The following is a 57,671-nucleotide window of genomic DNA, read 5'->3' as shown; positions in this document are numbered from 1 at the left end:
ACGTATCTCAAGCTGTCTCCAAATACATGATAAAAAGATCAGAAGGGGTCATTGTGACCGTCAGCTCTAACGCAGGTGCCATTCCTAGAATGAATATGGCTGCCTATGCCGCTTCAAAAGCAGCAGCTACTTCATTTACAAAAACGCTTGGACTAGAACTGGCTGCCTATGGAATCAGGTGCAACGTCGTCTCCCCTGGCTCTACCGCAACACCTATGCAATGGGCTTTATGGCCTGATGAACAAGGAGAAAATCAGGTGATTAAAGGTTCATTAGAGACGTATAAAACCGGTATTCCTTTACAAAAAATCGCTGATCCTCAAAACATCGCTGATGCAGTAATCTTCTTTGCATCTGAGCAATCAAGTCATATTACGATGCAGAATCTCACGATTGATGGCGGCGCAACACTCGGAATCTAGCATTTCATTCAAAAGGAGGCCTTTTCATGAAACATTCATTATTGTCGTCAAAAGAAAAAGTACAGTTGCTTCAAGACTATCAGCCAGGCGCTTTTTTCCTTGCTTCCCCTAAACGCACAATACTTGCCGAAGGGATATTCAAGCATATTGAAACCAATCAACTAAATGAACTATCCACAAAGGTAGCCCATGTTTTTGAGACTGCCAAACAAGCTGGTATTCAAGCACCGATTGTTGCTGGTGCTGTTCCGTTTGATCCGGCGCAACCCGTTCGTTTAAATGTGCCAGTCCATGTACAGTTTAGTGATCCACTCGAATTTCATCAAGGTGATGAGGAATCAGAAGTGACATCACCATCCTATGAGGTGACACCTGTCCCTTCTCCTGAAGTCTACATGAATGGTGTGAACGAAGGGTTAGCTAAAATTGAAAAAGGAGAGCTTAGCAAAATCGTCATTTCTCGATCTCTGCATCTCAAATCAAATCAAGACATTCTTACGAAAACAATACTCGAACGACTGGCTCGACATAATACAAATGGCTATACATTTGCTGCAAATGTAGCTGATCCGAAGTCTTCCCAAAAGCGCACACTTCTTGGGGCAAGCCCTGAGCTGCTCCTTTCTAAAACCGGTTCATCTGTAATTTCCAATCCACTCGCTGGTTCCCGGCCGCGCAGTTCGGATCCAGTAGAGGACAAGCGTCGCCACGATGAACTCCTTACTTCAGCGAAGGATTTACACGAGCATGCAGTGGTTGTTGAAGCTGTCACTAAAGCGCTTTCTCCTTACTGTCATACACTAGATGTGCCTGCATCACCATCCGTCATACAAACTGAAACGATGTGGCATTTATCGACTGTCGTAAAAGGAGAATTAGCAGATGACAGTGTGTCCTCAATAGATTTGGCGCTTAGCCTTCATCCAACACCCGCAGTATGCGGAACTCCTACAGCAGATGCACGTGAAGCCATTCAAGCGATTGAACCCTTTGATCGAGGATTTTTCACAGGAATGGTCGGTTGGGCAGATGCAAATGGTGATGGTGATTGGATTGTCACCATTCGTTGTGCAGAAGCTGAGGGTCAATCCCTCCGCCTCTTTGCTGGTGCAGGAGTGGTCAAAGGATCTAAGGCAGAAGAAGAGCTAGCCGAAACATCTGCAAAATTTAACACGATGCTTCGTGCGATGGGCATCCATCAGCTATAAAAATACATAGGAGATGACAAAAACATGTTTGTTCAACCACCTACATGGCCAGAAGAATTTGCAAAACGCTACCGTGAAAACGGCTGTTGGCGTGGGGAAACCTTTGGCGGTATGCTTCGTGAACGCGCCGCATCGTTAGGAAATAAAACAGCGATTACATACGCTGATACGCATATGAGCTACCAAGAACTTGATAAGCGTGTCAGCAGTCTTGCCGCCGGTTTTCATCAGCTTGGAATTCAAAAGGGAAGTCGAGTAGTCGTACAGCTTCCTAACATTCCTGCTTTTTTTGAAGTCATTTTCGCTTTATTTCGAATCGGTGCTTTACCCGTTTTCTCGCTGCCATCTCATAGAAGCAGTGAAATCACTTATTTTATTGAGTTTGCCGAAGCAGACGCATATGTCATACCAGATATCGATGGCGGCTTTGATTATCGATCACTCGCACGTCAAGTGAAAGAAAAGCTTCCCTCATTACCTCATGTCATTGTTGCAGGGGAAGCTGAGGAGTTCCTTGACTTGGATGATCTGCGCAAGGACCCAGCACTTGATCCTCAAATTCATGTAGAGGCAAGCGATATTGCGTTTCTTCAGTTATCTGGAGGCAGCACAGGCCTTTCAAAGCTTATTCCTCGTACACATGATGACTATATTTATAGTCTTTGGAAAAGCAATGAGGTGTGCGAGCTCACACAAGATAGTGTGTACCTAGCTACACTTCCGGTTGCGCACAACTATCCATTAAGCTCGCCTGGCGTCCTTGGGACGTTATACGCAGGCGGAAGAGTCGTTCTTGCACCTGGATCAAGCCCTGATGTCGTCTTTCCACTCATTGAAAAAGAACGGGCGACCATTACCGCTGTCGTTCCACCAATTGCATTGATTTGGCTAGAGGCCGCTCCTCATCGATCAGATGACTTGTCGAGTCTTGAAGTCTTACAAGTCGGTGGTGCTAAATTCAGTGCTGAAGCAGCAAAACGAGTGACGCCTACACTTGGATGTAAGTTACAGCAAGTTTTTGGCATGGCAGAAGGTCTGGTCAACTATACCAGATTAGATGATCCTGAACACGTGATTATTCATACACAAGGACGCCCGATGTCTGAATATGATGAGGTACTAGTGGTTGATGATGAGGACAAGCCCGTCCCGCATGAAGTGGCGGGGCACCTTTTAACAAGAGGACCTTATACGATTCGCGGCTACTATAAAGCCGATGAACAAAACAAAAAAGCATTTACACCTGATGGCTTTTACAGAACAGGTGACATCGTGCGATTAACCAAAGAAGGAAATGTTGTTGTAGAAGGCAGAGACAAGGATCAAATCAATCGTGGCGGCGAAAAGGTTGCCGCTGAAGAAGTTGAGAACCATTTACTTGCCCATCCTGACATTCATGATGCCGCCATGGTGTCTATGCCAGATCCATTTCTTGGCGAACGCTCATGTGCCTTTGTCATTGCGAAAGGAAACAACAAACCAGCACCGCACGTCTTAAAATCATTTCTAAGAGAACGCGGGCTCGCAGCCTATAAAATTCCTGACCGCATTGAATGGATCGATGCGTTCCCACAAACAGGTGTAGGCAAAGTCAGTAAAAAAGCATTAAGAGAATTAGCTGCAATCCATACTGCCAACGTATAAAAAAGAGGAGTGAAAACCATGGCAATCCCTACTATTCCTGCATATCCAATGCCAAGCACACAAGATTTACCCGAAAATAAAGTGAACTGGATACCAGATCCGAAACGTGCTGTTCTGCTGATACATGACATGCAGCAATATTTTTTAAATGCATTTCAACAAGATACATCACCGATCACAGAGTTAGTGCAGCATATTCAACAATTACGTGATACATGCAATGAACTTGGCATTCCCGTCGTCTATACAGCGCAACCTGGTGACCAAGACCCGAAGGATCGTGCCTTATTAACAGATTTTTGGGGACCTGGACTTGGTGATGATGAAGCATTGACAAAAATCATTGATCAGCTTGCTCCATCTGAGGCAGATACAATGCTGACAAAATGGCGTTATAGCGCATTCAAAAAATCTAATTTTTTGGATATCCTTCAAGAAAGCGGGCGTGATCAACTGATCATTACTGGCGTATATGCACATATTGGCTGTATGCTGACAGCCGCAGAAGCATTCATGCTCGATATTGAAACTTTTTTTGTCGCCGATGCCGTCGCTGACTTTTCACTTAAGCATCACAAAATGGCGATGACCTACGCAGCTGAACGCTGTGCGGTCACCACAACAACAAACCAAATCATTCGTCGTTTAACAGGACAGGAAGCAGACAGTGATGACCTATCCTTTGAGGCCATACTTCAACAAGTAGCTGAGTATCTACAAATCGAGCCGAATGAAATACCGCTTGACGAGAATCTCGTCTACCTTGGGCTTGATTCAATTAGAATGATGAGCCTAGCGGAAAAGTGGAGGCAGCAAGGAGCGACCATCAATTTCGTTGAGCTTGCAGCAAATCCAACGCTCGCTCATTGGCGGACTCTTCTTTTCCCAGAAAAACAGCCATCTATCCCAAATATCGATTACTTGTAAAGGAGGAATAGACCCTTGTCGATCCAGTCAGTCGATTCATTCCCGCTAACCGGAGCCCAATCAGGCATTTGGTACGCGCAGCAGCTTGATCCATCTAATCCTATTTTCAATACAGCTGAGTATATAGAGATTAAAGGTCCTATTGATCCCATACAATTTGAAGCAGCCATTAGAAAGACTGTCTTAGAAGCAGATTCCTTGTATATGCAATTCGTTGAGGATACTGACGGTCCAAAGCAATGGATGACATCTAAGAAAGAGATCCCATTTCAATATGTCAATTTACAAAATGAAAAACAGCCGTTTGATGAGGCTAAAGCATGGATGAAAGCCGATCTTTCAACACCAGTCTCTTTAGAGAAAGATGTATTATTCCGTGAAATACTTTTTCAACTTGCTGACGACCGATTTATCTGGTATCAGCGCATTCATCACATTGCCATTGATGGATTCGCCTTTTCGCTCATTGCGCGTCGTGTTGCTGAGGTCTATTCAGCCCTATCGCAAGGGACACCTGTGCCTCCTCAAACATTTGGAGCCTTACATGACGTAGTCCAAGAGGAGCTCACCTATCAACAGTCCAATCGATATGAAGATGATCAAGCGTTTTGGAAAAATCGCTTCGCTGATCAACCGGAAATTGTCAGCCTTGCTGAACTTGCCCCAAGAACGTCGGATCATTTTATCCGAAAAACGGCTGGCTACGATGCCGAAAAAGTAAGCAAAATGAAAAAAAATGCTCAAACCTTCGGTGGTACGTGGCATGAAATAATCCTTGCTGCATCCGCTTTATATATGCATCGTATGACTGGTGCACATGATATTGTTTTAGGGCTTCCTGTGATGATGCGCCTTGGATCGTGCGCCTTACAAACACCTGGAATGGTCATGAATCTGGTACCGCTTCGTTTAACATGCAAGCCAGAAATGACACTCTCAGCACTTGTTCGCCAAGTATCTGATGAACTAAAAGCCATTCGCCCTCATCAAAGATATCGTCACGAGGACATGCGGAGAGACTTTAAACTCATCGGAAGAAATCAGCGATTATTTGGCCCACAAATCAATATCATGCCATTTGATTATGATCTCATGTTCGATCAGAGCGTTGGTCAAGCACATAACCTTTCAGCAGGACCCGTAGATGATATATCGATTAACATATACGACCGCGCGGATGGGAACGGATTTCAAATCGACTTTGATGCAAACCCTGCCGTTTACAAAGAGCAAGCAGTTGACGCACATCAGCAGCGTTTTCTTCAATTGCTGGAGGAAATAACCGGACTAGAGCAAGATCAGACGATCAGTCAATTCAACCTTCTTTTGTCTGAAGAAAAAGAAAACATCCTCAAGCACTGGAATAATACAAAACGAGAATTACCAAAGGAATCTTTACGGGAACTATTTGAAAAACAAGTACGCAAAACACCACAAGCAAAAGCATTACAGTTTGAAGGAATCACTTTGACCTACAAAGAGTTGAATCAGCGGGCAAATCAATTAGCTCATTATTTGAAAAAACATGGCATTGGACCAGAACAATTTGTCGCAATTGCGCTGCCCCGATCCATCGATATGGTCGTAAGTCTATTAGCCGTCGTCAAAACGGGAGCCGCATATCTGCCACTAGACCCTGATTATCCTAACGATCGTGTCGCCTATATGCTAGAAGATGCCAAACCAGCATGCTTGCTCACAGTCAAAGAGACAGCAGACGGTTTGGACCATCCGCACATCGTTCAGCTGGATGATTCAACTGTTCATCAGGAGATAGCAGACAGTCCTCACCTCAATCCGACTTGGAGCGAGGGCTCTACACATCACCCGGCTTACATTCTCTACACATCAGGATCAACAGGCAAACCAAAGGGTGTTGTTGTAACAAAACGAAATGTGATCAACTTTATATTGTCTATGCAAGATTCATTTTTATTAGATCAAGAAGACCAGCTTTTAGCGGTAACGACCATTGCCTTTGATATTTCTGGGCTGGAAATGTTCCTCCCGCTTTTACATGGTGCTGCTATTTTATTGGCAAAAAAAGAAACCATACAAGAACCAGCAAAGCTTTCAGACATGATTCGTTCTCATCATGTCACAATCATGCAGGCAACACCAACGTTGTGGCATGCGTTGGCAGATGAATACCCTGATGTGATCACAGGTATGCGTGTTCTTGTTGGCGGTGAAGCACTTCCTGCCTCCCTTTTGCACACATTGCAATCTCTTCAATGTGACATTACTAATTTGTACGGACCTACAGAAACGACGATCTGGTCTACGATGGAAAATGTCACAGCACATCGAGAAAATAGCGGACCGGCAATCGGTAAACCCATTTGGAATACGAGCATTTACATTTTAGATGAAGGACTAAACCCAGTCCCAGCAGGATCAATCGGTGAACTTTATATTGCAGGTGAAGGAGTATCCAGAGGATATCTTGGACGATATGATTTAACGGCTGAACGCTTTGTCGCTGATCCATTCGGCACAAAAGGCACGAGAATGTATCGTACTGGTGATTTAGCCAGATGGCGCGAAGATGGTTCAATTGATTATATCAGCCGTGCTGATCATCAAATTAAAATCCGCGGCTTCCGTATTGAACTAGGTGAAATTGAAACAGTGATTATGCAGCATCAAGCCATAAAGCATACATCTGTTATCGTTCGTGAGGATCAACCTGGGCAGCAGCTGCTTTGTGCGTATGTTGTGCTGGCAGACGGGTCTTCTCTGCACCCTTCAGAGCTCAGGCAGTTTGTGGCTGCATTACTTCCTGATTACATGGTGCCTTCTGCTGTTGTCGTTTTGCCAGAACTTCCACTTACACCAAACGGCAAAATCGACCGCAAAGCATTACCAGCACCAAATATGTCTTTAGTTAGTTCTGAGCGTACACCTAGAACACCACAAGAAGACATGTTATGTAGTTTATTTGCAGAAACCCTTGGTCTATCTCAAATTGGCATAGATGATAGTTTCTTTGACTTAGGAGGACATTCCTTACTCGCCGCTCGTCTGCTTCGACGTATACGCGATACACTTGGTGCAGACCTAAGCATGAGTACCATTTTTGAATCTCCTCGGGTTGCTGAGCTTGCGCAGCACATTGACAAAGCGAAGGACATTCGGCCGCCGCTTCAGGTAGAAGACAAGCCAGATGAGATTCCGTTATCCTTTGCCCAGAAACGGCTCTGGTTCCTTCATTGCCTTGAAGGGCCAAGTCCAACTTACAATATTCCACTTGTCATTCAGCTGACAGGCACACTAGATCAAACAGCTCTAATGGGTGCTTTAGCAGATATCACTGAAAAACATGAAACCCTTAGAACCATTTTTCCAAATAAGAACGGCATGCCAAGACAGGTCATTTTACACCCTAAAAGTGTTCAGCCTGAGCTCCATGTCACAGCTTCAAGCGATCAACAAATTGAGAATCAATTAAACGAAGCCATTCGCTATAGCTTTCAGATTGAAGAAGAACCTGCACTGCGAGCTGAATTATTCATGCTTGATGCAAATCGGTCTGTCCTGCTTCTATTGCTGCATCATATCGCTGGTGACGGCTGGTCACTTGCACCATTGACACGAGACTTAGCGGCTGCTTATGAAGCCCGTATACAAGGAAAATCCCTCTCCTTGCCAGCGGAACCTGTTCAATATGCTGACTATGCTATTTGGCAGCAGAAGCTGTTGGGCAGTGAAGAAGAGACGGATAGTCTATTTGCCAAGCAGCTCAGCTATTGGAAAGGTGCCTTACATGACCTGCCTGAAGAACTTGAGCTTCCTTACGACTTCCCGCGTCCACAGGAAGGAAGCTTCAACGGTGCGACGATAGATTTTACGATTGAACCCGCTTTACATCAGAACCTCCTTGAGCTTGCAAAGCAGCATCAGGTGAGTTTGTTCATGGTGCTTCAAGCATCCCTTGCAGCATTACTGACACGCCTTGGGGCAGGTACAGATATCCCAATTGGCAGTCCAATTGCTGGACGGAATGACGATGCACTTGACGATATTGTGGGATTATTTGTGAACACACTAGTATTACGTACAAATACAGATGGTAATCCAACCTTTAGTGAGCTTTTGAAGCGAGTGAGAGACGTTGACTTAGCAGCCTATGAGCATCAGGATCTGCCATTTGAAAGGCTAGTCGAAATCCTAAATCCAACCAGGTCCAGATCACGAAATCCATTGTTCCAGGTTATGCTTGCGTTCCAAAATACACCGAAGGCGGAAATGAAGCTGACACAACTTGACTCAGACCTCTACGTGAAACCAGTAGGGTCAGCTAAATTTGATCTGACCATCGAATTGACAGAGCAAAGAACTGAAACTGGGTCAGCAGCAGGATTAACAGGATTGTTTGAATTCAGTACAGATGTATTTAAACAAAGCACCATTCGAGCAATCGCTGACAGAATGAAGCGCTTTTTAACAGAGGTAGCTGAGCGCCCACATGTGGCGATTGGTCAAGTGAACATTTTATCAGATAAAGAGCGGCAAACATTTCTCCCTGACAAAAAGACATTTGCTCAGTTAGACCATGCACATAGTCTCCCTGCCTTATTTGAAAAAACGGCGCAGCAATACCCTGATCGAGTCGCAGTAACGGATGGCAAGAGGCAGCTTACCTATGAAGAGTTAAACAACAAAGCCAATCGTCTTGCTCATTTATTAATAGAAAGAGGCGTTGGACCAGAACAGTTCGTTGCACTTGCCCTGCCTAGATCAATCGATATGCTCATAAGCTTATTAGCCGTTCATAAAGCAGGTGCAGCCTATGTTCCGCTTGATCCTGATTATCCAGCAGACAGACTGGCATACATGATACAAGATGCCAAACCAGTTTGCAGCATCACAACAAAAGCAGATGCAGTGCACCTCCCTGCTGATTGCGATTTGATTTTGTTAGACGAAAAGGAAACGAGCGATCAATTGCTGACTACGCCAAATCACAATCCGGCTGATATAGACAGAATTGAGCCGCTAACTTCTCTGCATCCGGCCTATATTATTTATACATCCGGTTCTACAGGGAAACCAAAAGGAGTGGTCATTCCACACCAAAATGTCATCCGTCTTCTAACATCTACTGAACATTGGTTCCATTTTGATGAAGAAGATGTTTGGACAATGTTCCATTCATATGCCTTTGACTTTTCAGTATGGGAAATTTGGGGACCACTTTTATATGGCGGCCGACTTGTCATTGTATCTCATACCATCTCTCGATCTCCAGAAGAGATGCTGCAGCTTCTAGTTGAGGAAGGTGTGACTGTACTTAATCAAACACCTTCTGCCTTCTATCAGCTCATGCAGATAGACAAGGAACAACAAACACTTGGCCAAGCATTATCACTCCGCTATGTCATCTTTGGCGGTGAAGCATTAGAGCTTAGCAGATTAGAAGATTGGTACAGCCGTCACTCAGACTGTAAGCCAAAGCTAATCAACATGTACGGCATTACAGAAACCACCGTTCACGTTACGTATAATGTACTCAATCGAGAGATGATCACAAAGAACTCCAGCAGTTTAATAGGCGAACCGATTCCTGATTTACACGTGTACGTACTAGATGAATACCTACAGCCTGTTCCCCCTGGGACGACGGGTGAAATGTATGTAGCTGGAGCTGGCCTTGCAAGAGGTTATCTAGGCAGACCTGACCTGACCTCAGATCGATTCCCTGCCGATCCTTATGGAGCACCTGGCACAAGGATGTATCGTACAGGCGACCTTGCGCGCTGGACAGAAGAAGGGGATCTTGATTACATTGGCAGAGCTGATCATCAAATTAAAATACGCGGATTTCGCATTGAACTTGGAGAAATTGAAGCCGTTCTGGCACGCCACGATGCAGTTGCACAAGTTGCCGTCATGATGCGAGAGGATCAGCCTGGCGACAAACGCTTAGTCGCATATATCGTCACAACTGAAGAAGAGCGTTTCGATACTGAAACCCTTCGTCATTTTGCAGCAGCCAGTCTTCCTGATTACATGGTTCCCGCGGCATATGTACAAATTGACACCATGCCGCTTACAGCAAACGGGAAGCTTGATCAAAAATCACTGCCAGCACCTCAATTGCATATACAGCAAGCAGATGGCCGCGGCCCAAGAAACCCGAAAGAGGAAATCCTATGTCATCTCTTTGAAGAGGTGCTCGATTTACCTAAAATCAGCATAGACGATCGCTTTTTTGATATTGGCGGGCACTCATTACTTGCGGTTCGTTTAATCAGCCGCATTCGTGATGCACTTGGTGTCAAACTAAGCATCGGAACGTTGTTTGAAGCACCAAATGTAGCAAGTTTGGCAGAGAAACTAGAAACAGGAAGCGATGAAAACGCACTAGAAATCCTGCTGCCACTGCGAACAAATGGAGAAAGATATCCTCTCTTCTGTGTTCACCCAGCAGGTGGTCTTAGCTGGTGCTATGCAGGTCTCTTGAATACATTAGAAAAAGACATCCCTATTTATGGATTACAGGCACGAGGAATCGCAAGAAAAGATGACTACCCGCACACACTAGATGATATGGCTGCGGATTACATCAAGCACATCCAAACGATTCAGCCAAAAGGCCCTTATCATCTTCTTGGCTGGTCACTAGGCGGAAACGTTGTACAGGCAATGGCTACACAGCTCCAGCAGCAAGGTGAAGAAATCGCACTCGTTGCAATGCTGGATGCCTATCCGAACCATTTCTTACCGATTAAAGAAGCACCAGATGAAGAAGAAGCACTAATCGCTCTTCTTGCGCTTGGCGGTTATGATCCAGATACCTTAACAGGTGAACCGCTCACGATGAAGAGTGCCGTCGACATCTTGAAAAAAGATGGCAGTGCACTAGCAAGCTTAAGTGAAGATGCCATCAGAAACCTAAAAGAAACCTATGTTAATTCAGTTCGATTGCTTGGAGAATATCAGCCAAAAACTTATCAGGGCGACATATTATTCTTTAGATCTACCATTATCCCAGATTGGTTTACACCAATTGATCCCGAAGCATGGGCACCTTATATCAACGGAACAATCGAACAGCACGACATTCATTGCCGGCACAAAGACATGTGCCAGCCTAAACCCCTAGCAGAAATTGGTGTCATCTTAGACAACGCACTGCATCGGGTTAAACAAAAGCACTAAGAATAAAGGAGAGATGACAAATGACAAATCCCTTTGATCGTGAAGACGGTGTATTTCTTGTGCTTGTCAATGAACAAGGACAGCATTCACTTTGGCCATCATTTGCACCAGTGCCAGATGGTTGGGAAAAAGTCTTTGGTGAAGACACTAGAAATGCCTGCATCGATTATATCCAGACACACTGGCAGGACTTGCGGCCATTAAGCTTAACAAAAGAACCTGCACTAGCACATGGAAAAACGGAATAAATCATCGCACCCTGATCTCCATCAGGGTGCTTTTTTGACAGAATAAACATCACCATCTTTCAGCTCTTTCTGCTACAATTTAATTGAGAATGTTTATCAATCAATAAGAGATCAGGTGGTTTTATGGGAAACAACAATCAATTATGCACATCGGCAAATGCCGAACAATTCATCTATCGATTAACATATACTGAAAAAATAAATAATGCGGAGCTTCCACATACAGAGCAGCAGCTATCAGATACATTCTGCCTCCTCTTCAGCATAAGCGGCAGCGGTTTACTCACATTGAACGATCAAAAATGGCGTTTGAAACATCTGACACTCTATACGATCAAGCCGGGGGAAACATTTATGTTAAAAACAGAGCCTTATCAAAAACACGAGCTCTATCTGTTTCGCTTTCAGCTCTACACGCTGCAAGATCAAAACATAGGAGAAGTATCAACGGAACACGCCCGTTCTTTACTGAATAAATGGCAATTTATCGATATTAGTTCGATTGAACACATTCATTCTTTACTGTCCGATATGACAGAGGAATGGCAAAGACCTGAATCCATTAGCTTTTTTAGAAGCCAAACTCTTTTTCAGCAGCTCATTTTGCAGCTTTTCACACTGCATAAAGAAGATATTTGTGACACGGCACATGCCCTTTTCAAAACAAAACAATATATCGATCAACATTCCGAAGAACCCCTCAGCCTGACAAGCCTATCTCATATGGCTGGCATCAGCGCCAATCATTACAGTGAGCTATTTAAAAAGCATTTTGATGTGAGTGTCACTGATTATATCACCAAGAAAAGGATGGCTAGAGCCAAACAATTAATGGCAAAAGGCAACGCAAAGCTCAAAGACATTGCACTGGAAATCGGCTATCAAGATCCGTATTACTTTAGCCGCATCTTTAAGAAAAAAACGGGCATGACCCCTTCTACTTATATGAAAAGCCGTCAACGGAAAATTGCAGCCTATGGCCATTCCATACTCGGCCAGCTCACACCCATTCATATCATCCCATATGCTGCCCCTCTTCACCCTAAGTGGACAGCACATGATTTTGAGCATCATGCAGAAGAAATTCCGATTCATCTGAGTGCACATCGGATCAACGAGCACGCTGAAGCCAATTTACAGCTATTAAAGGAAACAAAGCCTGAGCTGATTATTGCCAATGATCATGTGACAGAGGCAGAAAAACAAGTGCTAAAAACCATCTGTCCTGTTCACTTTGTTCCATTCACACAATTGGATTGGCGCACTCAATTCAGACAAACAGCTATGTTCCTAAACGAAGCGAAGGAAGCAGAAGAATGGCTGATTCATTACGAGGAACTCGTCATTCAAGCGAAAAAGACATGCCTTTTTGATCATCCACCAAAAACCGTCCTGCCTCTTCGTATCTTTCAAGATCAGCTCTACTTGTCTGTAAATCGCACCATGTCCGAAGTGATTTTTCATGACATTGGCCTTCTGCCAGCTTTTCAGAATGATGGTCAGCTAATAGAAAAAAAAATCAGCATTCGCTCTATACAACAGCTAGATCCAGACGCCATCTTCCTCTTCCTGCATAAGGAACCAAAAACCATTGCTTTTTATCAAAAGTTAAAGCAGCAGGAGGCTTGGCAAAATCTCAAAGCTGTGACGCAGCAAGCACTCTATCCGCTCACTTCTGACCCTTGGCGTGAATACACAGCAGCCAGTCATCAACGAGTCATTCAGGACCTTTTATCTTTTTTTCCGTAAAAAGTCCATCATTTGACAGATCATTGTCTATGGATAAAAGGACAAAAGACTACTACAATCTTTAATTGAGAACAATTATCAGTTAAAGGAGAAAACAAATGAAAAAATGGTTCGCATTGCTTATCCTTTGTATCATGACGATCACCGCAGCAGCCTGTGGTGCTGCAGAAAATAAACCTGCTTCAAACACAACCAAAAGCAAGTCAGCTGAAACAGCAGAAACAAGTATCAACTACTTAGATCAAACGTACAAACTCAAAACACCAGCGAAACGAATTGTCATTGCTGGAAGCCTTGAATCTATGGAAGATGCAAAATTACTTGGTATCGAGCCTATTGGTGCTTCTACTGTAGGTGGCACATTCCCTGAATTATTTAAAGACATCACAGCGAAAACAGAAGGCATCGGTGAAAAAACAGAACCGAACCTAGAGAAAATCTTAAAACTAAAGCCAGATGTGATACTCGGATCAACAAAGTTCCCACCTGCAACAATTAAAAAATTGGATAAAGTCCAAACGACGATCCCAGTATCCCATGTCTCTTCTGACTGGGAAAGCAATCTTTTATTGCTCGGTACACTTACTGGAAAAAGTGAAGAAGCGAAAAACATCATTTCTGATTATCAGAAAGATCTCAAACAAGCGAAAGAAACCCTGAAAGACAAAAGCAGCAACAAAACAGCTGTCATTTTGCGCATTAGACAGGGCGACCTATACGTTTACCCTGAAGACGTATACTTCAACTCTACCTTATATGGGGACTTAGGTTTTACAGCACCAAGTGATATCAAAAAAGCCAAAGCACAAGCATTGATTTCATTAGAGCGCCTAGGCGAACTCAATCCTGACTATATTTTCGTTCAATTTTCTAAAGAGGAAAACTCATCGAATCCAAATGCATTGAAGGACTTAGAGAAAAATAAAATATGGACAAGCCTAAAAGCGGTGAAAAATGGGCACATCAATGAAAATGTTGTTGATCCTATGCTTCAAGGAGGAACAGCACTTAGCAAAACAACCTTCCTTGATAAGGCCGTCAAATGGTTAGATCAAAACAACTAAAAAGATGATTGTTGACAAAGGGCTAAAATGTTTAGCCCTTTGTCTTCTTTTCAACGTAGTTGAAAACCTTTAGGAGAGGATACACATGAACGGAACGTTTCTATATGACGAGTTTAACGGGCGTCAGCTTGATATTTACCTTCCGCAGGACACCTCTATTGATGTTCCAGCTGTCTTTGTACAAGATGGCTCTTCTTTGTTTAGAACACACCTGCTAGAGATCGAAAGAATGATCGAAACCAAAACCATCTCACCAATCATCATCGTCGGCATACACCCCTTCAATCGACTTGACGAATATACACCATGGAAGGCGTCATCACTGCGCTCTGGGTTTCCTGACTTTAAAGGCGAGGCACAGACGTATGTGTCATTTTTAGCGAATGACTTGCTCCCATATATCAAAAGAAAATACCCTGTTAAAGAGACCCGTGAGGAACATAGCCACGTAGGTGCTTCATTAGGTGGACTATTTGCTATTTATACCTTATTCATGCACCCTGACCTTTTTAAAAACATCGCATCGATCTCCGGGTCATTTTGGTATCAAGATTTTCTATCGTTTGCTAAACAACAAAGCATTCAGTGTGTGGATCACCTTGTCTATTTGTCTGTAGGCAGTGAAGAAGGGAAAGGCAAAACATCTGCTCAACAGCACATGCCTTTATTCAACAAACAACTACATGACCTTTTATTACAGAAAGGGATGCAGGAAAGGCACCTGCAATACCACATCGAACAAGGGGAAGGCCACCATCTGAAACAATTTCAAAAAAATTTCATATCCGCCCTAAAGTGGTTTTATAAAAGAGAACGCTAATTTTTTATCAGCAAGGCACAGCCGATATGATATATTGGAACGTATAGATTGAAAGAGGAGGGATTTGCGCGCATGAGACCTTTACAAATCTCAGCCGATACCGCACAAAAGCTTGCTGCATCACTCAATGTACCGTTAGAGCAAATCATGCATATGCCGCAGCATATCTTATTAGCTAAATTAGCGGAGCTTGAACAGAAAAAAGATCGTTCTTCTTAAAGAAATAAAGGAGTTTACATTCATGGAACAACAACTAGAAAAATCAACATTGCATCCTCGCAGTACAGGACAAACCATCCTGCTGATTGCTGGGATTTTGCTCATTGCATTTAATCTTCGGCCTGCCATTACATCCGTTGGCCCTGTGATCGGCGCGATTCGTTCCGATTTACAGCTTTCAAATGGACTGGCAGGTTTTCTCACGACTTTACCACTGCTTTCATTCGCATTGCTTTCTCCAATTGCACCTAAAATTGGAAAACGACTTGGCAATGAACGAACCCTCTGGCTTGGACTTGCTGTCCTTCTCTTTGGGATTGTGATTCGCTCATTTGGCACCATCACCTTCTTAATGATTGGAACGGCACTAGTCGGCGTTGGAATTGCGATCTGTAATGTGCTCTTACCGGGGCTTGTGAAGCATAAATTTCCTGCACATGCTGGATTGATGACAAGTGTTTATACGACTTCAATGTCCGTCTTTGCTGCACTTGCATCAGGTGTCAGTGTTCCGCTCAGTCATACAATGCCTGGCGGCTGGAATACCTCATTCCTTGTATGGGCTGGACTTGCCCTTCTCGCCATGATGGTTTGGGCGCCGCAGCTTCTTCATCAGAATACAGTGGCCGTCAAAAGCATCTCGCTCACAGAGCAGCCGATATGGCGTTCACGTGTCGCATGGCAGGTGACCTTTTTTATGGGCCTGCAATCATTCCTTTTTTATAGCAGTATCGCTTGGTTTCCTGATATCTTAACATCACATGGAATGAACCTGTCGACAGCTGGCTGGATGCTGTCTATTATGCAGTTTGCTGGGCTGCCATCCACCTTCTTAACGCCCGTTTTTGCAGAAAAATTAAAAACACAAAGACCGCTTGTCGCCGGCCTTGTCCTTGTATATTTACTCGGCATGATTGGACTTCTTCTCGGAGGATCGACGCCTATCCTTGTCATCTCTGTTTTATTGATCGGCATTGGACAAGGGGCCAGTATCAGTCTTGCCCTCACATTTATCGGATTACGTACAACCAATATAGAACAAGCAGCTGCCCTTTCTGGAATGGCGCAGTCTCTCGGTTATTTATTAGCTGCCGTTGGGCCGTTCATGATTGGTATTCTTTTTGATTCCACACAGACATGGACACCAGCAATTATCATCTTTATCATCATCCTATTTTTCATGTTTTTATCCGGTATGCGTGCCGGACGCAGTGTCTATATTTCAGATCCTTCATAAAAAAAGAACCCGCCTCCTCGTGAGACGGGTTCTTTTCTGCTTATGCCTGCTCTGTCACATGTACCTTTAACGTTGCTTGTACCTCTGGATGAAGCTTTACCGGTACATTTGTATAACCTAACGCACGGATGGCGTCATTCAGCTCGATTTTGCGCTTATCGAGTTTAATTTGATGATCTTTTTGCAATTTATCAGCGATTTGTTTGCTTGTAATCGAGCCAAACAAACGGCCGCCTTCACCTGATTTTGCAGTGAGTTCCACTGTTAACGCCTCAAGTGTTTCTTTTAATTGTTTTGCTTGTTCAAGCTCTTGGATGGCATTCTTTTTCTCTTTGTTTTTCTGCCCTTCCAATGCACTTAGGTTCGTTGGAGTTGCTTCAACAGCTAACCCTTGTTTGATGAGAAAGTTGTGAGCGTATCCGTCAGCTACATTCTTGACTTCGCCTTTTTTCCCTTTGCCTTTTACGTCTTTTAGAAAGATGACTTTCATCTTTGAACCCCTCCTTCGAAATATTCGTCTATGGCAGCCTTTAACTTCCCTACCGCTTCTTCAATGGTTATACCATAAATCTGGGTAGCAGCGTTAGTCAAATGACCGCCGCCGTCTAATGCTTCCATAATAATTTGAACGTTGATATCCCCTAATGATCTGGCACTAATGCATACTGTGTCGTCATCTCGTCTAGCGACAGCAAATGACGCTTCTACCTCACTCATTGACAACAGGGAATCAGCCGTCTGGGCAATCGTAATTTGATCATAATACTCCGACCTGTCAGATGGCAATGAAGCAATGGCCACCTGATTTTGATACAGCTCTGTATGCTGAATGAGTTTTGCCCGTTTGATGTAATGATCGACGGTTTCTTTTAAGAACTTTTGCACAAGGACAGGATCTGCTCCCTTTGCACGAAGGTAGGATGCTGCATCGAACGTTCTTGATCCCGTTCTCAGAGAGAAACTCTTCGTATCCACGATGATCCCAGCCAGAAGCGCAGTCGCCTCAATCATGTTAATCCGCAATTTCTTCGGCTGATACTCTAAGAGCTCTGTCACAAGCTCTGCTGTAGATGAAGCATACGGCTCCATATAAACAAGTAAAGGATCACGGATAAATTCCTCGCCGCGTCTATGGTGGTCAATGACCACGACGTTTTCAATCTTATTCAGCAGTCGTTCCTCCATGACGAGAGACGGTTTATGTGTGTCTACGACGACAAGCAATGTGTCATCCTTTGCAAGCTCCATTGCTTCCTCTGGCGTGATAAAACGTGACCAAAGCTCTTCATAATTCTTAATTTCACTAATTAAGCGTTGAACACTGTCGCCAATCTGGTTGGCATCGATGACAATATAGCCTTCTTTTCCATTGGCCTGGGCGACCTTTAAAATCCCAATGGATGCACCGATCGAGTCCATGTCTGGGAACTTATGCCCCATGATCATGACATTACCGCTTTCAGATACAATTTCTTTTAAAGCATGAGAAATGACCCGTGCGCGTACGCGTGTCCGTTTCTCCATTGGATTCGTTTTTCCACCGTAGAATTTCACTTTTCCATTCGGCTGTTTAATGGCGACCTGATCCCCGCCTCGTCCGAGGGCAAGGTCAAGACTCGACTGCGCAAGTGCTCCAAGCTCTTTCAAAGAAGGAACGGACGCACCGATCCCGATACTCAGAGTGAGCGTCGCACTATGTGCCCCTGTTTTCTCACGGACCTCGTCTAAAATGGAGAACTTCGACGCTTCTAGCTCAGCTAAAATGCTCTCATTTAGAACCGCCATAAATCGTTCAGACGAAATTCTCTTCAGGAAAATACCGTATTCTTGTGCCCAATTGTTGAGCAAAGACGTCACTTCACTATTAATAGCGCTGCGCACTTGATCATCAAGGCCCTGCGTGACATCGTCGTAGTTGTCTAAAAAGATATAAGATAAAACCGTTCGTTCATTTTCGTACTGTCGTTCAATCTGCACTTGTTCCGTGACATCAAAGAAATATAAAAGGCGCTCTGACCGTTTAATAATGACTTTGAATTTTCGGTCATTCAGCGTCACATTTTCGGTCTCAACCTCTTGTTTAATAAGAGGCACAATGGACTCGAATGTATCGTACAAGGATCTGCCGACAAGTGTGCTTTCATGAAAGCATGAAGCGAGAAATGGATTGGTCCATTCGATATAATACTGGTCATTAAACAGCATAATACCAATTGGCATCTCCATTAATGCTTCTTCTCCAACCTTTTTGACTCGATAGGATAATGTTGAAATATATGAATCAATCTCTTTCTGCACTTGCGTATCTGCCCACTTTAAGAAGTAGAGCACACCTGCAAGGACGAAAAGACCAACCGCTCCTATGATCCAATTAAAATAAAGGTTGAGGAGGACTGTGATCACCGCAAGAACAATTAACGCGAAGATCGGATACTTGATGACAGGTTTTCTATAGAAGCTTGGCACTGATATCAACTCCTCAACATTCAGAGTGAATTATTTGTTTTTTACTTTTTCTCTTAAATCAAAGCCTATGTCAGCAATCCCTATAATTCGCACAATCACACCGATTGGCGGAAAGAAAACCGTTAACACAACAGCGAAAATGGGTACCGCTTTTGAGATGTTTTTTTCGTGGCAATAATAGAAGAGAAAAGAAAATCCCTGAATAAGCACCAGTATAAATAAAATTTGAAACGCACTCGATTGAACGAGCCATAAAAAGCTGCCTTTTTCCGTCTGAATCAGCATCAAAAGCAATGTGAGTAAATAATACCATACCATGCTTTTTGGCAGCCGCATATCCTTAAATTTCTTCAAGGGCGGCATGTCTGAAACAAAGCGTTTGAGCAAAGGCCGCACGAACCAATGATTCACGAACGACATCAGAGTGACACCAATTAATAACGCTACAGGCAAGGCACTTAATGCCGTATCCTGCAACTCACTGAACTGCTTCAGCTGCTTCGCAATGTCCTTCTCAGACGCGCCGGATTGCTTTAAAGTACTCTCTATCATCGGCATCATTTGCTCAATCGACTCTTTCGCAATATTCATGATATCGATTTGAAAGAGCTGAACACTGACAACAAAGGAGATGAGAATACTGAATAAATAAATCAGCGCACCTGTAATGATGGCATTCCCGGGCTGCCTTCTGCTGTAGAAAACACCCATGCCTAATCCGGCAGCAATCAATATTGGTGCAGTCATAAGGCCATTTATAGACCCAATTAAAAAGCTGATCACTATGCCAATAGCGCCAGCAGCAACTCCTTTTTTCAAGCCGTGTCTAATTGTATAGAGGATGATCGGAATCGGAGCAGCTAGAAAGAAAATAATGGATAATAGCGGCACATATAAATAAAACAGCATCATGACCGCGAAAATACTCATCATGATTGCGCCCTCTACTAACGCTTTTGTTTGTTTCACACCTTCACCTCTATCCAATCCTTTTGTCTATATCTTGCTCAATGTGTACTTCTATGTATACGTACGATGTAACCTCCATCATGTCTTGCCCCAACCTTTATTTTACCATAGCGGCAAATCTCAAGTAAAATGCAGGCTATCCTAGGAGCGTTTCACGTGGAACACCGATATGGAATCGCACATGCAAGTTTTCAAACAGCATGTTACAATTTTTTAGATTATTCTTAGCTATAAACCCTGAATTCATGGTCAAAAGCTGTTAGAATAGAAACATCATCAATAAATGTAAGAAGGAGAATTCACATGGGAAAAACACTCGTATTCGGACACAAAAATCCTGACACAGACACGATTTGTTCTGCTATTGCTTACGCTGATCTGAAAAACAAAATCGGCACTGAGGCAGAAGCCGTCAGACTTGGAGAAATCAATGGAGAAACACAATATGCATTAGATTTCTTTAAACAAGAAGCACCTCGTTTCATTGAAACGGCTGCAAATGAAACAAAGCAAGTCATTCTTGTCGATCATAACGAATTCCAGCAAAGTGTAAGCGATATTGATCAAGTACAAGTAACTGAGGTCATTGACCATCACCGTATTGCCAACTTTGAAACAAGTGAACCTCTTTACTATCGTGCTGAGCCTGTAGGCTGTACAGCAACGATCTTAAACAAAATGTATAAAGAAAACCAAGTGACGATTGAAAAAGAAATCGCTGGCTTGCTTTTATCTGCGATCATTTCTGATTCCTTACTATTCAAATCCCCAACATGCACACAGCAAGACATTGATGCTGCGCATGAGCTTGCAAAAATCGCAGGGGTAGATCCAGAAGTTTATGGCCTAGACATGCTGAAAGCAGGCGCTGATCTAAGCCAAAAAACGGTTCAAGAATTAATTACACTTGATGCAAAAGAATTCGCACTAGGCAAAAGCAAAGTCGAAATTGCACAAGTCAATACAGTAGATATCGCTGAAGTGACAGCAAGACAGGCTGACATTGAAGCGAAAATCAATGAAGTCATTGCAGCAAAAGGTCTTGATCTATTTGTTTTAGTCATCACAGACATTTTAGAAAATGACTCCCTTGCTCTTGCACTCGGTGCAGAAGCAGCAAAAGTAGAAAAAGCATTTAACGTCACGCTTGAAAACAACACAGCTTTACTAAAAGGTGTTGTATCAAGAAAGAAACAAGTCGTACCTGCGCTGACAGACGCACTTTCTTAATCAACACGACAAGACTGCTGAATGATTCAGCAGTCTTTTTTGTCTATCTTCTTTTTAATGAATGTACATATCACTAACGAGAACATCCTTTAGCACGCTTGTTGGGATCGTGAATTCAACAACACCCATGTAACCAGGCGCCACAGCATATTCATTAAAGGAAATCACAAGCTTTCCTTTTGAATTGATATAGAAGTTTTCGTCCGGCTTAATTTTCTTAAATGGCTCCGCCATATCTTGCTTGCCAACCCAATACATTTTGTTTGAATCCTCTTTCATCTGTTTCTTCATTTGTTCTTTAATATTTTCACTAATCACATCAATATAACGATCATCTTTAAACAGGCTTGGTAATGTAATGAGTACATGGTTTTTCTTATCAACCGTATCATACGTCATTTCCTCTGCCGCTGAAGCTTGAGTCGTCACTTTGTATCGACCTAGTGAGAGAATTTGATCATTGTTTGTTCTCACTTCATAACCACTCTCAACACTTAAATGACCATTTTTATAACCCTTTGTTTCCTTCTCAAAATCTTGATACAGCTTTTTGTTTTCAGCTAAATATTTTTGATTCAGGCTGTCTTGTAAAGTTCCGTCCCCAAGTCCTGAAACGTGTGGTGTTTTGAGATCAATATTCGTGCCTTGATCGCTCTTTTTAAATTCTGTAAACGTCACGACTTTCACCAGCTCGCCAATGACAGGTACCTCTGAAATCGCTCTTGCTGCCTGTGGACTGACATTAACAGTTGTGACAAAAAGAGCTGCCGCCGCAACAAGTCCGATGGTCCATTGCTGAAAATGAGGTTTTTTATTTTTTCTTTTTAACGTTCGTTCAACCATCGCATCATATTCCGGTGGAATAGGGATTTCTAAATATTCATCTTTTAAATGTTCCAAATACTTATCCATTTATATTTCCTCCTGTGATAATTCTACTTTTAAAAGCCGCAGCGCCTTATATAATCTTGTTTTAATGGTATTTTCATTTTCATCGAGAACCTGAGCGATGTCCTCTAGTTTTAAATCTTCAAAGAATCTCAAAATAATGATGACCCGATACATCTCAGGCAAATCCTCTATAGCCCGTTTGACGTCTTGATCCTCGTATACATCTGATTCGCCCTGTGATAAGAATTCAAGCGTATCATCATCTGTCACCTGCACCCGCTTCTTCTTTCGTAAAAAGTCTAGGGCAGCGTTCACCACGATTTTATAAAACCAGCTATGCATCTTGCTCGCATCCTCTAATCGGTGAACAGATTTGAGTGCTTTATGAATAGCCTCTTGAACAACATCCATAGCATCTTCTGGGTTTTTGACATAACTATAGGACAACCGATAAAAACTGTGTTTATGCTCCATGACGTAATCCGCAAATTGATCGTCTATTTTTCGTTTCTTCATTTTACAAAGAGCTCCTTTATCTTAAATGCGCATCTGTTATTTCTTACATTGGATAGACGCGCACCTTTTGAAAATAGTTTGCGCTCGGTTATTTTTTTAACATGTCATCGCATTTACGTTCCTATACAAAAAGAGCGAACCTGATGGGTTCACTCTTTCCAAGCGGATAGTGTTTGATGGACAAACTGTTTTAGTGAAGAAAGCGGATGAATGATAGGAACGCCTGTCTCCCGCTCCATCTGCTGTGCCGCATGAACCATAGAAAGCTGCATCACACAAATGTCTTTCCCTTTTTGCTTCATACATCTTCTCAGCTGCTCCTTGATTTGTTCATCATAGGCTTGCATATCACCGTTTAGACAGAGATGAAAGGCATCCTCTATCACAACCATTTCCACTTCAACCTGTTTGCTCCGCTCTGTGGCATATGATTCAAGCCGCTGCATCGTCCCTTCCACTGTATCTGGGTTGGAAAACACCAGTTGAAGAGGCCCTTTTTTCTCACAAATCATCTCAAATAACGGTTCATCGATTGGAACAATCGGTTGTGTGAAAAGGTGCTGCTGATCACCTAGAGCAGCAATGTATTGTGTACACGTGAGCAGAATGAGATCGGCTTCACTTTCTTGCTTTAATTTGTTGACAGCATACGTTTTCTGCTTGTATTGATCAAATGCAGGATCTTGAGTGGCGCGTTCTATAAAAGATGAATCGACTGTGTGATGCAAATCAACATCTGTATCACCAAAAACATCTTCTATATATGACTGATTGGATGGATGGGCGTGAAGGCAGTGTAATCGAATCATCTGGTTTGCTCCTCGTGAAAGTTTTCAATCATTATATCAATCCTTGTATGAAATAGGGAACAACATGACCATATTGTTAGAGAGATATTGAAGGAGGGATTCGAATTGAAAGAAGATCAACAGCCTAAACCATCTTCAGAGTCAGAAGAAACCTTAACGAATCGGCAAGGTCATCCCGTAACAGACAATCAAAATATGAGAACTGTTGGGAATAGAGGACCCACTACGCTTGAAAACTACGATTTCCTAGAGAAAATCAGTCATTTTGATCGTGAACGCATCCCTGAACGTGTTGTACATGCACGCGGTGCTGGAGCTCACGGTTATTTTGAAGCCTACGGCACATTCGGGGATGAACCCATCTCCACCTATACAAGGGCAAAATTGTTTCAGGAAAAAGGCAAAAAGACGCCTGTTTTCGTTCGTTTTTCTTCTGTGATTCACGGCGGTCATTCGCCAGAAACATTACGCGATCCTAGAGGGTTTGCGATTAAATTTTATACAGAGGAAGGCAACTGGGATCTCGTAGGGAACAACCTGAAAATTTTCTTTATCCGAGATGCTTTAAAGTTCCCTGATTTGGTTCATGCCTTTAAGCCTGACCCTGTCACCAATCGTCAGGACGGCGAGCGTATTTTTGATTTTGTCTCACAATCACCTGAGGCGACACATATGGTGACATTTCTCTTTTCACCATGGGGCATCCCAGCTACATACCGGCACATGCAAGGCTCAGGTGTCCATGCGTACAAATGGGTAAACCATGAAGGAAAAGCCGTGCTGGTTAAATATCATTTTGAACCGAAACAAGGTATTCGCAACCTGACCCAAGAACAGGCGCAAGCAATCCAGGGCGAAAATTTTAATCATGCCACACAGGATTTATATGAAGCCATTGAGCAAGGTGATCATCCTGAGTGGGAGGTATATGCACAGATCATGGAAGATGATGTTCACCCTCACCTCGATTTTGACCCGCTAGACCCGACAAAGCTTTGGTACAAGGATGACTATCCTTGGAAACCAATCGGACGGATGGTATTAAACAAAAATCCAGAAAACTATTTCGCAGAAGTCGAGCAGGTTGCCTTTGGGACTGGTGTGCTCGTAGACGGTTTGGACTTCTCAGATGATAAATTGCTTCAAGGCCGCACCTTCTCCTACTCTGACACGCAGCGATATCGTGTAGGGCCAAACTATTTACAGCTGCCGATCAATGCACCGAAAAAGCATGTCGCCACCAATCAAAGAGATGGACAGATGGAATACCATGTCGATCAAGGCAAAGGGCAAAATCCCCATGTGAATTATGAACCGTCGATCCTCGGGGGATTAAAAGAAGCCAAACAGGATGGAAAGGATCATACGCCTTTTGTAGAGGGTGAAGTCAAACGAGAAGCCATTGACCGCCCAAACAACTTTGGACAAGCGGGAGAAACATATCGCCGTTTTAATGATTGGGAGCGTGAGGAACTGATTAAGAACTTAGTCAACACCCTTGCCACATGTCAAAAGGACATTCAAGACCAAATGATCGAAAACTTTACAAAAGCAGACCCTGATTACGGAAAACGTGTGGCTGACGGCTTAAGAGACTTTAAACAAGAGCAGCCAAGCGGACCTATCGGCTCTACAGGCGCTGCCGAAGCCGTTGACGAAGCCATCAACAACAGCACACCATCAGATCCTTATTAATGAAAAAAAGAATGCAGCGGCGAGGCTGCATTCTTTTTGTTTACATCTATTAAGCGTTTTGACCTTTTTTGATCCATTCTGCCACATTGACTGTACGTTTTGCCTGATGTTTCACAGCTGCTTCTGCATCCTCTTTGATTTTTCCATTTTGATCAACAGTGACACTCACACCGTAAGGGTTGCCCCCTGCCCCGTATAAGGAATCATCTGTGTATCCAGGAGCGGCAATAATTGCTCCCCAGTGGAACATCGTCGTATAAAGGCTGAGAACCGTCTGCTCCTGTCCGCCATTTGCGTTTTGAGCTGAAGTCATCGCGCTCACTGCTTTGTTTGCCAATTTACCTTGGAACCATAAGCCGCCTGTCGTATCCAAGAACTGCTTCATTTGAGCTGGCAGGTTACCGAAACGTGTCGGCATGCTAAAGATGATGGCATCTGCCCACTCTAAATCACTTAATTGAACCTCTGGCACATCCTTTGTTTCGTCTAAATGTGCTTTCCATGCTGGATTTGAAGCTACAACTGCTTCTGGTGCCAATTCAGCAACCTTTAATACTTTGACTTCTGCGCCAGCTTCTTTTGCTCCAGCTTCAGCCCATTTCGCCATCTGATAGTTTGTACCTGTTGAACTGTAATAAATAATCGCTAATTTTACGTTTTCCATTTGTTCCATCTCCTTTTGTTTATTTTGCCCAAAAAGCTTCTGTAAAAATCCCACCTGTATTCCCCACCTTATTTAAAATTGACGATGATACCATAAAGCCGCAGCATCGACTTCTTCTCTCGTTAGCTGATGTCCACGATTTTCCCAATGAAGTGTAACCGATGCGCCTGCACCCTGCAGCAATTGCTCCAGCTCCTGTGATTCCTCTGGACGGCACATTGGGTCATTTTCACCAGCTGCTATAAAGACTTGTTTCCCCGCTAATGAAGGCAATGAAACCCCGCGTCTTGGAACCATTGGATGATGCAGGATGGCGCCTTGTAGGGCATCCCCATAATGGAATAACAAGCTTCCAGCAATGTTTGCCCCATTGGAATATCCGATAGCCACCACATTGTGACGATCAAATCCATATTCATCGGCTGCTTCTCCGATAAATGTATATAGTTCCTCTGTACGCTCAATCAAATCCTTCTCATCAAATACACCTTCTGCCAAACGTCTGAAAAAACGCGGCATGCCGTTTTCTAATACATTTCCTCTCACACTAAGAACAGATGCATCAGGATCTACGATCTCTGCAAGCGGCAATAAATCTTCTTCCGTCCCGCCAGTTCCATGCAGTAATAACAGAACAGGTCTTTGTTCATTCTTTCCTTTTCGAAAAAGATGCTTCATCATGAATCTCCTTTCCCTTTAACTTCTCTCACTTCAATTGGAAGCACAATTTGTTCAATCTGACTGCGCTGCGCCTCATATTGCGGTGGCAGTTTCAATGCTTCACCCATTGTTTCCACTGATTCGTCGTGTGCAAACCCTGGAGGATCCGTGGCAATCTCAAATAGTATGCCGCCAAGCTCTTTAAAATAAATAGCATTGAAGTAATTTCGGTCTTGCACAGGTGTCACTTGATACCCGCTTTGTGCAATATGTCTTTGCCAATCTAATTGATCCTGATCATCTGTTGCTCTCCATGCAATATGGTGCACAACCCCAACACCCATACGTCCTCGTGGAACAGGCGTAATATTCACATCAATCACATTGCCTATTTCACCAAACGAACGGAATCTCACATAGTCTCCTTCTGCTCCGACTCGTTCAAGTCCCATCGTTTGCTCTAGCAGCTGCATCGTTTGCTCCGGCTGTGATGTTAATAAAACAGCTCCGCCAAAACCTTTAATGGCTACATCTGGTGTGACACCATTAAATGTCCACTCGTTTTGCTTTCCTTCCGCACGTTCTACCAGCTCAATCAATAAGCCGTGTGGATCTTCAAATGAGAGAAAAGCTTCACCAAAACGTTCAACCGTTTCATAAGAGACATTAAACTGCTCAAGGCGATCCTTCCAGAAAGAGAAAGAGCCTGTCGGTACAACATATGTCGTCACGCCCACTTGCCCTGCACCAATTTGACCTTTTTGTGCACCTGGCCAAGGGAAAAACGTAATAATTGTCCCTGGAGAGCCGCCTTCATTTCCAAAATATAAATGGTATGTGCCCGGATCATCAAAATTCACGGTCTTCTTCACGAGACGAAGTCCTAAAACACCTGCATAAAAATCAACGTTCTCCTGAGGATGACCCACAATAGCTGTAATATGGTGAATTCCTTCTGTTTTTTTCACTTCTCATGACCTCCTAATTGAAGTAACAAACCTCTATTCATTATGTCTTTACTGACGTCTTTATATTATCTCGAATTCGAGATATTAGATTAAAAAAATATATTTATCTCGAATTAAGGATATGATGTTTTTAATTAAATGTCAATGATTTTTGTTTTTCTTTTAAAAAGCAGAGCTGCTTTGTATGAAACAGCCCTGCTTTCCCTTGATTATTGCAGCAATTTTTTCTTTTTTAAATAGGCTTTCGCTACCTGAAATGCATCCTTCCCCTTCACATTGACTTCATAATTCATTTCTCTCATCTCATCGTCTGTGATTTGACCCGCAAGCTTATTGAGAGAGGTCTCAATCTCAGGGAATTCAGTTAATGTCTCCTGCCTGAGCAGCGGTGCTCCTTGATATGGCGGGAAAACATGCTGATCATCATCAAGCACCTTTAATTTGTATTGTCTCAATTCACTGTCTGTCGAATACGCATCGACCAAATTGATATCCCCTTTCTGAATTGCTCGATACCGAAGCTTTGGCTCCATCGTCACGACATCATCAAAGGAAAATTGATAGACCTTTTGAATGCCTCGATACCCATCCTGACGATCAGAAAATTCTAAGGTGAATCCAGCTTTTATACGGCTTTTGATCTTACCTAGATCTGAAATGTTAGACACCTCATATTGATCAGCCAGTGACTGCGGCACGGCTAAAGCATACGTATTGTTGTATGCCATAGGCTCAAGAAGGCGAAGCTGAAAGGACGATTCCAATCCGCGCCGCGCTTGCTCATACACTTTTCTTTTATCTGTACTTTTCGCTGTTTCTTTGAGGAATTCGGAAATCGCTGTACCTGTAAACTCAGGATAAATGTCGATATCACCAGAGCGTAAAGCCTGAAAAACAAAGGACGTCTTACCAAGACCGGGCTTCAGGTTCACTTGAATATCTGTATCCTGTTCAATTAAAAGCTTATACATCGAGATCAAAATCTCAGGCTCTGATCCTAACTTTCCGCCAATGGTGATTTCTTTCTTTTCTTGCTGAAACAGCGAGGGGGCAGCGACAACTGCTCCTGCAATCAGAGCAAAAACAGTCACAGAGATCACAGTCTTTTTAAAGGAAATTTTCTCAAAGGTTCGCAGCACCACATCAAATAAAAGTGCGAGTAAGGCAGCTGGTATCGCACCAATAACAATGAGCGACATATCATTTCGATCAATTCCCAGCAGGATTAAGCTTCCTAATCCCCCAGCTCCAATCAGTGCTGCCAGAGTGGCCGTTCCCACAATGAGTACCATCCCGGTTCGGATACCCGCCATGATTACTGGCATGGCAAGAGGAAGCTCCACCTTTAATAACCGTTTGCGATGATTCATCCCCATAGCAAGCGCCGCTTCTCTCAGGGAAGGATCAACCTCCTGAATGCCTGTATATGTATTTCTTAAAATAGGGAGTAAGGCATAGACCACAAGCGCAATAATCGCAGGCACTTGCCCAATCCCCACGAGAGGAATCAGCAAGCCAAGCAGTGCAAGCGACGGAATCGTTTGCAAGACAGCCGTCACCCCAATGATCCATTCCGCCAGCTTTGGAACCCTCGTTAAATAGATACCTAATGGAATGGCAATCAAAATTGCTAAAAATAAAGCAATAAAAGAAATTTGAATATGCTCTAGTAAAGCGTGCCCCAATTGTTCTTTTCGTTCCCATAACACACGGGTCCAATCATTCATGTGACTCGCCCCTCTCTCTAGGAGAATCAGCTAAAAACTGAATCACTGCTTGACGATTCACTAGTCCAATCCACTCCCCATTCTTTTCAACAGCCAATTCCTCGTGCTTTGCCAAGCGAGACAAGACTTCATCCAGTGTGGCATGTGCTGAGACCGCCTCATAGCCTAAAAGAGCTTCGTGAGCCATTGCTTGAGTCAAAGTCTCCAGTTCGAATGCTTGATGTTCCACATGACGGACAGCCCCTGAAACAAACTCCTGTACAAAGGCATTGGCTGGATGTTGAACCAATTCTTCTGGATGTCCGATCTGCACTACTTTTCCTTCATTCATCACACAAATCCGATCACCAAGCTTCATAGCTTCCTGCATATCATGCGTCACAAAAACAATGGTTTTTTGAATACGACGCTGCAAATCAAGCAGATCATCCTGCAATTTCTCCCTCGTTAATGGATCTAACGCACTAAAAGGTTCATCCATCAGGACAATCTCAGGATCAGCTGCAAGTGCACGTGCCACACCGACACGCTGCTGCTGTCCACCAGATAGCTCTGCTGGCTTGCGATGTCGATACATAGCAGGATCAAGCCCAACCATCAACATGAGTTCATCGACACGCTGATTGGTCTCATGCCGGCTCCACTGTTTGAGCTCTGGCACCACAGCAATATTTTCTTCTATGGTCATATGAGGAAAAAGTGCAATTTGCTGCAGAACATAACCGATATCCCAGCGCAGCTCATACATATCATAATCACTTATTTTTTGACCCTTTATGTAAATCTCACCTTCTGTAGAAGAAATGAGACGATTGATCATTTTCAATGTCGTCGTTTTCCCGCTTCCACTAGGTCCAATCAATACAAAAAACTCACCTTGCTGAATCTCCAAATCAACAGATTGAACGGCATAGCGCTCATCGGAAAATTGCATCGATACCTTTTTAAATTCAATCATCTTCCCACGCCCTGACTGCAATTATTTACTAGACTACCAATATGACAGATCAACCTCATATTTGTATAGAATAAACTGTCACTTTTACATACTTCCCCTAGGTTGACTGCCAAAAACAGCTCTAGCAAAAATAGTTAAGTTTCTTCGTGAGACAAATAAAAAAAGCGAAGAGCTCGGGGGCTCTCCGCTTTTAAGTCAACGACTTACTCACCAGTAACGTATGGAAGTAATGCCATTTGACGTGATTTTTTAATCGCTAATGTCAATTTACGTTGATACTTAGCGCTAGTTCCTGTTACACGACGAGGTAAAATTTTACCACGCTCAGAAACAAACTTTCTAAGAAGATCAACATCTTTGTAATCGATGTGCGTGATACCGTTAGAAGTAAAGAAACATACTTTACGACGTTTCGCACGACCGCCTCTGCGTCCACCTGCCATTTGTTTTCACACCTTTCCTTTAGTCATTTTTTTCAGATCAATTAGAATGGCAAATCATCATCGGAGATGTCAATCGGTTTACCATCATTCGCAAATGGGTCATCATTGAAGCTATTTCCCTGATTACGATTTTGTTGGTTACTTTGATTGCCATATGGATTTTGACTTGGTTCATTTCCAAATGGATTCTGATCGTTTTGGCTGCCGCCATAATACTGGCCTCCGCTATTGCCACCGCCGCTGTATCCACCTGAACCAGCACCGCCGCTCTTAGGCTCAAGAAATTGAACACTTTCAGCTTGAACCTCTGTCACGAAGACACGCTGTCCCTGCTGATTTTCATAGTTTCTTGTCTGCAAACGACCGTCTACACCGGCAAGACTTCCTTTTTTCAAGAAATTAGCCACGTTCTCGGCTTGTCTTCTCCAAGTAACACAGTTAATGAAATCGGCTTCACGCTCTCCAGATTGATTCGTAAACGTACGATTCACAGCTAGAGTAAACGTGGCTACAGCCGCACCATTAGGCGTGTAGCGAAGCTCAGGGTCTTTTGTTAGTCTACCGACCAATACAACACGGTTTAGCATATTGAAAGACCACCTTTAAATATATATTTCAATGATTTATACTTCTTCTTTAACAACAATGTGGCGAATGATATCGTCACTGATCTTAGCTAAGCGGTCAAATTCTTGAACTGCTGCAGCGTCAGATTGAACGTTTACGATTTGGTAGAAGCCTTCACGGAAATCGTTGATTTCGTATGCAAGACGACGTTTACCCCAATCCTTTGTTCCAGTGATCTCCGCACCGTTAGAAGTTAACACGTTATTGAAACGCTCGATAACTGCTTTTTTAGCCTCATCGTCAACTGTTGGGCGGATGATGTACATAACTTCGTACTTTCTCATCTGATTGCACCTCCTTTTGGTCTAAGCGGCCCTAAACGGGCAAGGAGCAATAAATTATATTACTCACAATTGTATATTATAACAAATCACTTGGCCTATGACAAGAACCTATACATTAAAACGGAAATGAATGACGTCTCCATCTTTCACTACATATTCTTTACCTTCTAGACGGACTTTTCCAGCCTCTTTTGCAGCAGACATGCTTCCGCCAGCAAGTAAATCTTCATATGCAACCGTTTCAGCACGAATAAACCCACGCTCAAAGTCCGTATGAATGATTCCAGCACATTCCGGTGCCTTCATTCCTTTTTTAAACGTCCAAGCGCGTACTTCCTGCTCACCTGCTGTGAAATAAGTAGCTAAGCCAAGAAGTGAATAAGATGCTTGAATCAGCTGATCTAGACCTGACTCTTTGATGCCAAGCTCTTCAAGGAACATCTGCTTTTCTTCTCCATCAAGCTCTGCAATTTCAGACTCGATCTTCGCACAAACAACGATGACTTCAGCGTTTTCACCAGAAGCAAACTCACGGATTTGCTGCACATATTCGTTGCCGTCATGATCCGCTACTTCATCCTCACTCACATTTGCTACATAAAGAACTGGTTTAGATGTGAGTAAATGAAGCTGTTTCACAAGCTTTTGCTGCTCATCAGTAAATTCTACAGATCTTGCCGATTTCCCAGCTTCAAATGCGTTCATTAGCTTTGACAAAATCTCAAATTCAGCTACCGCTTCCTTATCTTTTTGTTTTGCAAGCTTACTCACACGAGCCAAACGCTTTTCAACTGTTTCTAAATCAGCCAAAATCAATTCAAGATTAATCGTTTCAATATCTGACACCGGATCAACCTTACCAGCTACGTGTGTAATGTTATCGTCTGCAAAAGCTCTGACAACATGACAGATCGCATCTACTTGACGAATATGAGAAAGGAATTTATTCCCTAAACCTTCACCTTTAGATGCTCCTTTGACAATACCCGCAATATCAGTGAATTCGAAAGCAGTGGGAACTGTCTTTTTCGGCTGCACCAATTCTGTTAGCTTTTGTAAACGCTCGTCTGGAACTTCTACAATTCCGACGTTTGGATCAATGGTACAAAACGGATAGTTAGCAGACTCCGCTCCAGCCTGTGTAATTGCATTAAATAGCGTTGACTTCCCGACGTTAGGTAAGCCAACAATACCAGCTGTTAAAGCCATTCTTTCATCTCCTCTATATCAAACGTGCTCGTTATACTGCGTAATATGAACCTAGAGCAATTATAAGTAGGTTTACATGAAAAGACAAGCTAACCATTATGCAGTTTCAATAGAAGAAACTTCGTCAAAAGGAATAAATCAATGCTTTAAAACGGGAAATTGAATCTGGCTATGCTGTAGAAAAGACAAATTTAATGAAAAAAGCATGAGGCCTACTTAAGCAGTTGGCTCCTCATGCTTGACGAGAATTTTCTTCATTTTTCGTTCAAAATCTCTTCTTGGAATCATCACGCTGTGTCCGCAGCCTTCACATTTAATGCGGATATCCATGCCCAAACGAATGACCTTCCACCGATTGGCACCACATGGATGGGGCTTTTTCATTTCAACAACATCATGTAACCCAAACGCTTTGTCTGCCATCAGCCTTCACCTCTCTTGCTCACTTCATTGCATCTATTGTACAAAAAAACGGCGATGGAGGGCAATGCACAAAACAAAGAGTCTCTTTCAATCGTTCATCCTATTCTTTATTAAAGAAAAAACCCTTCTTTTAGATCATTTTATTTGTGACCAATAGTTACTTAAACTCCGCTTTTTTTCAATATTGTCACAAACACTGTAGGTCAAAAGGTTTTTATTGGTAGAACGCTGTGGTTTTTCCATATTTTTTGATTTATGATATCTGCATAAATGTTATGTGAGGGAGCAGGTACGATGGTCAATCGAAAGGATAGATTAACTGATAAAGAATATAAAATCATATCCGATCATGCTGGAAATATAGACAATTACCAGCAGCACCATACGATAGAAATAGGTCAGCAAACGCTCACTGTCCACGATTTTCTAAAGATCGACCATAAATTATATGGTTTAACAATGCAGCCAGAACAATCAGATGAATTCATCGTTGCTTTTCACTGTCCACTGCCAAACCAAATGACGGTGACATCACCGCAAGATGTACACAACGCAGCACAGACATTGCTCAAAACAGATTATGCCTATCCAATTGAAAGAAAGTCCCTTGACGGCAATCAAGATCATGTCTTTTTTAAAGGGAAGGAATACATAGAGACAGTCTGTCAGAAGCATCCAAATGCAGGTATCTATCTCACTGGACAAGCCCTTGCCGGTGCTGTTTGTGCTTATGTTGCAACAGAACAGCCAGCTGTCAAAAAAGCCGTCACCTTTGACAGTCCAAATATATGGAGCAGCCTGTCGCCTTCGATTCAGCAAAAGGCGAATCAAGGTCAATATACACGCATGTTGACTGAATATATTCAGCCTAGTCATTACGTCGGTTTACTCAATCGTCATGATCAAGGGGTTGGACAAGTCAAGTACACCGTACCGCCACGACAGCAAGATTCAGTCCAAGAATCCGCGAAATACAAAAAAAGGGAGATTGACACCTTTTTAAAATCAGCTTTTGCATCTATGAATATAGAATGGAACGAATCCTTTGATACAAATGCTTTTTTAGCTCTCGTTTCAGGAGAATTCAAAGTAAATGGATATTCATTCCATCCAAATGGATCTGCCCGTATTTTAGACGAACAGCTTGATCATAATACAAGTTTTACAGCCATGCTGCTGCAAGAAATTCATTCTGGACGTGCATATGCACAAAACGGACTTGAAATTATCATAAAATCCCATTTACTGAAAAATTCATCCTATGATTTACAAAGTATTATTGAACATGAAGTGCACACTGTATTTGAAAAAATCGATGGAATTGATGAAAGCGTAAAAGACGCCGTCCATCATGTAAAACAAGAGCTCAAAGGACTCGTCGGCTTTGGCCACTATGATTTATTAAGTCATAGTGATGTGGAAGCACTGGTAGAGGAAGTTAGGATGGAACAAACGCATTCCTCCTTTTATTCACACGAAAAACAATTGAATGCCTTGTACACCCTGAGGGATTACGAACAAGAGCTTTCTGCCCTTTCAAGACATATGTACACAATGGGTGAGGACTACGCAAAGGCAGATAGACGCCTTGCGGTGCAAATGGGTATTCATTAAGAAAGGAGTCATCGCATGATCAATCAAAATAAACCTCCTAGTGACGCCCAGCGTTTCTTGCAAAATGTGAGTGCCCGCCGCTCCATGTCTGTATTCGAAAATCAATCGGCACCACACACACAAACGCAGTCTCCTGAAGAAATTGCCGCCATTCAGGCCATACGCAGAGAAGGGCAGCGAAAGGATCTAAAACGGCTGCTCAAAATGCGGCTGCACGACGAATTAGCAAATACTCGCGTGCACTTGGAGTATCAATTGTCTAAAGCAGAAGACATGATAAACCAGACAACCATTGTCAAACAACACATCTCCCAGCATTTAAAAGGACAGGCCATTTCAGAACTAGAGGATCGCCTCCAGCGTCTCAAGCAAATGCCTGTCTATGATGATATCAAAGAAGCTATTGATTCAATTCAGATCAAATAAGCACAGCTCTTAAAAAGAGAGGTGCTTATTTTATTTTATCAATATAATTTTTAGGCCGAGAAAATATCTTTTTACTTAAAATCGGGTATAGCATTAAACAGACGAGCAAATAAAGATTCAACAAACTATAAATCGGATACAAGAAAGCAATCAAATCGGCAAACCCAAGAGATGTTAAAGGTGCCATCAAAAGAAGCATCACTAATACAACCAGCCAGCGGGGCATTCGTACAAAAGAAAGCATCCGGCTGGATAATCCAAATAAACCTGCTGCCGTCGTCGTATAAATCGCTAGACAAAGGACAACGGTCATAAACACAAACAAAGATGTCGGCGCCCCTTCTAATACTGTAAACAAAGGAATTCCCTCTGCTGAAAGGCTTCCAGAAATATCAACCAGTATTTCGTTATACACATACGAGATCACACCAAAAATGAGACCGCTTAATATACTCGCCACTTTTGCTTCCCCAAGCCCCTTCATTTCTTTCCCAACCGAAGACAACACTGCCACAACAGATAATATGTTCAAAGAAGCAAAGACAATGCTGGCAGGCCAATTGTATTGCTGCCCAAAATCAATCCGCCACATATGATCATGGTTCATATAATAAAAAACAAACGCATAGATGAGCCCCGCCACCAAAATTGGTATAATGAAAGCATTCACAGATAAAAGACCTTTCACATCCCAGAAAAAAATCATAAATGAAAACAAACAGAACGCGCCGATGCCAACCCAAAAAGGCACATGATACATCTCAAGAGTCACCCCGCCGCCAGCAATCATGACCGTCGTTGTCGTGAATAAATAAAGGACAATTAACACGTCATACACCTTAGCCAGCCATGGACCGACAAGTCGTTCCAGCACTGGAACAAAGTGATCGGCACGCACCTCATAACTGATTTTTAACACCACATAGGTAGACAGCATAAACATCAATGTAAACAGTAGAATGGCTAGTCCGCTATCAATGCCAAAAAACTGCCAAATTTCTTGACCGGAAGCATATCCCGCTCCTATTAAGCTTCCTAAAATTAAAAGCGTCCACCTTGAACCAGCCTTCCACACAATCATCACCTCATAGGTATAGAATTAAGCTTGTTTCCGTATACTGTTACTAACTACTATGACAAGGAAGTGAGACCTATGAATAGCAAGAACGGTCTTTTTTTTAGAAATAGGGTGAAAGAATACGTGTCCCATACGGATACAAATGCCATTCAACAGCTTAAAAGTATTTTATTCTCGCATCTTCAGAAAGCAGGAAAAAGACCCGTTGCCATCGTCTGTATTGGAACAGACCGCTCAACTGGCGACTCTCTAGGTCCACTTGTTGGTACAAAGCTTTCAGGTCTGGATTTGAAAAAGCTGCATGTATATGGAACACTCTCTGACCCAGTACATGCCGTCAATTTAAAAGAAAAGCTCGCTGAAATTGAACAAGCTCATAAAAACCCGTTTATTGTAGCGGTTGATGCCTGTTTAGGGAGAGTGAAAAGTGTCGGTTCCTTCCAAATTGGAGATGGGCCGTTAAAGCCTGGAGCTGGTGTGCAAAAGGAGCTGCCAGAGGTAGGAGATATTCATATTAATGGGATCGTCAATGTGAGTGGTTTCATGGAATACTTCGTTCTCCAAAACACACGTCTTCATCTAGTCATGTCTATGGCCAATACACTTTCTGAAAGTCTATCTCACATTGACCAAATGGATTGGACGAGAGAAAAAAGCCGGTCTCTCTTCACCCCTATTCAAAATATCACTGGGAGAATATAAAAAAGACCATCTCGTATCAAGATGGTCACTCTGATGATTCCCTCGTAGAAAGCAATTCAAGGATTCTTTCTAAATCTTCATTGGAGAGAAATTCAATCTCAATTTTCCCTTTTTTCTTCTGTTTCTTGATCGTCACTGAAGTACCAAAGTAGTTTTGTAAGAAAGACTCTCTTTCTTTCAACACTCGATCCTTTGGTGCTTCTTTTTTCTTTGTTTCACGTGGAACATTTTCATTTAACTGCTGAACGAGTTTCTCAACCTGACGTACGTTTAACCCCTCATCCACGATTTTCTTTACCAAAGGCGCTAGCTTCTTTTTGTTCTTTAAGCTAAGTAATGTCCGGCCATGTCCCATTGATAACGTTCCATTTGCAATCAGCTTTTGTACGTCATCCGGTAAAGTCAACAAACGGAGGTGGTTCGCAATATGCGGTCTGCTTTTCCCTAATCGCTTCGCTAATTCCTCTTGCGTCACACTTAGATGATCCAGCAAGGACGCATAGGCTTCCGCTTCCTCTAGTGGAGATAGATCCTCACGCTGCAGGTTTTCTAAAAGGGCAATTTCTCTCATGAGCGTTTCTGAAAACTCTCGAACGATCGCAGGAATTGTTGTCAGACCAGCTTGTTGTGCTGCGCGAAAACGGCGTTCGCCTGCTACTATGTCATATCCTTTAATCGATTTACGAACAATGATCGGCTGTAAAACACCGTGCTGCTGAATCGATTCTTTAAGATCAGACAACGCATCATCATCAAACGTTTTCCTTGGCTGATACGGATTCGGACGCAAATCCTTTAATTTGATTTCTTCAACCGTTTCTTCATTTGAGTCTACGTTGTTAAATAGTGCATTAATACCCTTTCCAAGACCTTTAGCCATTCGCATCCACTTCCTTTGCTAAGTCTAAATAGACATCTGCACCTCTTGAACGTGGATCATACAAGATAATCGGCTTCCCATGACTAGGCGCTTCACTTAGCCTCACATTTCTAGGGATTACGGTTTGATAGACTTTATCTCTAAAGTACTTCTTCACTTCTTCGATAACCTGAATTCCAAGATTTGTTCTGGCATCAAGCATTGTCAGCAAGACACCTTCAATGGCAAGATCAGTATTTAAATGTTTCTGCACGAGACGAACTGTGTTTAACAATTGGCTCAATCCTTCAAGCGCATAATATTCGCACTGAACTGGTATTAAAACGGAATCGGATGCAGTTAACGCATTAATCGTCAGTAGTCCAAGTGATGGCGGGCAGTCAATAATCATATAATCATAATTCTGCTTAACAGATTCAAGTGCTCTCTTCAGCCTCACTTCACGTGAGATTGTAGGCACAAGCTCTATTTCAGCCCCTGCAAGCTGTATCGTCGCAGGAATGACATCAAGATTTTCGACCTCTGTCGTCTTAATCACATCAAGAACATCTGCATCATCAACTAAAATATCGTACACACACTTCTCTACGTCGGCCTTTTCAATCCCAATGCCACTCGTGGCATTGCCCTGCGGATCAATATCAACTAACAACACTCGTTTGCCTATGTATGCTAAACACGCACCCAAATTAACAGAAGTTGTCGTCTTCCCGACGCCGCCCTTCTGGTTGGTAATCGCTATGATTTTTCCCACGATGTCACCCACTTTCAACTTAACAAGTTTCTCATTCATTCATACTTCCTATTCTATCAAAAAAAGTATGAAACGTTTGCTTTTTTTGTTTCCCTATTATAAATTCGTCGGTGAATGTTGATTTTCGTACATGAAAAAACGAATGAAAACACATCAAAAGATATATCAATATATTTTTTTAAAGAAATAGACATACATCAAAACCCTCACTTCTATCAAAAGTGAGGGTCACATATCAAAAGTATAATTCACCTATTTTACGGCCTTCACTGACAATGACCTTAGGAGTTACTGTTTTATAGCTTTTCTTTTTTAAAAATCCATATGGTGTCTTAATGGTAAATGTCGCATGTCCCAAAGCGTCCCCTGTTTTGCCATAGGCCTGCCACACGATCTTTGAACAATAAGTCGGGTCCAATGATTGAATTGACATGGTGATGGAGTAGCGAGCCTTCGGATGACCTTTCACATAATCGTATGCCCATTCCCCTGCTAAATCTGCCTTCTCCTCTTGATTAATCCGAATTACCTTTGTATTGGCACTATAGCGAAACCAATTATGAATGGAATCAAGTTGAGGATGCTGCCGAAAACCTGGAATAGAAGCATAGCTTTTCTCATTAATGACGATACCTGCATGTCCAACCAAACCCTTCACAGCATCAGTGGTTGTCACCAAGATATCTCCTTTTTTAGGAATAATATCGGTACCAGGATACGGCTTTCCTAAAAGTTGCTTGAGGGTGTGCGGCTTTTCATCCGTCACCAGCTCATCCTGCTTATTTTGTCGTAAACCATAGTTCTTCAAATCATCGTCAGCTGTAATCAAGTCGATCGAATCATCGGAAGACGCATACTCTTGATTAAATTGCTGGACAGTCACATCTTTAGAAACAACACCTTGCTTCTTCAGAACGTTTAATTCTTCTTTGGTCATCAGGCCTTCATCCGCATGAGCCGTTGGCGATTTCACAGCGTATATTGTCGCTTCATTTGGAAAAAGAGAAAAAGAAATTAGTAAATAGAAAATAATGGCGAAAATCGTCTTCTTCATTTTCATCAGTAGTTGTCTCCTCCTTCACACTATGAAAATCATATTTTACCAATTTATAAATATTATGTAAATATGGTGTGTGCAGGAAATATGACAAACAAAAAAAGCTGACGAGTACGCTCATCAGCTTATTTCTATTTAGGAATTCGAATCGTTAATTGGATATATTCCTCAAACTCTTCTTCCTCGGTATTTATTTTAAGTCCGCTGTCTTCTACCATGTGGAGAGACTGACGAATGGTATTCATCGCAATTCGTGTATCACGACTAAACGCCTTACGTTTTGGCTTCGGTTTGCGATCCGTTTTTTGTTCAAGCATCTTCACTACACGCTCTTCAGTCTGTTTCACATTCAACTGCTTTTCGATGATTTCCTGCAATAGCGCGATTTGTAATTCTGGAAGCTTTAGGGGCACAAGTGAACGTGCATGCCTTTCAGAGATTTTTTTCTCTAAAATGGCCTGTTGTACCTCTTCAGGTAACTTTAAAAGTCTTAATTTGTTTGCAACAGTTGATTGTCCCTTGCCTAAACGCTGAGCAAGCGCCTCTTGCGTTAAATCATGAAGCTCTAAAAGACGTGCATAAGCATGAGCCTCTTCAATAGAAGACAGCTCTTCTCTTTGCAAATTTTCAATCAACGCCACAGATGCCGTTTCCGTATCAGTAAAATCTTTTATAATAGCGGGGATTTTCTCCCATTGAAGAGTCTGTACCGCTCTCCAACGTCTTTCGCCGGCGATCAGTTCATATTTTCCTTCTTCTTCTGTTGGTCTAACAACAATAGGTTGGATAATGCCATGCGTATGAATCGTCGTGGCCAGCTCTTGTATCTTTTCTTCTGAAAAAATGGTGCGTGGCTGAAAACGGTTTGGCATAATTGTGTCGACCGGGAGCTCCTGTATCTCTTCCTTTAATGTATCATGCTCAGCAATCTCTGCCTCTATTTCGGTTTCACGCTCAGGATGTTCTTTGTCTCCAAGCCCGAAGAAGCGTGAGAGTGAATGCTTCATGAACCTACACCACCTTTAAAAACTACCTTTTTATAATTCTATTTTCTCATGTTTTTTCCTTCTGTAAAATCATAAATATTGAAGAAAAACCGACCTTTTACATGATCAACCTTCTATTGGTGATTTATTAGGTGTTCCTGGTTTTCTAGGATATTTTTTTGGTGTTTGCTTTTTCTTTTCAATGACAATGATGTTCCGTTCGCTTTCTTCTAAAGGAAGAACAAAGGAATGCTTTTCAACAACCTCTCCTCCGAGGACTGTGACGGCTTTTTTCCCTGCTTGCATTTCTTCATCAGCGGCAGATGCTTTTAAGGCAACAAACAATCCTTCCTTTTTCACTAGAGGCAGACATAGTTCGCTCAAGACGGATAAACGCGCAACTGCTCTAGCAGTGACAAGATCATAGCTTTCACGCTTTTCCTTACGTTGTCCAAACGTTTCTGCACGATCATGATAAAAAGTAGTATCTTGTAAGTTTAATCCTTTTGCTAACTCATTGAGAAACGTAATTCGTTTCTGAAGAGAATCAACAATGGTCACATGTAGATGAGGGAAACAAATTTTAAGAGGAATGCTTGGAAAACCAGCACCAGCTCCAATATCACAAATCGTCGTCACTTTGTGAAAATCAATAAAAAATGCTGCTGATATTGAATCATAAAAATGCTTTAAATACACTTCTTCCTTTTCAGTAATGGACGTTAAATTCATTTTCTCGTTCCATTCTACAAGCATGCGGAAGTAGGTTTCAAATTGTTCAAGCTGCACTGGAGAAAGAGTGATCCCTTTCTCCTCTAGTGCTGCTGTAAATTGTTCAATGTTCATGCCGACATCCTTTCTATTCTGCTATCTTCGCAATACGCCCCTGCTCTAAATATACTAAAAGGATAGAAATATCAGCAGGGTTAACGCCTGAAATACGAGAAGCCTGTGCAACAGAAAGCGGTCGGACTTCTTTCAACTTTTGTTTCGCTTCAGTTGCAATTCCTTTGATGGCGTCATAATCAATACGATCAGGAATCTTTTTGTTCTCCATCTTTTTCAGTTTTTCAACTTGCTGGAGTGATTTTTCAATATAACCTTCGTATTTAATTTGAATCTCTACCTGCTCACACACATCAGAAGGAAGCGGTGTTTCAGCAGGAGCTAATTTCACAACAGATTCATAGTTCATTTCTGGACGCTTCATCAAATCGCTTGCACGAATGCCGTCCTTCAGCTCACTTCCACCGAGTGAACGAATAAATTCTTGAGTCTCTGCTGTTGGTTTAATGATGACAGAATATAAACGTTTTTTCTCTGCTTCAATGGCTTCTTTTTTCTGCTGAAATGCTTGGAATCTTTCATCAGAAATTAATCCAATTTGATAGCCAAGTTCAGTTAATCTTAAATCAGCATTGTCATGACGTAGAAGTAGACGATACTCAGCACGTGATGTCAAGAGACGGTACGGTTCATTTGTTCCTTTTGTGACAAGATCATCGATGAGAACACCGATATATGCATCAGATCGGCTTAAAATGACTTCTTCTTTACCCAATGCTTTTCTTCCTGCATTAATACCTGCCATAATCCCTTGACCTGCTGCTTCCTCATAACCAGACGTACCATTAATTTGGCCGGCTGTATATAATCCAGAAATTTTCTTCGTCTCAAGTGTAGGCCACAACTGAGTAGGCACAATCGCATCATATTCGATGGCATAACCCGCTCTCATCATTTGTACATTCTCGAGTCCTGGGATGGTTGAAAGCATGCGCTGCTGTACATCCTCCGGAAGACTTGTAGACAATCCTTGAACATAAACTTCCTGCGTATTACGACCTTCTGGCTCTAAGAAAATTTGATGTCTCGGTTTATCATTGAAACGAACCACTTTATCTTCAATGGATGGGCAGTATCTAGGACCAGTTCCTTTAATCATACCTGAATACATTGGAGAACGGTGAAGATTCTCATCAATAATTTGATGAGTCTCTAAACTCGTGTATGTTAACCAGCATGGCAGCTGGTCAGTAATATATTCAACCGTTTCATAGGAGAACGCCCGCGGGACATCATCACCTGGTTGAATTTCTGTTTTACTATAGTCAATCGAGTGGCTATTCACTCGAGGAGGTGTTCCTGTTTTAAAGCGAACCAAATCGAATCCTAGTTCTGCTAAATGATCCGATAATTTAATGGAAGGCTGCTGGTTATTTGGACCGCTTGAATACGAAAGGTCTCCTAAAATAATGCGGCCTTTCAAGAAAGTCCCTGTCGTTAAAACAACAGACTTCGCACGATAGTTCGCCCCTGTTTGAGTAACAACACCTTTACATTCATCATCTTCTACAATTAAATGATCTACCATACCTTGCAGCATTGTCAGGTTTGGCTCATTTTCCATTGTTTTTTTCATTTCATGCTGATATTGGAACTTATCTGCTTGCGCTCTTAACGCACGGACAGCAGGTCCTTTCCCCGTATTCAGCATGCGCATTTGAATATGCGTCTTATCTATATTTCGTGCCATTTCTCCGCCTAGAGCATCAATTTCTCTGACGACAATCCCTTTTGCGGGGCCGCCTACTGACGGATTACATGGCATAAAAGCAACCATATCGAGGTTGATAGTCAATACAAGTGTTTTGGCGCCCTGTCTTGCAGAAGCAAGAGCAGCCTCAACTCCAGCATGACCGGCACCCACGACGATTACGTCATAATTGCCAGCTTCATAACCCATTTCTAATGTTCCTCCCTTTACTTTCCTAAACAGAATTGAGAGAATAACTGATCAATCAAGCTTTCATGAACAGCATCTCCAATAATTTCACCTAGCTGTTCCCAGCAGCGTGTTAAATCTATTTGAACTATGTCGATCGGTACGTCCATTTCAATTCCTTCAAGAGCATCCTCAATGGATTGTTTTGCTTCCTGAAGGAGGGCAATATGCCTTGTATTACTTACATACGTTAAATCTCCACTTTCAATTGAACCCGTGAAGAATAGTGATTGAATCGCGATTTCAAGCTCATCAATCCCCTTTTCTTGTAATAATGATGTAGTAACCACCGGCCGATCCTTCGCTAACTGCTTGACCTTTTCGATATCAAGCTTAGGCTCAAGATCTGTCTTATTCACGATCACGATGATATCCATCCCTGAGACGGCCTCAAATAGTTTGATATCCTCTTCTGATAATTCCTCGCTATAATTGAGCACAAGTAAAATCAGGTCAGCTTCTTTTAAGACCTGTCTAGATCGTTCAACTCCTATACGCTCAACAATGTCCTCCGTCTCACGTATACCCGCAGTATCGACTAAACGAAGCGGTACACCTCTAACATTTACATATTCCTCAATGACATCTCTCGTTGTTCCAGGAATATCCGTTACAATCGCTTTTGTTTCCTGTACAAGACTATTCAACAAGGAAGACTTCCCAACATTCGGTCTTCCAATAATGACAGTAGATAAGCCTTCGCGCAGTATTTTCCCCTGCTGAGAAGTCGTTAGCAGTGACTCAATTTCCTTTTTTACTGATGTTGCCTTTTCAACTAAGACGCGATGCGTCATTTCTTCAACATCGTCATACTCAGGGTAGTCAATATTGACTTCAACATGGGCAAGTGTTTCCAATATCTCGCCGCGAAGTCGTTTAATCAAACCTGAGAGGCGTCCCTCCATTTGAGTAATCGCTACATTCATCGCACGATCTGTCTTTGCGCGAATTAAATCCATTACCGCTTCAGCCTGCGAAAGATCAATTCTTCCATTTAAGAAAGCTCGTTTTGTGAACTCACCTGGCTCCGCTAATCTTGCTCCTTCTCTTAAAGCAAGCTGCAGTACTTTATTGACCGTTACAATCCCGCCATGGCAGTTAATCTCAATAACGTCTTCTCTCGTAAATGTTTTTGGCGCTCTTAATACTGACACCATGACCTCTTCTATCACTTGCTCAGTGCTAGAATCCACAATATGACCATAATGAATCGTATGTGAATCCACCGATACAAGTTTTTTTTCCTTAGGACCTTTATACATCCGATCAGCAATCTGTACCGCATCAGGCCCGCTTAAACGAATAATCGCAATTGCTCCTTCACCCATCGGTGTCGAAATTGCTGCAATTGTATCCATCGCTCATTCACCTCTTTCTCTACTTAATAGACAGTCTGTTATCTATTAAATGGACAATGTCCATCTCTATATCAAAAACGCTTAATCCAAAATTTAAAGATACCATAAATGAAAGCGAAGTGAAAGTATCCCATATCTAATTATCCACAGTTTTGCATCTTATCTATTTTAACACTTAACTTATCCACATGTGAATAACGACGTTCGAAACTTGTCTTCACATCTTACACCTAAATCCAATAAATTTAAACGCCCTGATCCCTTTACTTACTTGTAAAAATGGCATTTTCCACTCATGTCACATACTCGTTTTTTAGAAATAAAGGATAAATCTTCTATAAAAAGCAATTTTTCAATAAAAAAAGACTAAAATCCAGCTTTGCTGAATCTTAGCCTTTCTGCTATTTTTTATACAGCACCACAACATGACGCTTGCTGCCTGTATCTTCAGATGCCGTTTCAAGTTCTTTAGAGAATGCAGCAATCGCATCATGAACAATTTTTCGTTCATTCGAAGGCATAGGTTCTAAATGAACCTTTCTCTTCGTTTTTAAAACCCGATTTGCTATCTTGATGGCATATTGTTCAAGTGCTTCTTGTCGTTTCTTCCTATAATCTCCAATATCAATTGTTATATGATGATACTGATCAGAATAACGATTAAACACTAACTGTACCAACGTTTCTAAAGAGTACAATGTTTGTCCTCTTTTTCCAATCATTAATGACGTTTTATCTCCATCAATGTGGAAAGAAATCTTTTTCGGTTCCTGTTTGGAAATAATTTTTGCTTTAGGATCAATCGTTTTAACAATTTTATCTAAATACTGTGTAGCTAATTTAAGTGCATTTATCTTTTCTACTAACTTGACCACAGCTTGTCTTTTACCAAATAATCCTAAAAACCCTTTATTTCCTTCATCTACTATTGTGATTTCTACTTCTTCTTTTAGTAGCTGAATTTGTTTAAGTCCGGAATCTACTGCTTCTTCGATTGTGCGACCGACAGCAGTTATTTCCTTCATTTTTTATTCCCGCCTGCTTTTTCTTTTGTATCAACTTTTACTTGAGGCGTTTTAATCACCAATGTTTGAATGATCATGAAAATGTTACCTACAACCCAATACAATGAAAGTGCTGCTGGGAAACTAATTGCAAATACAATGATCATTATCGGCATCACCCATAGCATGATGGCCATTTGAGGGTTGTCCGAAGGATTTCCAGCCATCATTAGCTTTTGCTGAATGAAAGTAGCTACACCTGCAATGATTGGTAATAGGAATAATGGATCTGGGCTGCCTAAGTCAAACCATAAGAATGTATGCTTTTTAATTTCTGCTGTTCTCATAATTGCATGATAGAAACCAATGAGGATTGGCATCTGAATTAAAATCGGGAAACAGCCTGCTAAAGGATTGACACCATTTTTTTGAAAAAGGGCCATTGTTTCTTGCTGTAGCTGCTGCTGTGTTTTTTGATCTTTAGAGCTATATTTTTCACGAAGCTTTTTCAATTCAGGCTGTAATGCTTGCATCGCTTTTGTACTTCTTAACTGTTTAATCATTAATGGTAAAATAAGCAAGCGAATTAACAGTGTCACAATAATAATCGCTACACCATAGTTTTCACCAGTTAAGTTTGCCATGTACGTGATTAATTGAGATAGCGGGTAAACAATATAAGAATTCCAGAATCCCTTACTATCTGATGTAATTGGTTCATTGATCTGTGTACATCCTGCCAATAGAACCAATACGCCAATCAAGCTAAATATTAGTAATAATCGCCTTTTCAACAAGATTCCTCCCATTACTTCAAACTTTATTTAAGTTGGAATTGATTACGAAAGTGACTCACCTATTCAGTATGGTAACATTTTTTCTTTGCAAAGTGGTGGTTTCATTTTAATTCACTAGATGAAGGAAGCGCTTTTAAAAATTGATTCAACGAAAGTTTCTATTACGAAGACTTTTTCGGTTGTTGTTGATAAACAGCGGATTTTCTAAATAAATGTTGGAGAGACTTCTTTGTTTCTTCAAAGGTCAATTCACTCGCTGGTTTTCGTGCAATGACAATGTAGTCTTTTTCTTGCTTTAACTTATGACCTTCCTCTAAAAACACTTGACGGATCAGTCGTTTAATTCGATTTCTTATCACTGCATTACCAATCTTCTTACTGACAGACAATCCTAAACGCAGTTCATCTTGATTTGGTTGATCCAGCTGGTAAATAACGAATTGGCGATTTGCCATTGATTGACCTTTTTTGAACACCTTTTGAAACTCTTCATTTTTTTTTAGCCTGTTTCGCTTCTTCATGTTTTTCCACTCCGATAAAAACTGACAGTTCATTTACGATTTTATGTAAAAAAGACCACTGACATTATTCAGTGGCCTAAGCTGATAATTTTTTTCTACCTTTGCTGCGGCGTCGTTTTAAAACTAGACGTCCGTTTTTAGTACTCATACGGCTGCGGAAGCCATGAACTTTACTACGCTTACGGTTATTTGGTTGAAACGTTCTTTTCATTTATGACACCTCCCTGAGGAATAGCTGTTTAAGACAGTCTAACTCATTATATTTGTGTAACCCATCGATTGTCAATATCAATGATAAAACTCTTATTATCAACCTTATAAGCATAACATAAGTTATCAAACGAAGAAACCTTCTTTTTTAGTTTCCATCATTTTATTCTTTTTTTCCTCCTAAAAGACCTTCAAAACAAGGATGTGGATATTTTTCCGGCATATTTAGACTATCCACATCCATTATCGACATTTTTTTCACACAAATAACCGATGTGGATAATTATTTTTCAACAGGCTGTAAAGTGTGTGGATAAGTTTGTGACACCCATTGCACCATCTTGTTTATTTTGATATTATATTTGTGTTTTAACTCTTAATTAGTTATCTGGCCTATTTATATTATCCACAATTTGTGGATAACCTGTGGAAAGTTATTACACAGCCTGTTGAATTGTTTATCCACAGCTTGTGTAATTTGTCGAAAAGACGTTTTTCTACTATATTAATTGTTTTCAACATTGTATGTGCACGAATGGTGATGACCATTTGCTCTTTTTCGTGTTCTATAACAGTTTGATACTGGTCATTTTAAAAAGAAAAGGAGGGGGGAGAAGCCTTATGGAAAATATTTTGGATCTGTGGAATAAAGCACTTGAAAAAATAGAGACAAAATTGAGCAAACCCAGTTTTGAGACATGGATGAAATCGACAAAAGCCCATTCTCTTCAGGGAGATACGCTTACAATTACGGCACCTAATGAATTTGCTAGAGATTGGCTCGAGTCAAGATATCTTCACTTAATTGCTGATACCATCTATGAACTAACAGGTGAAGAGCTCAGCATTAAATTTATTATTCCTCAAAATCAGGACGAAGAGGAAGCCATGCCAAAGTCTCCTATCAAAAAAATGTCTAAAGAAGAGCCCGTTGACATTCCACAAAATATGCTGAATCCAAAATATACATTTGATACTTTTGTTATTGGTTCAGGCAACCGTTTTGCTCATGCCGCTTCACTTGCAGTCGCAGAAGCACCAGCAAAAGCATATAACCCGCTTTTTATTTATGGGGGCGTTGGTTTAGGAAAGACTCACTTGATGCATGCGATTGGTCATTACGTAATTGACCATAATCCATCAGCCAAAGTGGTCTATCTATCATCTGAAAAATTTACTAATGAATTTATCAACTCAATCCGAGATAACAAAGCTGTCGACTTCCGTAACCGTTATCGGAATGTAGATGTGCTTTTGATAGATGATATTCAATTTTTAGCAGGAAAAGAACAAACACAAGAAGAGTTTTTCCATACATTCAACACACTTCACGAAGAAAGTAAGCAAATCGTCATTTCTAGTGACCGGCCTCCGAAAGAAATTCCGACACTTGAAGACAGATTACGCTCTCGATTTGAATGGGGCTTAATTACAGACATTACCCCGCCAGATCTAGAAACGCGTATTGCAATCCTGCGAAAAAAAGCAAAGGCAGAAGGCTTAGACATTCCAAATGAAGTCATGCTTTACATTGCCAATCAAATCGACAGCAACATTCGTGAGCTGGAGGGTGCTTTGATTCGTGTCGTTGCTTATTCATCTTTAATTAATAAAGACATTAATGCAGATCTAGCAGCTGAGGCGCTAAAGGACATCATTCCTTCATCAAAGCCAAAGGTCATTACAATTAAAGAGATTCAAAGAATTGTAGGGCAGCAATTTAATATTCGATTAGAGGATTTCAAAGCGAAGAAACGTACGAAGTCAGTTGCTTATCCAAGACAAATTGCCATGTACCTCTCTAGAGAAATGACCGATTCCTCTCTGCCTAAAATCGGAGAAGAATTTGGCGGTCGTGATCATACGACTGTCATTCATGCTCATGAGAAGATTTCGAAATTAATCGTTGAAGATGAACAGCTTCAGCAGCATGTCAAAGAGATCAAAGAACAATTAAAATAACCAAGCTGATATAATGAGTACGGGAAAATGTGAATAACTAGAGCATAGTCATACACAGTCTGTCCACATGTGGATAGGCTGTCTTTCCTTTCTTTTTCTCGACTTATCCACATATTCACAAGCCCTACTATTACTTCTACGATTTTTATTAATAAAATATATATACATGTCATTAAGAAAATTTAGGAGGACCACTATGAAATTCACGATTCAAAAAGATCGTCTTGTCCAAAGTGTCCAAGATGTATTAAAGGCCGTATCCTCTAGAACAACGATTCCTATTTTGACAGGGATTAAAATTGTTGCGTCTGATGAAGGGGTTTCTCTAACAGGAAGCGATTCTGATATCTCAATTGAATCTTTCATTCCTCAAAGAGATGGAGATTTAGAGGTTATCACCATTGATCGTCCTGGAAGTATTGTGCTTCAAGCCCGCTTCTTTAGTGAAATTGTAAAGAAACTGCCTATGGCTACTGTCGAAATTGAAGTAGAACAAAATCACCTGACCATCATCCGTTCTGGTTCAGCGGAATTTAACCTAAACGGCTTAGATGCTGAAGAATATCCGCATCTTCCACAAATTGAAGAGCATCATGCATTTCAAATTCCAACGGATCTGCTGAAAAACTTGATTCGTCAAACTGTTTTTGCAGTGTCCACCTCAGAAACACGACCTATCTTGACAGGTGTAAACTGGAAGGTAGAACAAGGTGAATTAATATGCACAGCGACGGATAGCCACCGTCTTGCTTTAAGAAAAGCGAAGTTAGATATTAACGAGGAAAGTTCGTATAATGTCGTGATTCCAGGGAAGAGTTTAACAGAGCTAAGTAAAATTCTTGATGATGGACAAGATCTTGTGAGCATCGTCATTACAGAAACGCAGGTTCTTTTTAAAGCACAAAACGTCCTGTTCTTCTCAAGACTGCTAGATGGTAATTATCCAGATACAGCTCGTCTGATCCCGCAAGAAAGTAAAACGGATGTCGTGGTCAACACGAAAGAGTTCCTTCAAGCCATTGATCGTGCATCACTTTTGGCAAGAGAAGGACGTAATAATGTCGTGAAACTGTCAGCTGATCCTGAACAAAGCCTTGAAATCTCTTCTAATTCACCTGAGATCGGTAAAGTGGTGGAGACGGTTCAAGCAGATGAGATTAAAGGGGAAGATCTTAAAATCTCCTTCAGTCCAAAATATATGCTGGATGCGTTAAAAGTATTAGAGGGAACAGATATTCATGTAAGCTTCACTGGTGCAATGAGACCGTTCCTGCTGCGTACGCCGAATGATGATTCTATCTTGCAATTGATTCTTCCGGTAAGAACGTATTAATTCAATCTAAAATGGCTGCTGTGTGAGTGCACAGCAGCTTTTCTTCTCGTTTTCCATGCTTTCTTTCATCCCAGTTCGCTTTCCCCCTTTCCTTCTTGTCTTGTTTTTTAGTACAATTAGATATTAGTGATATTGAAAGAGGTCGATACAATGCCTAATCTTATAACCATTGAAACAGAAATGATTACATTAGGGCAGTTTTTGAAATTAGCCGAAGTCATCCAATCTGGCGGAATGGCCAAATGGTTTCTAAGTGAACATGAGGTGTTCATTAATCAAGAGCCAGATAATAGACGGGGACGCAAACTATACCCAGGAGATGTTGTCGAGATTGAAGGTTACGGCACATTTCAAGTTGTGAATTAGAAACGGGTGACAATACATGTACATTCAAAGTCTGGCGTTAACTTCATACCGAAATTATGAACACACCGAGCTTCAATTCGACAATAAGGTGAATGTCATGATCGGTGAGAATGCCCAAGGTAAAACGAACTTGATGGAAGCGATCTATGTATTGTCGATGGCAAAGTCTCATCGTACGTCAAATGATAAAGAACTTATACGATGGGACCAAGACTATGCTAAAATAGAAGGTAGAGTCATTAAAAAAAATGGTCCACTCCCAATGCAGCTCGTGATCTCAAAAAAAGGGAAAAAGGGCAAGGTCAATCACATTGAACAACAGAAGCTCAGTCATTATGTTGGTGCATTAAACACCATCATGTTTGCGCCAGAGGACTTAAGTCTTGTGAAGGGCAGCCCGCAAATCCGCAGAAGATTCCTCGACATGGAGATTGGACAAGTTTCTGCTGTCTACTTGCATGATTTATCGCTCTATCAAAAAATCCTCTCTCAGCGGAATCATTACTTGAAACAATTGCAGACAAGAAAGCAAACAGATCAAGCGATGCTGGAGGTTTTAACAGAGCAGTTGATTGATGCGGCAGCGAAAGTTGTCAAAAGACGACTGACTTTTACGAAACAGCTCGAAAAATGGGCGCAGCCGCTGCATTTTGGGATTTCTAGAGAGCTAGAAACACTCACGCTCCAATACCAGACAGCAATAGAGGTATCAGAAGCGTCAGACTTGTCGAAAATAAAGAATAGCTATGAAGAATCGTTTCAGAAACTAAGAGACAGAGAAATAGACCGAGGGGTGACACTGTGGGGACCTCACAGAGATGACCTGCTTTTCTTTGTGAATGGCCGGGATGTTCAGACATATGGCTCTCAAGGGCAGCAAAGAACAACAGCTCTTTCACTAAAGCTGGCAGAAATTGATCTGATACATGAAGAAATTGGAGAATATCCCATTCTTCTGCTTGATGATGTGTTATCTGAACTTGATGATTACAGACAGTCTCATTTGCTCCATACCATTCAGGGACGTGTACAGACCTTCGTCACCACAACAAGTGTTGAAGGCATTGATCACGCCACCCTGAAAGAAGCGGAAATTTTCAGAGTAGCCAGTGGAAAAGTAATTGACTGATAAATGAGGTGTGAGTCTTGTATATTCATTTAGGTGATGATTGTGTTGTTTCTACACGAGAGATTGTCGCAATTGTTGATTACAAAATGAGGTCGTCTTCTGTTGTAGAAGAATTTCTACAACAACAAGAGAAACATATCATTTCGTTATCACAAGGGACGCCCAAATCCATTGTCGTCACAACTGAATCTGTTTATTACTCTCCTCTTTCCTCAAGCACGCTCAAAAAACGTGCTTCGTTTGTGATTGAAATTGAAGTCTAAAAACTCAATTCATATAAATATATCGTTTAAGAAAAGTGTAGGTGAATGTACGTGGCAATGGAACAGCAACATAATAGTTATGATGAAAATCAGATACAGGTGCTTGAAGGACTTGAAGCTGTTAGAAAACGTCCAGGAATGTACATTGGGTCAACCAGTGCAAAAGGACTTCACCATCTTGTATGGGAAATTGTCGACAACAGTATTGATGAGGCTTTAGCTGGATATTGTACAGATATTACTGTGCAAATTGAAAAGGATAATAGCATTACAGTGAAAGATAATGGCCGCGGAATTCCTGTTGGGATTCATGAGAAAATGGGACGTCCTGCTGTAGAGGTTATTATGACTGTTCTTCACGCTGGCGGTAAATTTGACGGCAGCGGTTATAAAGTATCTGGCGGTCTGCATGGCGTAGGGGCATCTGTTGTTAATGCGTTATCTACGACCTTAGACGTGACCGTATATCGTGACGGGAAAATTCATTATCAGCAATTCAAACGCGGTGTTCCAGTTGGAGATTTAGAGATCATTGGTGAAACAGATGTTACAGGGACAACCACTCATTTTGTGCCAGATCCAGAAATTTTTACTGAAACCATTGAATTTGATTACGACACACTTGCTAACCGTGTACGTGAGTTAGCTTTCTTAACAAAAGGTGTCAACATCATTATTGAAGACTTACGCGAAGGTAAAGAACGACGAAATGAATACTGCTACGAAGGCGGTATTAAGAGCTATGTAGAACATTTAAATCGCTCAAAAGAAGTCGTTCATGAAGAACCTGTTTACATCGAAGGTGAAAAAGACGGAATCACGGTTGAAGTGGCATTACAATATAACGATTCCTATACAAGCAACATCTATTCCTTCGCCAACAATATCAACACGTATGAAGGCGGAACACACGAAGCTGGCTTTAAAACTGGTCTAACGCGTGTCATCAATGATTATGCTCGTAAAAATGGCGTATTCAAAGATGGAGACTCGAATTTGAGCGGTGAAGATGTACGAGAAGGCTTAACAGCCATTATCTCCATCAAACATCCAGATCCTCAATTCGAAGGACAAACGAAGACAAAGCTTGGGAACTCAGAAGCAAGAACCATTACCGACTCCCTTTTCTCTGAAGCACTTGAGAAATTCCTCTTAGAGAACCCTGATGCTGCAAAGAAAATTGTGGAGAAAGGCGTGATGGCAGCTCGTGCAAGAATGGCTGCTAAAAAGGCTCGTGAGCTGACAAGACGTAAAAGTGCGCTGGAAGTCTCCAGCTTACCTGGGAAACTGGCGGACTGTTCTTCTAAAGATCCTTCCATCTCTGAGCTCTATATTGTAGAGGGAGATTCTGCGGGCGGATCTGCTAAGCAAGGCCGTGATCGTCACTTCCAAGCGATCTTGCCGTTAAGAGGGAAAATCCTAAACGTAGAAAAAGCTCGTCTAGATAAAATTCTATCGAACAACGAGGTTCGTGCAATGATTACAGCGTTAGGAACTGGAATCGGAGAAGACTTCACTTTAGAGAAAGCACGCTATCACAAAGTTGTGATCATGACAGATGCCGATGTAGATGGAGCGCATATCCGAACGCTTCTCTTAACATTCTTCTATCGTTACATGCGTCAAATCATTGAAAACGGTTATGTGTATATTGCGCAGCCGCCTTTATATAAAGTGCAGCAAGGAAAACGTGTGGAGTACGTGTATAACGATAAACAGCTGGATGAGCTGTTAAAATCACTACCTCAAACACCAAAGCCTGGACTTCAGCGTTATAAAGGTCTTGGAGAGATGAATGCTACTCAGCTTTGGGAAACAACAATGGACCCTGATGCGAGAACACTTCTTCAAGTCACACTTGAGGATGCGATCGATGCTGATGAGACATTTGAAATGCTGATGGGAGATAAAGTAGAGCCGAGACGGAACTTTATCGAAGAAAATGCACAATACGTGAAAAACCTTGATATTTAGATGAATCCCTCCTGAGAACAACCTTATTTCTTGTTTGGAATAAGGTTGTTTTTCAAGAAACAGGGGTGTGAAACGAATGTCCTGGTTTTCCGTGTTTTCGTTGATTTTCTAGTAAATTAATGTGTATAAAGCCGAGATTATTGATATAATGGAGAATAGTCTTGTGAAGATAAATACATATTTTACTCCCACATAATTTATTTCATGTGATACGTAAAGGGAGGTTCTTATAGTGAGTGAACAACATACACCAAATGTACGCGAAGTGAATATTAGTCAAGAAATGCGTACGTCCTTTTTAGATTATGCAATGAGTGTTATTGTTTCGCGTGCATTACCAGATGTGCGAGACGGATTGAAGCCCGTGCATCGAAGAATTTTGTATGCGATGAATGACCTAGGTATGACAAGTGATAAACCATTTAAGAAATCTGCACGTATCGTTGGGGAAGTTATCGGTAAGTACCACCCTCACGGTGACAGCGCTGTATACGAAGCGATGGTTCGTATGGCGCAAGACTTCAACTATCGAAATATGCTAGTTGAAGGACATGGGAACTTTGGTTCTGTCGATGGAGACAGTGCAGCAGCGATGCGTTATACTGAGGCGCGTCTATCAAAAATCTCAATGGAGATCCTGCGTGATATCACCAAGGATACGATTGATTATCAAGATAACTACGATGGCAGTGAAAGAGAACCAATCGTTATGCCTGCTCGATTCCCGAACTTATTAGTCAACGGGGCAACAGGTATCGCTGTAGGGATGGCAACCAACATTCCGCCTCACCAACTAGGTGAAGTGATTGATGGGGTACTGGCGATTAGTCAAAGCCCAGAAATGACAACACAGGAACTAATGGAGATCATTCCAGGACCAGACTTCCCAACTGCGGGACAAATCATTGGCCGAAGCGGAATCCGCAAGGCATATGAAACAGGCCGGGGCTCTATTACATTACGTGCAAAGTCTATCATTGAAGAAACATCCAGCGGTAAGCAGCGGATCGTCATCAATGAAATTCCATATCAGGTCAACAAAGCCCGTTTGATCGAAAAAATCGCTGATCTTGTGCGCGATAAAAAGATCGATGGCATTACAGATCTGCGTGACGAGTCTGATCGTAATGGAATGCGGATTGTCATTGAACTGCGAAGAGACGCGAACGCCCACGTTCTATTAAACAATCTTTATAAGCAAACGACACTCCAAACATCATTTGGAATCAACTTATTGGCACTTGTCGATGGACAGCCGAAAGTCTTGTCCCTTAAACAATGTCTTGAATATTATCTAGAGCATCAAAAAGTGATCATTCGAAGAAGAACAGCATATGAACTTCGTAAAGCTGAAGCAAGAGCTCATATTCTAGAAGGTTTAAGAATCGCTCTTGACCACTTAGATGAAGTCATTTCATTAATTAGAAGCTCTCAAACTGCTGAAATCGCGAGAAATGGCTTAATGGAGAACTATAGCTTGTCCGAAAAACAAGCACAAGCCATTCTTGATATGCGCCTTCAGCGCTTAACTGGTTTGGAAAGAGAAAAGATAGAAGAAGAATATAAAGGACTTGTTGAGTTGATTGCTGAGTTGAAAGCCATTTTAGCAGACAATGAGAAAGTTCTTGAAATCATTAGAGAAGAATTAACAGAAATCAAAGAACGCTTCAATGATACGCGCCGTACTGAAATTGTGACGGCAGGTATTGAAACAATTGAAGACGAAGATCTGATTCCTGTTGAGAACATCGTGATTACGCTGACTCATAATGGTTATATCAAGCGTCTGCCTGCATCAACATACCGCAGTCAAAAAAGAGGCGGTAAAGGTGTTCAGGGCATGGGAACCAATGAGGATGATTTCGTAGAACAGCTGATTTCAACATCTACCCATGATACGATTCTCTTCTTCTCTAATAAAGGGAAGGTTTATCGTGCGAAGGGATATGAGATTCCTGAATTCGGACGGACGGCGAAAGGGATTCCGATTATTAACCTGCTTGAAGTAGAAAAGGGAGAGTGGATTAATGCCATTATTCCAGTAAGCGAATTTGATGAAGATTCGTATCTCTTCTTTACAACAAGACACGGTGTATCAAAACGAACATCATTGTCTCAGTTTGCCAACATTCGAAACAATGGACTTATCGCTTTAAGTCTTCGTGACGAAGATGAACTGATGGCTGTCCGTTTAACCAATGGAGAAAAACAAATCATCATTGGAACGAAAAAGGGTATGCTGATTCGTTTTGACGAGACAGACGTTCGTGAAATGGGACGTACGGCAGCTGGCGTGAAAGGAATTACGCTTTCTGAGGATGACATCGTCGTTGGTATGGAAATCCTTGAACCAGATGCAAACGTATTGATCGTAACCGAAAAAGGGTACGGTAAATTAACCCCTGAAAAAGAATACCGTGTTCAAAGTCGGGGCGGTAAAGGTCTTAAAACATGTAAAATCACGGACAACAATGGTCCGCTTGTCGCAGTGAAGGCGACGAATGCTGAAGCTGAAGAGGACTTGATGATTATTACAGGAAGCGGCGTGATCATTCGTATGGCCGTTTCAGACATTTCGACAACAGGTCGAGTCACTCAAGGTGTCCGCCTGATTCGTCTTGGTGATGAAGAACATGTCGCTACAGTGGCGTTAGTTGAACAATCACAAGAAGATGATGAAGAGAATAGTGAAGAAAACGTAGAAACTATAGAGTCAGATCAAGAGCAATCTGAGTAAGAATAAAGCCGGTTCTTCACCGGCTTTATTTTTTTCTGAAAAAACATGAGTTTTTTTGAAATTTATAATGCTTTTTTCATAGATATGTGTTAATCTTTCAAAGGAGCAGAAAGAGGCTCTATTTTTTATCTCTTTTACAGTGGAAACTTCTTAAAAAAATAAAATGTTTTTCAAGAAAAATGTTGACTGTTGATAGAGATATATGATATATTTAAGTGGTCGCTTTGAGAGAGTGACACACAAGTTCTTTGAAAACTAAACAAGACAAAACGTACCTGTTAATTCGAGTTTTTATAAAAAAATCCTATGATACTTCATAGGTAGTCAGTCAAACTGGCGAAAAGCAGAACTTCGGTTTTGTACTTTTTCGGAGAGTTTGATCCTGGCTCAGGACGAACGCTGGCGGCGTGCCTAATACATGCAAGTCGAGCGGACAGAAGGGAGCTTGCTCCCGGATGTTAGCGGCGGACGGGTGAGTAACACGTGGGTAACCT

The 57,671-nt window shown here is 41.8% G+C and carries 51 protein-coding genes and 1 rRNA gene (1 of these 52 running past the window's edge); 24 read left to right on the top strand and 28 right to left on the bottom strand.

Features of this window, described 5'->3' with window-relative positions; all coding sequences use genetic code 11:
• From ACLGGR_RS05325 to ACLGGR_RS05275, 11 genes are all read left to right on the top strand, one after another.
• A protein-coding gene (locus ACLGGR_RS05325) for a 2,3-dihydro-2,3-dihydroxybenzoate dehydrogenase (RefSeq protein ID WP_410972637.1) crosses the window boundary here: on the top strand, window positions 1-422 show its 3' portion. Its footprint begins 364 nt before the window's first position; 422 of the gene's 786 nt are visible here — the last part of the coding sequence; its start codon lies beyond the left edge, outside the window; its stop codon occupies window positions 420-422.
• Between the two features lie 26 nt (window positions 423-448).
• Window positions 449-1,630 (top strand): isochorismate synthase DhbC, encoded by a 1,182-nt coding sequence (dhbC, locus tag ACLGGR_RS05320; protein ID WP_410972636.1) that lies wholly within the window; start codon window positions 449-451, stop codon window positions 1,628-1,630.
• A gap of 24 nt (window positions 1,631-1,654) precedes the next feature.
• Window positions 1,655-3,274: a (2,3-dihydroxybenzoyl)adenylate synthase gene (locus tag ACLGGR_RS05315; RefSeq protein ID WP_410972635.1), complete on the top strand. Its 1,620-nt coding sequence runs from the start codon at window positions 1,655-1,657 to the stop codon at window positions 3,272-3,274.
• 18 nt (window positions 3,275-3,292) lie between these two features.
• Window positions 3,293-4,201: an isochorismatase family protein gene (locus ACLGGR_RS05310; protein WP_323649405.1), complete on the top strand. Its 909-nt coding sequence runs from the start codon at window positions 3,293-3,295 to the stop codon at window positions 4,199-4,201.
• Window positions 4,202-4,216: 15 nt separating this feature from the next.
• Entirely contained in the window at window positions 4,217-11,365 is a 7,149-nt protein-coding gene (locus tag ACLGGR_RS05305) for an amino acid adenylation domain-containing protein (RefSeq protein WP_410972634.1), read from the top strand.
• Between the two features lie 20 nt (window positions 11,366-11,385).
• Window positions 11,386-11,613, top strand: coding sequence for an MbtH family protein (locus ACLGGR_RS05300; protein WP_025093680.1), 228 nt, complete (start codon window positions 11,386-11,388; stop codon window positions 11,611-11,613).
• Between the two features lie 123 nt (window positions 11,614-11,736).
• Window positions 11,737-13,362 carry a helix-turn-helix domain-containing protein gene (locus ACLGGR_RS05295; protein WP_410972633.1) on the top strand — a complete coding sequence of 542 codons (1,626 nt, stop codon included), beginning with the start codon at window positions 11,737-11,739 and terminating at the stop codon, window positions 13,360-13,362.
• A gap of 98 nt (window positions 13,363-13,460) precedes the next feature.
• The gene (locus ACLGGR_RS05290; protein WP_142946039.1) at window positions 13,461-14,426 is read left to right on the top strand and encodes an ABC transporter substrate-binding protein; all 966 of its coding nucleotides are present in this window, start codon (window positions 13,461-13,463) and stop codon (window positions 14,424-14,426) included.
• A gap of 85 nt (window positions 14,427-14,511) precedes the next feature.
• Complete coding sequence (locus tag ACLGGR_RS05285) at window positions 14,512-15,246, top strand: alpha/beta hydrolase (protein ID WP_410972632.1); 735 nt, start codon at window positions 14,512-14,514, stop codon at window positions 15,244-15,246.
• Between the two features lie 72 nt (window positions 15,247-15,318).
• Window positions 15,319-15,465, top strand: a complete 147-nt coding sequence (locus ACLGGR_RS05280) for a YycC family protein (RefSeq protein ID WP_064498621.1) — start codon at window positions 15,319-15,321, stop codon at window positions 15,463-15,465.
• A 22-nt stretch (window positions 15,466-15,487) separates the two neighbouring features.
• The gene (locus tag ACLGGR_RS05275; RefSeq protein ID WP_410972631.1) at window positions 15,488-16,702 is read left to right on the top strand and encodes a CynX/NimT family MFS transporter; all 1,215 of its coding nucleotides are present in this window, start codon (window positions 15,488-15,490) and stop codon (window positions 16,700-16,702) included.
• Between the two features lie 40 nt (window positions 16,703-16,742).
• Here the strand turns inward: ACLGGR_RS05275 and rplI are convergent, their stop codons facing one another.
• From rplI to ACLGGR_RS05260, 3 genes are read right to left on the bottom strand one after another with little or no spacing between them, the layout of a single operon-like run.
• Window positions 16,743-17,192 carry a 50S ribosomal protein L9 gene (gene rplI, locus ACLGGR_RS05270; protein ID WP_008359128.1) on the bottom strand — a complete coding sequence of 150 codons (450 nt, stop codon included), beginning with the start codon at window positions 17,190-17,192 and terminating at the stop codon, window positions 16,743-16,745.
• On the bottom strand, window positions 17,189-19,168 hold the full coding sequence (locus tag ACLGGR_RS05265; RefSeq protein ID WP_048238316.1) for a DHH family phosphoesterase: 1,980 nt from the start codon (window positions 19,166-19,168) through the stop codon (window positions 17,189-17,191). Before ACLGGR_RS05265 ends, rplI begins: the two co-directional genes overlap by 4 nt.
• Window positions 19,169-19,198: 30 nt before the next feature.
• Window positions 19,199-20,137, bottom strand: a complete 939-nt coding sequence (locus tag ACLGGR_RS05260; RefSeq protein WP_410972630.1) for a YybS family protein — start codon at window positions 20,135-20,137, stop codon at window positions 19,199-19,201.
• Window positions 20,138-20,440: 303 nt separating this feature from the next.
• Here ACLGGR_RS05260 and ACLGGR_RS05255 point away from each other — a divergent pair, with 303 nt between their 5' ends.
• Complete coding sequence (locus tag ACLGGR_RS05255) at window positions 20,441-21,367, top strand: manganese-dependent inorganic pyrophosphatase (RefSeq protein ID WP_073979340.1); 927 nt, start codon at window positions 20,441-20,443, stop codon at window positions 21,365-21,367.
• Window positions 21,368-21,421: 54 nt separating this feature from the next.
• Here the strand turns inward: ACLGGR_RS05255 and rsiV are convergent, their stop codons facing one another.
• The 3 genes from rsiV to ACLGGR_RS05240 form a co-directional block, all read right to left on the bottom strand.
• On the bottom strand, window positions 21,422-22,279 hold the full coding sequence (rsiV, locus tag ACLGGR_RS05250; protein WP_410972629.1) for an anti-sigma-V factor RsiV: 858 nt from the start codon (window positions 22,277-22,279) through the stop codon (window positions 21,422-21,424).
• Window positions 22,280-22,774 (bottom strand): RNA polymerase sigma factor SigV, encoded by a 495-nt coding sequence (gene sigV / locus ACLGGR_RS05245; RefSeq protein WP_323649423.1) that lies wholly within the window; start codon window positions 22,772-22,774, stop codon window positions 22,280-22,282.
• Between the two features lie 149 nt (window positions 22,775-22,923).
• On the bottom strand, window positions 22,924-23,583 hold the full coding sequence (locus ACLGGR_RS05240; protein ID WP_410972628.1) for an aspartate/glutamate racemase family protein: 660 nt from the start codon (window positions 23,581-23,583) through the stop codon (window positions 22,924-22,926).
• 84 nt (window positions 23,584-23,667) lie between these two features.
• Between ACLGGR_RS05240 and katX the strand changes: the two genes are divergently transcribed.
• The gene (gene katX / locus ACLGGR_RS05235; RefSeq protein WP_410972973.1) at window positions 23,668-25,278 is read left to right on the top strand and encodes a catalase KatX; all 1,611 of its coding nucleotides are present in this window, start codon (window positions 23,668-23,670) and stop codon (window positions 25,276-25,278) included.
• A gap of 49 nt (window positions 25,279-25,327) precedes the next feature.
• Here the strand turns inward: katX and wrbA are convergent, their stop codons facing one another.
• The 10 genes from wrbA to ACLGGR_RS05185 form a co-directional block, all read right to left on the bottom strand.
• Window positions 25,328-25,942: an NAD(P)H:quinone oxidoreductase gene (gene wrbA / locus ACLGGR_RS05230; RefSeq protein WP_400621616.1), complete on the bottom strand. Its 615-nt coding sequence runs from the start codon at window positions 25,940-25,942 to the stop codon at window positions 25,328-25,330.
• Between the two features lie 72 nt (window positions 25,943-26,014).
• On the bottom strand, window positions 26,015-26,623 hold the full coding sequence (locus ACLGGR_RS05225) for an alpha/beta hydrolase (RefSeq protein ID WP_410972627.1): 609 nt from the start codon (window positions 26,621-26,623) through the stop codon (window positions 26,015-26,017).
• Window positions 26,620-27,570: a ring-cleaving dioxygenase gene (locus tag ACLGGR_RS05220; protein ID WP_410972626.1), complete on the bottom strand. Its 951-nt coding sequence runs from the start codon at window positions 27,568-27,570 to the stop codon at window positions 26,620-26,622. The genes ACLGGR_RS05225 and ACLGGR_RS05220 overlap by 4 nt, the downstream gene beginning before the upstream one ends.
• Window positions 27,571-27,779: 209 nt before the next feature.
• Window positions 27,780-29,297, bottom strand: coding sequence for an osmoprotectant update ABC transporter permease/substrate-binding subunit OpuFB (gene opuFB, locus ACLGGR_RS05215; protein ID WP_410972625.1), 1,518 nt, complete (start codon window positions 29,295-29,297; stop codon window positions 27,780-27,782).
• Window positions 29,290-30,255, bottom strand: a complete 966-nt coding sequence (locus ACLGGR_RS05210) for an ABC transporter ATP-binding protein (RefSeq protein WP_410972624.1) — start codon at window positions 30,253-30,255, stop codon at window positions 29,290-29,292. Before ACLGGR_RS05210 ends, opuFB begins: the two co-directional genes overlap by 8 nt.
• Window positions 30,256-30,458: 203 nt before the next feature.
• Window positions 30,459-30,698, bottom strand: coding sequence for a 30S ribosomal protein S18 (gene rpsR, locus ACLGGR_RS05205; RefSeq protein WP_008347556.1), 240 nt, complete (start codon window positions 30,696-30,698; stop codon window positions 30,459-30,461).
• 41 nt (window positions 30,699-30,739) lie between these two features.
• A complete protein-coding gene (gene ssbA / locus ACLGGR_RS05200) occupies window positions 30,740-31,285 on the bottom strand; it encodes a single-stranded DNA-binding protein SsbA (protein WP_003215157.1) in 546 nt (181 codons plus the stop codon).
• A 36-nt stretch (window positions 31,286-31,321) separates the two neighbouring features.
• Window positions 31,322-31,609 (bottom strand): 30S ribosomal protein S6, encoded by a 288-nt coding sequence (rpsF, locus tag ACLGGR_RS05195; protein WP_003215073.1) that lies wholly within the window; start codon window positions 31,607-31,609, stop codon window positions 31,322-31,324.
• A 108-nt stretch (window positions 31,610-31,717) separates the two neighbouring features.
• The gene (gene ychF / locus ACLGGR_RS05190) at window positions 31,718-32,818 is read right to left on the bottom strand and encodes a redox-regulated ATPase YchF (RefSeq protein WP_251216275.1); all 1,101 of its coding nucleotides are present in this window, start codon (window positions 32,816-32,818) and stop codon (window positions 31,718-31,720) included.
• 216 nt (window positions 32,819-33,034) lie between these two features.
• A complete protein-coding gene (locus ACLGGR_RS05185; protein WP_008347561.1) occupies window positions 33,035-33,241 on the bottom strand; it encodes a DUF951 domain-containing protein in 207 nt (68 codons plus the stop codon).
• A gap of 294 nt (window positions 33,242-33,535) precedes the next feature.
• Here ACLGGR_RS05185 and ACLGGR_RS05180 point away from each other — a divergent pair, with 294 nt between their 5' ends.
• Together ACLGGR_RS05180 and ACLGGR_RS05175 are read left to right on the top strand one after the other, a co-directional pair.
• Window positions 33,536-34,855 (top strand): hydrolase, encoded by a 1,320-nt coding sequence (locus tag ACLGGR_RS05180; RefSeq protein ID WP_410972623.1) that lies wholly within the window; start codon window positions 33,536-33,538, stop codon window positions 34,853-34,855.
• Between the two features lie 15 nt (window positions 34,856-34,870).
• Window positions 34,871-35,281 (top strand): hypothetical protein, encoded by a 411-nt coding sequence (locus tag ACLGGR_RS05175; protein WP_142946025.1) that lies wholly within the window; start codon window positions 34,871-34,873, stop codon window positions 35,279-35,281.
• A 25-nt stretch (window positions 35,282-35,306) separates the two neighbouring features.
• On the opposite strand, the gene ACLGGR_RS05170 is transcribed toward ACLGGR_RS05175, so the two are convergent.
• Entirely contained in the window at window positions 35,307-36,362 is a 1,056-nt protein-coding gene (locus tag ACLGGR_RS05170) for a YkvI family membrane protein (RefSeq protein ID WP_142946024.1), read from the bottom strand.
• A gap of 72 nt (window positions 36,363-36,434) precedes the next feature.
• Between ACLGGR_RS05170 and yyaC the strand changes: the two genes are divergently transcribed.
• On the top strand, window positions 36,435-37,061 hold the full coding sequence (gene yyaC, locus ACLGGR_RS05165) for a spore protease YyaC (protein WP_111291994.1): 627 nt from the start codon (window positions 36,435-36,437) through the stop codon (window positions 37,059-37,061).
• A 25-nt stretch (window positions 37,062-37,086) separates the two neighbouring features.
• Here the strand turns inward: yyaC and ACLGGR_RS05160 are convergent, their stop codons facing one another.
• The 11 genes from ACLGGR_RS05160 to rpmH form a co-directional block, all read right to left on the bottom strand.
• Window positions 37,087-37,941, bottom strand: a complete 855-nt coding sequence (locus ACLGGR_RS05160; RefSeq protein ID WP_048238329.1) for a ParB/RepB/Spo0J family partition protein — start codon at window positions 37,939-37,941, stop codon at window positions 37,087-37,089.
• Window positions 37,934-38,695, bottom strand: coding sequence for a sporulation initiation inhibitor protein Soj (soj, locus tag ACLGGR_RS05155; RefSeq protein WP_008360890.1), 762 nt, complete (start codon window positions 38,693-38,695; stop codon window positions 37,934-37,936). The genes ACLGGR_RS05160 and soj overlap by 8 nt, the downstream gene beginning before the upstream one ends.
• Before the next feature lie 235 nt (window positions 38,696-38,930).
• Entirely contained in the window at window positions 38,931-39,755 is an 825-nt protein-coding gene (locus ACLGGR_RS05150) for an orthopoxovirus pf05708 family protein (RefSeq protein WP_323649441.1), read from the bottom strand.
• Between the two features lie 128 nt (window positions 39,756-39,883).
• Window positions 39,884-40,759: a nucleoid occlusion protein gene (noc, locus tag ACLGGR_RS05145; RefSeq protein WP_024424067.1), complete on the bottom strand. Its 876-nt coding sequence runs from the start codon at window positions 40,757-40,759 to the stop codon at window positions 39,884-39,886.
• Between the two features lie 105 nt (window positions 40,760-40,864).
• Window positions 40,865-41,584 carry a 16S rRNA (guanine(527)-N(7))-methyltransferase RsmG gene (gene rsmG / locus ACLGGR_RS05140; RefSeq protein WP_024424068.1) on the bottom strand — a complete coding sequence of 240 codons (720 nt, stop codon included), beginning with the start codon at window positions 41,582-41,584 and terminating at the stop codon, window positions 40,865-40,867.
• A gap of 13 nt (window positions 41,585-41,597) precedes the next feature.
• Complete coding sequence (mnmG, locus tag ACLGGR_RS05135) at window positions 41,598-43,484, bottom strand: tRNA uridine-5-carboxymethylaminomethyl(34) synthesis enzyme MnmG (protein WP_095410043.1); 1,887 nt, start codon at window positions 43,482-43,484, stop codon at window positions 41,598-41,600.
• Window positions 43,485-43,501: 17 nt separating this feature from the next.
• Window positions 43,502-44,881, bottom strand: coding sequence for a tRNA uridine-5-carboxymethylaminomethyl(34) synthesis GTPase MnmE (mnmE, locus tag ACLGGR_RS05130; protein ID WP_048238331.1), 1,380 nt, complete (start codon window positions 44,879-44,881; stop codon window positions 43,502-43,504).
• Window positions 44,882-45,282: 401 nt separating this feature from the next.
• Window positions 45,283-45,906 (bottom strand): RNA-binding cell elongation regulator Jag/EloR, encoded by a 624-nt coding sequence (gene jag / locus ACLGGR_RS05125; protein ID WP_410972622.1) that lies wholly within the window; start codon window positions 45,904-45,906, stop codon window positions 45,283-45,285.
• The gene (gene spoIIIJ, locus ACLGGR_RS05120) at window positions 45,903-46,685 is read right to left on the bottom strand and encodes a YidC family membrane integrase SpoIIIJ (RefSeq protein ID WP_089374159.1); all 783 of its coding nucleotides are present in this window, start codon (window positions 46,683-46,685) and stop codon (window positions 45,903-45,905) included. Before spoIIIJ ends, jag begins: the two co-directional genes overlap by 4 nt.
• A gap of 158 nt (window positions 46,686-46,843) precedes the next feature.
• The gene (rnpA, locus tag ACLGGR_RS05115; protein ID WP_008360906.1) at window positions 46,844-47,203 is read right to left on the bottom strand and encodes a ribonuclease P protein component; all 360 of its coding nucleotides are present in this window, start codon (window positions 47,201-47,203) and stop codon (window positions 46,844-46,846) included.
• A gap of 76 nt (window positions 47,204-47,279) precedes the next feature.
• Window positions 47,280-47,414 (bottom strand): 50S ribosomal protein L34, encoded by a 135-nt coding sequence (rpmH, locus tag ACLGGR_RS05110; RefSeq protein WP_073208224.1) that lies wholly within the window; start codon window positions 47,412-47,414, stop codon window positions 47,280-47,282.
• Between the two features lie 620 nt (window positions 47,415-48,034).
• Between rpmH and dnaA the strand changes: the two genes are divergently transcribed.
• The 8 genes from dnaA to ACLGGR_RS05070 all read left to right on the top strand — a co-directional run.
• Complete coding sequence (gene dnaA, locus ACLGGR_RS05105) at window positions 48,035-49,375, top strand: chromosomal replication initiator protein DnaA (RefSeq protein ID WP_142946021.1); 1,341 nt, start codon at window positions 48,035-48,037, stop codon at window positions 49,373-49,375.
• 196 nt (window positions 49,376-49,571) lie between these two features.
• The gene (gene dnaN / locus ACLGGR_RS05100) at window positions 49,572-50,708 is read left to right on the top strand and encodes a DNA polymerase III subunit beta (RefSeq protein WP_142946020.1); all 1,137 of its coding nucleotides are present in this window, start codon (window positions 49,572-49,574) and stop codon (window positions 50,706-50,708) included.
• A gap of 150 nt (window positions 50,709-50,858) precedes the next feature.
• Window positions 50,859-51,074: a S4 domain-containing protein YaaA gene (gene yaaA, locus ACLGGR_RS05095; RefSeq protein ID WP_008360916.1), complete on the top strand. Its 216-nt coding sequence runs from the start codon at window positions 50,859-50,861 to the stop codon at window positions 51,072-51,074.
• A gap of 16 nt (window positions 51,075-51,090) precedes the next feature.
• Complete coding sequence (gene recF, locus ACLGGR_RS05090) at window positions 51,091-52,203, top strand: DNA replication/repair protein RecF (RefSeq protein ID WP_061406450.1); 1,113 nt, start codon at window positions 51,091-51,093, stop codon at window positions 52,201-52,203.
• Between the two features lie 17 nt (window positions 52,204-52,220).
• Window positions 52,221-52,466 (top strand): extracellular matrix regulator RemB, encoded by a 246-nt coding sequence (remB, locus tag ACLGGR_RS05085; RefSeq protein WP_101677460.1) that lies wholly within the window; start codon window positions 52,221-52,223, stop codon window positions 52,464-52,466.
• A gap of 57 nt (window positions 52,467-52,523) precedes the next feature.
• Window positions 52,524-54,440 carry a DNA topoisomerase (ATP-hydrolyzing) subunit B gene (gene gyrB / locus ACLGGR_RS05080; RefSeq protein ID WP_410972972.1) on the top strand — a complete coding sequence of 639 codons (1,917 nt, stop codon included), beginning with the start codon at window positions 52,524-52,526 and terminating at the stop codon, window positions 54,438-54,440.
• Between the two features lie 232 nt (window positions 54,441-54,672).
• On the top strand, window positions 54,673-57,177 hold the full coding sequence (gyrA, locus tag ACLGGR_RS05075) for a DNA gyrase subunit A (protein ID WP_142946019.1): 2,505 nt from the start codon (window positions 54,673-54,675) through the stop codon (window positions 57,175-57,177).
• Window positions 57,178-57,541: 364 nt separating this feature from the next.
• A 16S ribosomal RNA gene (locus tag ACLGGR_RS05070) occupies window positions 57,542-57,671 on the top strand; the annotation flags it as partial.

The sequence above is a fragment of the Bacillus sp. BD48 genome, from assembly GCF_046566805.1.
GTDB classification, from domain to species: Bacteria; Bacillota; Bacilli; order Bacillales; family Bacillaceae; genus Bacillus; species Bacillus safensis.
The sequence above is the reverse complement of the archived record's forward strand: the minus strand, read 5'-3'. Positions and strand labels throughout refer to the sequence as shown.

Bases quoted from the DNA above. Each gene is read 5' to 3' on its own strand.
- opuFB (WP_410972625.1), bottom strand. From the start codon at position 29,297: ATGAATGATTGGACCCGTGTGTTATGGGAACGAAAAGAACAATTGGGG.
- ACLGGR_RS05240 (WP_410972628.1), bottom strand. From the start codon at position 23,583: ATGATTCGATTACACTGCCTTCACGCCCATCCATCCAATCAGTCATAT.
- recF (WP_061406450.1), top strand. From the start codon at position 51,091: ATGTACATTCAAAGTCTGGCGTTAACTTCATACCGAAATTATGAACAC.
- ACLGGR_RS05150 (WP_323649441.1), bottom strand. From the start codon at position 39,755: ATGAAAATGAAGAAGACGATTTTCGCCATTATTTTCTATTTACTAATT.
- rsmG (WP_024424068.1), bottom strand. From the start codon at position 41,584: ATGAACATTGAACAATTTACAGCAGCACTAGAGGAGAAAGGGATCACT.
- ssbA (WP_003215157.1), bottom strand. From the start codon at position 31,285: ATGCTAAACCGTGTTGTATTGGTCGGTAGACTAACAAAAGACCCTGAG.
- ACLGGR_RS05180 (WP_410972623.1), top strand. From the start codon at position 33,536: ATGGTCAATCGAAAGGATAGATTAACTGATAAAGAATATAAAATCATA.
- wrbA (WP_400621616.1), bottom strand. From the start codon at position 25,942: ATGGAAAACGTAAAATTAGCGATTATTTATTACAGTTCAACAGGTACA.
- ACLGGR_RS05255 (WP_073979340.1), top strand. From the start codon at position 20,441: ATGGGAAAAACACTCGTATTCGGACACAAAAATCCTGACACAGACACG.
- sigV (WP_323649423.1), bottom strand. From the start codon at position 22,774: ATGAAGAAACGAAAAATAGACGATCAATTTGCGGATTACGTCATGGAG.
- ACLGGR_RS05295 (WP_410972633.1), top strand. From the start codon at position 11,737: ATGGGAAACAACAATCAATTATGCACATCGGCAAATGCCGAACAATTC.
- ACLGGR_RS05225 (WP_410972627.1), bottom strand. From the start codon at position 26,623: ATGATGAAGCATCTTTTTCGAAAAGGAAAGAATGAACAAAGACCTGTT.
- ACLGGR_RS05210 (WP_410972624.1), bottom strand. From the start codon at position 30,255: ATGATTGAATTTAAAAAGGTATCGATGCAATTTTCCGATGAGCGCTAT.
- mnmG (WP_095410043.1), bottom strand. From the start codon at position 43,484: ATGGGTTATGAAGCTGGCAATTATGACGTAATCGTCGTGGGTGCCGGT.
- ACLGGR_RS05310 (WP_323649405.1), top strand. From the start codon at position 3,293: ATGGCAATCCCTACTATTCCTGCATATCCAATGCCAAGCACACAAGAT.
- rsiV (WP_410972629.1), bottom strand. From the start codon at position 22,279: ATGGATAAGTATTTGGAACATTTAAAAGATGAATATTTAGAAATCCCT.
- rplI (WP_008359128.1), bottom strand. From the start codon at position 17,192: ATGAAAGTCATCTTTCTAAAAGACGTAAAAGGCAAAGGGAAAAAAGGC.
- yyaC (WP_111291994.1), top strand. From the start codon at position 36,435: ATGAATAGCAAGAACGGTCTTTTTTTTAGAAATAGGGTGAAAGAATAC.
- gyrB (WP_410972972.1), top strand. From the start codon at position 52,524: ATGGAACAGCAACATAATAGTTATGATGAAAATCAGATACAGGTGCTT.
- ACLGGR_RS05170 (WP_142946024.1), bottom strand. From the start codon at position 36,362: ATGATTGTGTGGAAGGCTGGTTCAAGGTGGACGCTTTTAATTTTAGGA.
- noc (WP_024424067.1), bottom strand. From the start codon at position 40,759: ATGAAGCATTCACTCTCACGCTTCTTCGGGCTTGGAGACAAAGAACAT.
- dnaN (WP_142946020.1), top strand. From the start codon at position 49,572: ATGAAATTCACGATTCAAAAAGATCGTCTTGTCCAAAGTGTCCAAGAT.
- dnaA (WP_142946021.1), top strand. From the start codon at position 48,035: ATGGAAAATATTTTGGATCTGTGGAATAAAGCACTTGAAAAAATAGAG.
- ACLGGR_RS05275 (WP_410972631.1), top strand. From the start codon at position 15,488: ATGGAACAACAACTAGAAAAATCAACATTGCATCCTCGCAGTACAGGA.
- ACLGGR_RS05280 (WP_064498621.1), top strand. From the start codon at position 15,319: ATGAGACCTTTACAAATCTCAGCCGATACCGCACAAAAGCTTGCTGCA.
- ACLGGR_RS05185 (WP_008347561.1), bottom strand. From the start codon at position 33,241: ATGGCAGACAAAGCGTTTGGGTTACATGATGTTGTTGAAATGAAAAAG.
- ACLGGR_RS05285 (WP_410972632.1), top strand. From the start codon at position 14,512: ATGAACGGAACGTTTCTATATGACGAGTTTAACGGGCGTCAGCTTGAT.
- jag (WP_410972622.1), bottom strand. From the start codon at position 45,906: ATGAAGGAAATAACTGCTGTCGGTCGCACAATCGAAGAAGCAGTAGAT.
- rpsR (WP_008347556.1), bottom strand. From the start codon at position 30,698: ATGGCAGGTGGACGCAGAGGCGGTCGTGCGAAACGTCGTAAAGTATGT.
- ychF (WP_251216275.1), bottom strand. From the start codon at position 32,818: ATGGCTTTAACAGCTGGTATTGTTGGCTTACCTAACGTCGGGAAGTCA.
- ACLGGR_RS05300 (WP_025093680.1), top strand. From the start codon at position 11,386: ATGACAAATCCCTTTGATCGTGAAGACGGTGTATTTCTTGTGCTTGTC.
- yaaA (WP_008360916.1), top strand. From the start codon at position 50,859: ATGCCTAATCTTATAACCATTGAAACAGAAATGATTACATTAGGGCAG.
- dhbC (WP_410972636.1), top strand. From the start codon at position 449: ATGAAACATTCATTATTGTCGTCAAAAGAAAAAGTACAGTTGCTTCAA.
- mnmE (WP_048238331.1), bottom strand. From the start codon at position 44,881: ATGGATACAATTGCAGCAATTTCGACACCGATGGGTGAAGGAGCAATT.
- rnpA (WP_008360906.1), bottom strand. From the start codon at position 47,203: ATGAAGAAGCGAAACAGGCTAAAAAAAAATGAAGAGTTTCAAAAGGTG.
- rpsF (WP_003215073.1), bottom strand. From the start codon at position 31,609: ATGAGAAAGTACGAAGTTATGTACATCATCCGCCCAACAGTTGACGAT.
- ACLGGR_RS05175 (WP_142946025.1), top strand. From the start codon at position 34,871: ATGATCAATCAAAATAAACCTCCTAGTGACGCCCAGCGTTTCTTGCAA.
- ACLGGR_RS05290 (WP_142946039.1), top strand. From the start codon at position 13,461: ATGAAAAAATGGTTCGCATTGCTTATCCTTTGTATCATGACGATCACC.
- ACLGGR_RS05315 (WP_410972635.1), top strand. From the start codon at position 1,655: ATGTTTGTTCAACCACCTACATGGCCAGAAGAATTTGCAAAACGCTAC.
- ACLGGR_RS05160 (WP_048238329.1), bottom strand. From the start codon at position 37,941: ATGGCTAAAGGTCTTGGAAAGGGTATTAATGCACTATTTAACAACGTA.
- rpmH (WP_073208224.1), bottom strand. From the start codon at position 47,414: ATGAAAAGAACGTTTCAACCAAATAACCGTAAGCGTAGTAAAGTTCAT.